Source organism: Pedobacter westerhofensis (genome assembly GCF_900182595.1).
GTDB classification, from domain to species: Bacteria; Bacteroidota; Bacteroidia; order Sphingobacteriales; family Sphingobacteriaceae; genus Pedobacter; species Pedobacter westerhofensis.
In genome coordinates this window covers 171,616-229,286 of the sequence record NZ_FXTN01000006.1, presented here as the reverse complement: position 1 = coordinate 229,286, position 57,671 = coordinate 171,616, and the positions used below count along the sequence as shown (strand labels likewise).

Below are 57,671 nucleotides of genomic sequence, written 5' to 3'. Positions count from 1 at the left end.
TCTGCGCGGAAAATAACAGCGCCTGCGCCGTCAGAAAAGATCATGCTGTCGCGGTCGTGCGGATCAATGATCCTGGACAGCGTTTCTGCACCGATGACCAGTACGGTCTTTGCATCTCCGCTCTGGATCAGGTAGTTTGCCTGTATAGAGCCTTGTACCCATCCCGGACAGCCGAATATAATGTCATATGCCACACAATCCGGATTATTGATCTCCAGCTGTTGTTTCACTTTGACGGCAAGGGCCGGCAGCATATCCATACGGTTGCTCCCTTTCTCTATGTCGCCAAAGTTATGGCAGAAAATAATATGGTCTATTGTTTCTTTATCGATCCCGGCGTCATATATAGCGCGTTGTGCGGCGATGGCACCGATCGTACTGTTTAACATGACATCGTCAATATAGCGGCGTTCCATGATCTCTGTGATCTCTGAAAACTTACTGATGATCTCTGTAATGTTCTTTTCAATGATCGCTCCGTTCTCGTAAAAGATAGAACTTAAGAATGAGTCGCCTGATATAATGTTCTCCGGTATGTAACATCCTGTACCTGCGATTACTGAAAAAAGCTGCTTATTATTCATTGTATTGAACCGTAGACTGTTTTGGTATTTGGTATAAACCTATGATTAATTTCTTGAATATAAAAATTTTAAGAAAAATCGTCAACCAGAAAAACAAACAGTTCTTTTGGGCCATGTGCGCCGAGGACTAGTGTTTTTTCGATGTCTGCAGTCCTGCTGGGGCCCGTTATGGTGCTGATCATTGAGGGGATCTGAGCTCCATATTTATTTTTGATCAGCCTGAATCCGTCTTTGAGATCCATGACCAGCTGACCGGTTCTTGCAATAACGATATGGTGATGGGGGAATATGCTCAGTCTTCTTCCGGCCTCATTTTGATTGGAGACTAAAACCGAGCCGTTACGGGCAATTAATGCTTCGCACATGGTGATTCCCACCTCGGCCATTTCAAAGTCTTTATCGGTCTTGTAAAAAGGAAATTCGTAGTTGGCCAGAAGGTCCTGAAGTTCGGGTTCCCAGCAATAAATTTTTCTCCATTTGAACTTATCTGCAAGTTCCAGAATATTTTCAATGAAATCAACGCCGTTTTCGCAGAAAATGAAATTCCCGGATACGGCAGTGAGCTGTTCGGCAAACAGGACTTCGGGGATTTCGTCAGTGTCTTTATAGAGAGAGGTTTCTTCTAAATTAGGATAGGGATTATCTCTTTTTTCAAGCAGAGCTTTCCTTATCTTTTTTAACATCAACTCCTTTGAGGAAATATTCTCTTGCATAAAAAATGGATTTGCTATCACCCTGAGGTGATAGCTCCATGAAATAAATGATTACGATTCTGCCTGTGCAGGATTGATAGGTGCAGAAGGATCGGTTGTTTCGCCAACACCCTCATGAACGAGGCCTTCAGCGGCAGGTTTCTGATCTCCTGTACCGTTTACAAACTCGTCGTAAGTAGTACGGTTATCGAAAGGGCGTTTACCCAGGATTTCTTCCAGATCAGCCTGGAAAAGGATTTCTTTTTCCAGCAGTTTGGCCGCCAGTTTCTCCAGTCCTTCTCTTTTCTCTACCAGTAACTGCATTGTTCTTTCGTACACATCGCCGATCAATTTGCGTACTTCAATATCGATTAACTCCGAAGTTTTTTCTGAATATGGTTTATTAAAGTTGTACTCATTTTGAGGATCGTGGAAAGATACGTTACCTACAGCGGTGTTCATTCCGTAAATGGTGACCATTGCATACGACAACTTTGTAATCCTTTCAAGGTCGTTCTGTGCACCTGTAGAAATTTTGCCAAAGACAAGGTCTTCTGCAACACGTCCGCCCATTGTCATGCACATGCCGTCTGTAAGCTGTTCTGTAGTATACAGGAACTGCTCTTTAGGCAGGTATTGCGCATAGCCAAGGGCTGCAACACCACGTGGAACGATAGATACCTTTACCAAGGGATCTGCATGTTCTAGGAACCAGCCTGCAATCGCATGTCCGGCTTCATGGTAAGCAACGATACGTTTTTCTTCAGGAGAGATGATCTTGTTTTTCTTTTCTAAACCACCAATTACACGGTCGATCGCATCCTGGAAATCCTGCATGTCTACCGACTCTTTGTTTCTTCTGGCTGCAATCAGTGCGGCTTCGTTACAAACGTTTGCAATCTCGGCACCGGCAAAACCAGGAGTTTGTGCAGAAAGCTTTTTGGCATCTACTACAACATCAGTTTTGATCGGTTTCAAATGCACTTTAAAGATCTGCTCTCTGCCTACCAGGTCTGGTTTGTCGATAGAAATCTGTCTGTCGAACCTGCCCGGGCGAAGTAAAGCACTATCCAGCACATCAGGACGGTTAGTTGCGGCAAGAATAATAATTCCTGAATCTGTTCCGAAACCATCCATCTCTACCAGTAACTGGTTGAGTGTATTTTCACGCTCGTCATTACCGCCCATCATGCTGTTTTTACCACGGGCACGCCCGATGGCATCCACCTCATCAATAAAGATGATACATGGCGCTTTATCTTTAGCCTGTTTGAACAAATCACGTACACGTGAAGCACCAACACCTACAAACATCTCTACAAAGTCTGAACCCGACAGTGAGAAGAAAGGAACCTGTGCTTCGCCGGCTACAGCTTTTGCCAATAAGGTTTTACCTGTACCAGGTGATCCTACAAGCAATGCTCCCTTAGGGATTTTACCGCCCAGGTTGGTATATTTTTTTGGGTTTTTAAGGAAATCTACGATCTCCATTACTTCCTGTTTTGCTTCTTCAAGACCGGCAACGTCGTTAAAGGTTACGTTAACCTGGCTTTCTTTGTCGAACAGTGTAGCTTTAGATTTTCCGATATTGAAGATCTGGCCGCCACCACCTCCGGCACCGCCACCCATTTTCCGCATAATAAATATCCAGAAACCGATAAACAATAACACAGGGATGATTACAGTGAAGAACCAGGAGTTAAATGTGCTCTGTCTGGTTTCTTTTACGGCAAGGACCTGGCTTTCGGCAGGAACAGTACTCTGAGACTCTTTCAATTGTTTATCCAGAGCGTCCATAGAGCCTGCAGTGAATGATACTGTAGGTCCGCCGGCAGATCCGAAATTGCTTTTCGTCTCAAATTTTTTGTATTTCTCCTGATTTAACCTGTCTGGCTTTATAAATACATCAGCCCTTACAAGGTCTTCATATTTATAGGCTACAATCTTCTGCACATCTCCCGGCTGAAGCATTGTGGTTTCAAATTCACGGTAGTCAATGGTTTTGTTGGTGTCGTTTGTAAACAGCACCGAAACCAGGACAAGCCCTAAAATGATAGCAGCATATACCCAGAATATATTGAAATTAGATCCCTTTTGAGGTTTCTTTGGAATATTTGGTATCCGCTTAATTAATTTGGGCTTTGTATTTTCTTTCTCTTTCATCGTTGATTCAAAAAAATGTATAAGGTTGTAAGGTTATGCGCTTTGGTATGTCGTCGTTTGGGCATCTCCCCAAAGGTCTTCAATTCCGTAGAAATCTCTTTTTTCGGTTTTGAAGATATGAATTACCACGTCAAAATAATCTAATATTATCCACTCTGCGTTTTCAAGCCCTTCTTTTCTCCAGGGCGTGGCTTGGGTGCTTTTATAAATTTCATCCTCAACACTATCGGCAATAGCCTTTACCTGTGTTGAAGAATCTGCGTTGCAAACTATAAAATAATCTGATACGGAACTGTTTAGGTCTCTTAAATCAAGACGGACAATGTCATGTCCCTTTTTTTCCTGCATGCCATGAACGGCTATTTCTGAAAGGTATGTAGAAAGGTTTACTAATTTCTTTTTTACCATTAAAATGTTTTATTTTTGATAAATAACGAATATAAAATCAACTATTGCAAAATAACACTTTTTCAACATTATTTGTTGGTCAAAATCTCATCAAATTATCGGCCGTTGATTCTACCAATAACTTTTTGAAAAGGATGGTGTCAAATTCCGAGCCATTACCCGAAGGAACTGTTATTATGGCAGAGAATCAATATGCAGGGAGGGGGCAGGTAGAAAGCAACTGGCATGCCGAGCCCGGAAAAAATTTGACGTTCAGCCTGCTGCTGTACCCTGCATTTCTTCCGCTTACATTACAGTTCAGGCTAAATATGGCGGTCAGCGTGGCGATACAGCATGCCCTGAAAGCCATAGCCGGGGAAGGACTAACGATCAAATGGCCCAACGATATTTATTTCGGTTCCAGAAAACTAGGGGGAATCCTGATTGAAAATATCGTGTCTGCCGGCCGGATAAAAGCCTGCATCATTGGTATAGGAATAAATGTTAACCAGCAGGCTTTTGAACCGGGGCTGGAAAACCGTGCGGGCTCCATCTATCAAATTTTACATCAGGATGTTAATTTAATATCGCTTTTGATACAAATTTGCAGTCAAATAGAAGCGAGCTATTTAAAATTAAAAGCGGGAAACTATAATACTTTACGGGAGGAATATTTAAATTTTCTTTACCGGTTTAATGTGAAAGCTGCCTACCGCCAAAATGGCGAGCGCATTGAAGGTAAGATTATCGATGTTAGTGATGCAGGTATTTTAAGTATGGAAACCGAAACAGGCGTAATGTCGTATAATTTTAAAGAGATAGAATTTGTCAATGATAACCAACCAAAATAAATAAAAATACACCAAACAATGATGACCATGAAAAGAGTAACCTTAGTATTTGCAATGTTACTGTTCGCCGTTCTGGGAGCCTCAGCTCAGATCGAGACGCCGGTAACATGGTCTTATGCACAAAAAAAAATCAGTAACACTGAAGCTGTCGTTTATATCAAGGCAACGATTCAGGACGGCTGGCATATCTATTCGCAGAACGTTAAGCCGGGAGGCCCAGTAAAAACTACGATTACATTTGCTCCATCAAAAGAGTATACCAAAGTAGGTACTACAGCAGAGCCAAAACCGATGTCTAAGTTTGAAAAGGTATTTGACATGAATGTTGGGTACTTTGAGAAATCTGTTGTATTTCAGCAAAAAATAAAGCTGAACAAACCAGCAACAACAGTGACCGGAACCATAGAATTTATGGTTTGTGATGAATCGAGATGCCTTCCTCCGGATGAAATCAAATTCTCCGTACAGGTAAAATAATCTGTTTTCAATCTGCATACAAAAAGAGCCTCGGACATTCCGGGGCTCTTTTTGTATGCAGGCGAATGAATATCGATAAACAGTAAAATAAAAAATACGGCCGGCCTCAAAACTTTTTAAACAAGAAATTATAAGTAATTTCACGGCCTCGTAGAGAAGGCCGGCAGAATTTGCTGGCAGCAGCTTGAATAAATAAAAAATACTAAAAAATGAAGAAGTTAATTTTAATGTTTGTTCTGGTACTTGGTGCCTTTTTTCTGCAGCCGGGACAAAGTTTTGCTTTTGTTCAACAGGATTCAACCGCAGTATCAGACGATATTCAGTTTACTGAAATCGGCTCTCCGGCAGATAGTGCGGCAAATGCGGGTATGAAGAAGGATACGGTGAAAAAGGATAGTGTAAAACCTGCGGCAACGGTTACAGCCACACAGCCACTGCCATCAGCCGATCAGGACAAAACATTATGGCAAACCTTTATTCAGGGCCTTGTGGGCGGGTTCATCGCTTTTCTGATGCCATGTATTTTTCCTATGGTGCCGCTAACGGTAAGTTATTTTACCAAAAGGGCGGGCAGTAAAGCCAAAGGTATAGGACAAGCGCTGATTTATGGGGCTTCAATTATTATTATTTACGTTGCATTCGGATTGTTTATCACTCTGGTGTTTGGTTCTGCAAAACTGAACGAACTCAGCAGCAGTGGTACGTTCAACTTTACTTTTTTTATTCTGCTGGTTGTTTTCGCAATATCCTTTTTCGGGGCGTTTGAGATTAACCTGCCCAGCTCTTTTGTCAATAAGATTGATCAGAAGGCCGACAACAGCAAAGGTTTGGGCGGAATATTTTTTATGGCAGCATCACTGGCACTGGTTTCGTTCTCCTGTACAGGGCCGATTATAGGTACGCTGCTTGTTCAGGCGAGTTCTAAAGGAGAGATCCTCGCGCCTGCCATCGGGATGCTTGGCTTTGCCCTTGCGCTGGCACTGCCGTTTACGCTATCGGCTGTTTTCCCGGGATTTTTGAACAGCATGCCTAAATCGGGCGGATGGTTAAACAGCCTTAAGGTTTGCCTGGGCTTTCTGGAGCTTGCACTTGCACTTAAGTTTCTTTCTGCGGCAGACCTGGTTTGGCACTGGGAATGGTTTGACAGGGAAATCTTCCTGGTACTGTGGATAGTGATTTTTGTGCTGATGGGAATGTATATCATCGGGAAGCTTAAATTCTCTCACGACAGTGAGCTACCTTATGTTACGGTACCAAGGCTTTTCTTTGCTATCTTCTCGTTTTCATTTGCAATGTACCTGGTTCCCGGTTTATGGGGCGCACCAGTGAATATACTGAGCGGCATAGCGCCGCCCTTAAATACGCAGGACTTCATTCTTGGCGGTACCGCAGGCGGTGCTGCTGAAGGGCCGTCTTCTTTTCCGGCGACTGTAAAATATAATGATGTGCTGCACCCACCGCACGGGTTTAATGCGTTTTTTGATCTTGATGAGGGGCTGGCCTTTGCTAAAAAGATGAATAAGCCTGTACTGATAGACTTTACCGGCCATGCCTGTGTGAACTGCAGAAAGATGGAAGATAAAGTATGGATAGATCCTGAAGTTGGCCATTTGATCAAAGATGAATTTGTGCTGATACAATTATATGTAGATGAACGTTCTGTTCAGATGCCTGCTGATAAAGTTCATTACTCAAAAATCCTGCGTACAACAACTGATGACCTGGGTCGATGGAACGGAGATTTTCAGGCTACACACTATAATTCGAATTCACAGCCATTTTATGTGATGGCGGGGCCGGACCTGGTTCCGCTGGTTTCACCGCAGGGTGCAATCTTTGACGCAAAACTACACGCTGCTTATTTACAGAGCGGACTCGATAAATTTAAAGCATCCAAGAAATAACAAAGAATGAACAAGATTAAAAACATTGCTGTATTAACATCAGGAGGAGATGCTCCGGGAATGAACGCTGCCATAAGGGCAGTGGTAAGAGCGGGGATATATTACGATTTGAACGTTTTTGGCGTATATAGAGGATACGAAGGGTTAATTAACGGCGATTTTCTTCCCATGGAACGTAAGTCGGTAGCAAACATCATACAGCGTGGGGGCACGATTCTTAAAACTGCACGAAGTGATGAATTTCGTACACCGGAAGGCCGCCGGAAAGCGTATGATCAGCTGAAGGAACATGAGATCGATGCGCTGGTTGTGATCGGCGGTGACGGAACCTTTACCGGCGCCAACCTGTTTTCTTTGGAATTTGATATTCCTGTAATTGGATTGCCGGGTACTATTGACAATGACCTTGCAGGAACTGATTTTACAATTGGTTATGATACGGCGATCAATACTGTAGTAAATGCTATTGACAAAATCAGGGATACGGCGGAGTCTCACGACAGGTTATTTATTGTTGAAGTAATGGGACGTGATTCTGGCCTGATTGCGCTGAGAAGCGGTATTGGAGTGGGCGCAGAGGCGATCATGATCCCTGAGGCCAACATGGGCGTACAGGGACTGATCAACAGGCTGGAATACGGCCGGAAAGATAAGGCGTCAAAGATTATTATTGTTGCCGAAGGTGATGATGCGGGAGGAGCATTTAACGTAGGGGAAGTGTTGAAAGACAAGTTCCCCCAGTATGATATCCGTGTTTCTGTTCTCGGGCATATTCAGCGTGGTGGTAAGCCGAGCTGTATGGACAGGGTGCTTGCCAGCCGTTTTGGTGTTGCTGCTGTTGAAGGGCTGCTGAACGGTGAATCTGGCAAAATGGTAGGTCAGGTGAACAAGGAAATTATCTTTACGCCATTTGATCACGCGATCAAACATATTGATGCGGAAGAAGTGAGCCCTGTTTGGCTGAAGCTGGTGGAGATCCTTTCTCTATAGGCCGCTCTCATTTTCTGCTGTTATAAAAAAGAGGGCTTGTAAAAGCCCTCTTTTTTATAACAATTTGTCCAGTACCTGCTGCCAGTTATCTACGCGTTCGTAGTCGGTGATCAGCATATTATGTGGAGAGGAGAACAAAAGCTTGCGGCCTTCAAAACCTTCAAAATTCTTGCTGCGGTCGTCAATCAGCACATCTGCCCTGATAATTTTGTCGCCGCAGAAAACGATGTTTTTCCAGGAGATAAAAGGAAAATGCTCTGCCAGCCAGTCCATTTTGTCTTCCAGTGAGTTGCGGAATTCTACGGCTGCGGAGACGATGTAGATTTCATGCTTCTCCTGCAATTTTTTCAGGGCTTCAATGCTTCCCTCAATGACAGGAAGGTCTCTGAAAAATCCCTTTTCATTAATGTAATCATACCATTTGTTATTGGCATGTTCAGGAACATGGTGATAAATCTCATTGCCCGGATCAAGGATGGTGTCAAGTGGCACACCGTAGTCGCGGTTGTAGAGTTTAATAAATTTACTGGTTGGGTCTGCCAGCACTTCATCCATGTCTATTGCTATTCTCATATCGGTTGCGGTCTTTTTGTACGGATTATTTTGCTCAAATATCTTCAATTGGGAGCTAAATTCATGATAATAGAATTTAAAATCGCGGCATCTTGCTAATCATTAGTATTTTACTTACTTTTGCGTCCCCGCAAGCATGTAGCTCCGGGAACTATGTTGAATACATAAACTTATAAAAGAATGGCAACTAAAATCAGATTGCAAAGATTCGGTAAAAAAGGGAAACCTTTTTTCCACGTAGTGGTAGCGGATTCCCGTTCACCAAGAGATGGTAAATTTATTGAGCGTTTAGGTTCATACAACCCAAACACCAATCCTGCTACTATCGAAATCAATTTCGAAAAAACATTAGACTGGGTTAACAAAGGTGCTGAGCCTACTGACACATGTCGCGCAATTCTTTCTTACAAAGGTGTTCTTTACAAAAAACACTTAGAAGGTGGTGTGAAAAAAGGTGCTTTAACTGCTGAACAGGCTGATGCTAAATTTGCAGAATGGTTAGAAGCAAAAGACAGTAAAATCGAAGGCAAAAAAGACGGCTTAACTAAATCTAAGGATGACGTTAAAAAAGCTGCTCTTGCTGCTGAAGCGAAGAAAAACGCTGATCGTGCTGCTGCTCTTGCAATCAAAAATGCACCTGTAGAAGAAGTAGTTGAAGAAGAAGCTCCGGAAGCGGAAGCTGAAGCAGAAACTGAAGCTCCTGCAACAGAAGAAAACACAGAAGAACAAGCATAGTATTTTGTAATTCTTAATCATAGCGAAGAAACCTTCTACAGAATGGTTTCTTCGCTATTTTTATTTTAAAGAATAATTGATCAACAGTATGACGCACGAAGAGGCTTTTTATATAGGATATATTACCAAAACGAAAGGGTTAAAGGGAGAGGTACAATTGTATTTTGAGTACGATGAACCAGGCCTGCTTGATCTGGATGTTGTATTTGCAGATATTAACGGTAAAATGGTGCCTTTTTTTGTGTCGGTTTACAAAATGCAGCCGAATAACACCTGCAATATCTATTTTGACGACATTGATCATATTGATAAAGCGCAGCCTTTGCTGAGAAAAAAAATCTATCTGCCGCTGACAAAGATGCCGGACCGCTCAGAAGATGATTTTCATTATAATGACCTGAAGGGATTTATTGTTACTGATGAAACGATGGGCGAACTGGGAGAGATCATAGAAATCAATGAATATCCACAGCAATTTGTAGCCACCGTCTCTTACCAGAACAAAGAAGTGATGTTTCCTTTGAATGAAGATATGATCATCGAGATTGATGAGGATGAAGGTACGCTGCTCGTTGACCTTCCTGACGGACTACTGGATATTTACTTGTCTAACTAATTATTAATTTATGCGTTTCGATATCATCACCGTATTGCCAGACCTGCTGCAAAGTCCTTTTGCACATTCTATCCTGCAACGTGCCCAAACTAAAGGGATCGCGGAGATCGTGGTTCACAGTCTCCGGGATTACGCTACCAACAAGCAGCGGAGTGTGGATGATTATCCGTACGGTGGAGGCAGTGGAATGGTGATGTCTATAGAGCCCTTTGCCAGGTGTATTGAGGCCTTACAGGAGCAGAGAACGTACGATGAGGTGATCTTTATGAGTCCGGATGGTATGACATTGAATCAATCCATGGCAAATGAGCTGTCTGGTTTTAAAAATGTGATCATTCTTTGCGGCCACTATAAGGGAATTGACCAGCGGATCAGGGATATCTATGTAACCCGCGAGATCTCTATCGGAGATTATGTCCTGTCTGGCGGAGAGCTGCCTGCTGCGGTTCTCGTTGATGCCATTGTAAGGCTGATACCGGGAGTATTGAATGATGAAACCTCTGCTTTGTCTGACAGCTTTCAGGGCGGTTTGCTGGATGCGCCTATATATACCCGTCCGGCCGACTGGAAAGGGCATCTTGTGCCTGAGATACTCTTAAGCGGGCACGAATCCAAAATTAATAACTGGAGACATGAAATGGCTCTTGCGCGTACACAGCGCCTTCGCCCGGACCTGCTGGAGGATTAAGCCCTGTAATTCTTTTTCTACTGCCTATATGATGTCTCTGAATGCTTTCTGTCGTTTTTTGTTATTTCTGTATTAAGTAATTTCTTTTCCTTTATTTTATTTTTAAATGTAATTATTTATATATTTACGAAATTGTTTCCTGATGATGGTTTCAGGACTGTTATGTACGTTAAAAATAATTTCAATAGAGATGAGTGAAAATATCGAAAAGTATAAGATTAATGCTTTCTTAGACAGACTTACGATTAAGGAATATAAATTTGCGATGAAGACAATACCTGTGGTGTTGGATGTTTCGATGAATACGTTTCACAATTACCGGAAAATAAAGCTGGGAGACCGCCAGGATATTCCCTATGAAAAAGTTAAACAGCTTGAAATATTATTTGGGATTCAAAATGATACCCTGATCAATCAGAAAACAACAGGAAAAAGCCTTACCCAGTTGTTCAAGGGCGATAAATAAGAATTTCATAAGGGCTAAGGGGGGAATTACCCTGACAGCAAAAATGTGGATTTCTAAAAGAATGTGGAAAAAAATGAAATTCCCTTTTTTTTATAAAAAATATTTCCTAATATTGCAGTCCGATTTTAAACAACAAAAAGTCGGCTTAATAGCTTAAAATCATGGATTTAGTAAAATTTGTTGAAGAGCAGGTAATCGCAAAGAACGAGTTTCCTGCATTCAAATCAGGAGATACAGTGAGTGTTCACTATAAAATTCGCGAAGGTAATAAAGAACGTATTCAAATTTACCAAGGCGTGGTCTTACAACGTAACAGCGTAGGTGCTAATGAGACATTTACAGTTCGTAAAATGTCAAACGGTGTTGGTGTAGAGCGTATCTTCCCAATCAATTCCCCAAACATTGCTAAAATTGAAGTTAACAGTCACGGTAAAGTACGTAGAGCTAAATTGTTCTATCTACGTGAGTTAACTGGTAAAGCAGCTCGTATCAAGTCTAAGAGAGTTTAGTTACCTGTACAAAATATACAAGCCTTCCCGATATCCGCGGGGAGGTTTTTTTGTTGGGTCATTTTTATAAAAAAAGGTAAGTAGTTTCGATGCTGCATTAATTTGCTGCGCAAACAAACGCTAGGCATCGGAAACTACTTACCTTTTTTTAACAGGCTTCCCTTGGGTTGATCCAAAGCATGGTGCAGAAGCATGGTGCGGAAGCGTAGTGCAAAAGCATGATGCAGAAGCATGGTGCGGAAGCGTAGTGCGGAAGCATGTTGCAAAAGCGTGTGCGGAAGCGTATTGCAAAAGCATGATGCAGAAGCATGTTGCAAATGCGTGGAGCACAAGCATGGTTTAAAAGCATGTTGCAAAAGCGTAGTGCAAAAAAAATATGATGCGGAAGCGTAGTGCAGAAGCATGTTGCGGAGGCATGATGCAGAAGAATGGTGCCGGGTAAATTGATAATCTTGCGCACAAATATGACGCAAAAGAAGATGGATAAGCCTGGTGCAGAATCCTCAGCGCATTGCCGCCATTTATGATCTGAGCGGTGTGATTTGATCCTGCTATATGTCCAGAGGGGATGATGGTAAATCTGATGCCTGGGCCGAATGGAGAGTGCAGATATGATAGTGGTCAGGAGTAATTCACATTCGTAGGTGGATCTGTTGACAAGGATATGGCAATAGCCATTGCGATAAGAGAGAGACCAGGCTAGCCCACTGAGGAGGATGAGCGGTTTTTGGATGAGGGTAATATAAGGCATGGCGTAGGCGATTTGCTTAGCCAGAATACTTGTCCTTCCTGGTACAGGATAAACTGGAAAAAAATAATTCCCTGTATCGATGCCTAGCGTTTTTTTGCGCAGCAAAATAATGCAGCATCGATACAGGGAATTATTTTTTCAGCGAAGCCAGAAGATCTTAAGCTCCCTGTCAGCATATCCCTTACAACAGCCTACGCAAGCTCAGCCAGTACAGTTATCCCGCCTTTTACAACCTGATTAAGTTCCAGGTTAACCTTTGTGCCAACCGGCAGGAATATATCCACTCTGGAGCCGAATTTAATGAAACCAAATTCTTTGCTCTGCTCAACTACATCACCTTCTTTAACATACCACACGATCCTTCTGGCCAGGGCCCCGGCGATTTGTCTGTAGAGTACAGGAATTCCGGTTTCGTGCTCTACTACAACTGTAGTACGCTCGTTTTCGGTAGATGATTTAGGGTTCCATGCAGCCAGATATTTTCCGGGATGATATTTGAAAAACTTGACTACCCCTGAGATCGGGTTCCTGTTAATATGTACATTTACAGGCGACATGAAAATAGATACCTGCAACCTTTTATCTTTAAAATATTCGCCTTCTATGGTTTCTTCAATCACAACTACCTTTCCGTCGGCCGGACAGATTACCAGATTATTGCCATTGACAAATGCCCTTGATGGATTCCTGAAGAATTGAAGCACCGTAACAAATAAAGCAAATGAAAGCAGATAGCCAGCCCACCTTAACCAGGTAACGTCGGCAAATCTGTAATCGATTATAGCGTTCAGGATAAAAATAAAAAGCAATGAAACGGCTATAGTTGTATAACCTTCTTTATGTATTGTCATTAGGTATAAAATATGTTTCTAGATGTTTCTGCAAATTTGTGAAAAATTTACCGGAATCAGGTTAAGGAAATGTTATCTGGGATAACGCGGTAGATGTCTTTCAGATTCCGGCCTAATCCATTATAATCAAGGCCGTAACCTACTACAAATTCGTTAGGGATTTCAAAGCCTGTATATTCAAGTTCTTCAATCGGATGCAGGATTGCATCGGGCTTGTACAGCAATGTACATACGCGGACTGATGCTGGTTCCTGCAAATACACCTTCTCCAGGATAAATTTTAGCGTAAAGCCGGTATCAACGATATCTTCAACCAGGATAACGTGACGCCCTTTAAGATCTTCAGATATTCCGAATACCTCTTTTATTGCTCCGGTGCTGGATGTGCCTGCGTATGAAGCAACTCTGATAAAGCCAACTTCACATGGGACCTCCACTTCCTTAAGGAGGTCGGCCATAAACAGAAAACTGCCATTGAGTACGCCAATGAAGACCGGACAGAGTCCTTCATAATCAACATTAAGTTCTGTGCCGATTAAACGGGTTCTTTTGGCAATACTATCGTTTTCAATAAACAGCTCAAATTGTTTATCTCCAACTTCAATTTTATTCTTCATCTCTTTTATGGCGGCGTTAATTCGTTAGCTTTTCCTTTTCTTTCTCCAGGCGGCGCTTTTCACGGCGTTCCCGGCGCAAGTCCTTTTTTGACTTTTTTAGCGTATCCTCCACGCCAAGGTTTCTGCTGGTAGAATCTTTGTCTTTTCGGGAACGGCCAAATAACCTGTCGAACAGGCTTTTGGATTCGTCCTGCATTTTTACGGGCGGGGCACTGGCCTCGGAATCAGGATCAAATGCCGTCGTATCTACCTTCGCTGAATCAGGAAGCAGGTACTGCCGGAGGCCTTCGCGCAGCCTTACATTATAAAAGCCGTATCCGCTGGTATCTGCGGGCGTTAAACCGCGGCGCGCCATAATTCTGCCCATATACCTGAAATAGGGAAGCATGTACTCTTTAAGGCTGCCGTCGCCCTGGAATTTAAACATGGCAATCTTAGGATTAGGGACAATATTGGCCAGGAATATACCTTCTCCTATGTTCAGTTCTGAAGGGCTCTTTCCAAAATACTGTCTGGAGGCCTCGCCAATCCCATAAATATTTCTACCCATCTCGATGATGTTGAAATAGACTTCGAGCATCCGCTGTTTGCTCACCAGGCGGTTATTCTCGATCAGCCATACGATCAGGATCTCCTCCGCCTTGCGTGCAAGGGTTTTGTTCCGGCTTAGAAATACGTTTTTAACCAGCTGCATAGAGATGGTACTGCCGCCACGCACAAATTTTTTCTTTTTAAAATTGATCACAAACGATTTGCGGATAGATTCTTCAACGAAGCCATGGTGCGTAAAGAAGGAAGGATCTTCTGAGGTTAGCAGCGCATTTTTAAAATTGCTGGAGATCTCAGACAGCGGGGTATAGTTAGGATTAGAGGGGCCGATGGTGATATCACGCATGGGCTTTCCCTTTTCATAAGGTGTATAAACAAATACGTTATTGATTTTTTGCAGGTCTGTTTTGCCAAGCTTCACGATTTTAAAGTCGTACGGTGTAAGGGTAGAATTAAACCTGAGGCTGTCTGGCGTACTGCTGTCGAGGTAAAAATTAAGGTCGTATTTAACTTTGCCTTTCACCTGCAACCCTTCCAGTGATTCAAAAAGTCCTACAGGAAAAGCATTGATCATGGCTTGTGCGTCCTGCTCATCCGCATGGATCTTTACTTCATAGATCTTATCAGGCGATAAGGTATACTTTAAATAAGGATGAAACGAAGCATCTTTTAAAAATACGGTACTACTGCTGTCGAGTGCCACGAAATTGGACCCTACCATCAGGTCGGCATCAATTTTCGCATTTTTTACGATGATATCATTGGCGGCGATTTTAGGATGGTTGATCAGCAGGTTCTGTATGGACCACGACCCTGTGATCTTAAAATTATCACCACTATAGTCGGCATTTTTCAGTTCAGTCCTGATCGTATCGAAGCTGATTTTTGCATGAAGCTTATTTTCCAGGTAGGGGAGTTCCACCTTCTTATTGTCAGCAAAGAACAGCACATCCATCTGTTGCTTGGAAGGTTTGATCTTTCCGTTGACATGCCAGGTAGATTCATTGTTGTTGACCAGGATCGTAGATTTCAGATCACCATCATCTATCGTGGCGGTGGTAGTGAGCAAGGTTACTTTTGCAGTATCATTATCATTGAGTGTAAACAGGAGGTTTTTCATCTCCATATCTTCAGGTATTTTGTCCAGCACCTGATTGAGCAAATCATGGGCAAGTTCACTCAGATCTGTTTTTGTGGTTTTGTCGGGATTATCTTTCTTTTTCCTTTTCAGGATGAAGTCAAGGTTAGTCAGGCTGTCTTTCAGTACCACATTCAGCTTTCCGTTATCCAGCTTCAGCTCTGCAACGTTCACATTTCCAAAGAGCAGTGGAAATAATTTAACACCTACAGAAAGATCTGAGATAGTTGTAAGCGTGTCGCGGTCTTTTGGGACTACGGAGATGTCTTTCATATCAACGGTAGCGAGCCCGCTGAAGCCGGCTTTACCGATTTTTACGTCGAGGCCATAATTGTCATTTGCTTTTTTGATTGCTTTGGCCATCATTTTTTGGAGGAGCGCTTCTCTCTTGCTGTAAGCAACGGATCCTAATATGATAAGGGCGACAAGCAGTATCCCTATAACCCATGCACCAGCTTTGATGTACTTTTTAGGAATGTTTATTTTTGGAAGATGCATGCTGTAAAATAGATGTTTAGTTGCATAACGTCAAATGCAAATGTTTATTTCGTGTTAAAATTACACTTAAAAACCCTAAAATCAATTAATTGTACGCTGCTTTTGTTAATTTTGAGCAATGGAAATTAGCAGCGAACAAGTTTTGGCGGCTCTGAGAAATGTAGAAGACCCTGATTTTAAAAAAGATCTGGTGACACTCAACATGATCAAGGACCTGACAATTGAAGATAAAAAAATTAGTTTTACCCTTGAACTCACTACGCCTGCATGTCCGATGAAAGACATGCTGAGAAATGCATGTTTGAACGCGATCAAATATTTCGTGGCACAGGATGCAGATATACATATCAATATTACATCGAGAGTGACCAAGCCGGCAGACACCAGCCAGCTGGCCGATATCAAAAATATTATCCTCGTATCTTCGGGAAAAGGAGGAGTAGGAAAATCTACTGTTGCCAGTAACCTGGCCGTGACGCTGGCGGCAGACGGAGCAAAGGTAGGCTTGATCGATGCAGATATTTACGGGCCCTCTGTACCAACCATGTTTGGCCTGGTAGGGGCTAAGCCAAGTGCAAGAGAAACTGCGGAAGGAAAGACACTGATCCTGCCGATAGAGAAATATGGCATCAAGTTATTGTCGCTCGGTTTTTTTGCAGATCCGGACCAGCCGGTGCCCTGGCGTGGGCCAATGGCTTCAAATGCAATCAAACAGTTGTTCAATGACGCCGACTGGGGCGAGCTGGATTACCTTATTGTGGACCTTCCTCCGGGAACAGGCGATATTCACATCACCATTACCCAGAGTTTCCCGATTGCCGGGGCTGTAATTGTAACCACGCCGCAACAGGTGGCACTGGCAGACACCAGAAAAGGACTTGCAATGTTCAAAATGCCTAGTATAAATATTCCTGTACTGGGGGTAATTGAGAATATGGCATACTTTACGCCAGAGGAACTGCCAGATAATAAATATTACATCTTTGGCAGAGACGGCGGTAAAGCCCTTGCAACAGCCTTTGAGGTCCCTTTTTTGGGTGAGATCCCGATTGTACAGGGAATTACAGAGGGGGGCGATAGTGGTACGCCAATTGCACTGAATAAAGAGAGCAAAACCGCTGCGGCCTTTGCTGAAATTGCTGGTAAAATTGCGCAGCAAGTCTCAATAAATAATGCAAGCCCGGTGAATTGCTAAAAAATTACTAAATTTATATTTTAAAATCTATCATGGATATCACACAACAAGTTGAACAGGCATTAGAAACTATCCGCCCTTATCTGATTGCAGACGGAGGAGATGTCGCTATAGAAGAGATTACGTCAGATAAAGTAGTCAGATTAAAATTATTGGGGAACTGCGGAACCTGCAAAATGAGCTTTATGACAATGAAAGCAGGTATTGAGCAGGCTATTTTGAAAGCTGTACCAGAAATAACTGCTGTAGAAGCGATTAACTTATCAGAGCCGGTTTAAATTCATTTAACAAAATTTAACTAGCCGCTTTATTAAATACAGCTATTTTTGTCCGATGAAATATGCTTTCACCCTGATCTTCATTTTTCTTACTGCAGGACTGTTTGCGCAGCAGGCACCTGCCGGGAGAGGACTGATCCAATTTTCAGGAATTATCACGGACGTGGATAGTAATTTCGTTGTGCCCTATGTAACGATCACAAATAAATCCAATAAGGAACAGCGTTATGGTGCAAACTACAAGGGCTACTTTTCATTTGTAGCACATCCCGGAGATACACTGGTCTATAACGCAATCGGATATACCGATAAAACTATCACTATTCCATTGACAATCAAAGAGGTAAAATATACTGCAATGGTGAAAATGAAATCGGAGATCGTTTATCTTCCTGCCGTGAGGATCTATCCCTGGGCAACCGTAGAAGAGTTTACCAAAGATTTTCTTGCGCTGAAGATTGCCGATGATGATATGGAGATTGCGCGGAAAAACCTTTCAGGCCGGTCAATCAATGGAAAGATTCAGAATCTGCCCAGAGATGCCGGAGAGATCTCCAATATAAATTTCCGTATGGATCAGGACAGGGAACTGAACAGAAACCTGGTTCAGGGCAATCCGCTGCTCAACCCTTTCGCCTGGGGCAAGCTGATGCAGCAAATTTTTAACGGCGATAAAAGCAGGCAAAACGCTAATTAGCGTTTTCTGCGCTGCTGCGGGAATTTCATTTTGTAATCTGCGCGCACTTCACCTCTCGAAATCGAATCCAGCTTAGACTTCAGCATCCGCTTGCGCAGCAGGCTCAGGGTATCTGTAAATAGTTTTCCCTGGATATGGTCGTACTCATGCTGTACCACACGTGCAGGCATACCTGTAAGTTGTTCTTCGCGCAGTTCCCAGTTCTCATCATAGTACTGTACCCTTACGTTTGGCTTGCGCAATACTTCTTCTCTGATGTCAGGAATGCTTAAGCAGCCTTCTGTAAATGCCCATGGCTCGCCTGTTTCTTCCAGGATCGTTGCGTTGATGAAAACCCTTTTGAAACCTGGTTTTCCCTCTTCATCATCGCCGGTATCTACAATGAACAATCTGATTGGCAAACCTACCTGAGGTGCCGCAAGGCCAACGCCGCTTGCTGCGTACATGGTATCAAACATATCGCTGATCAGCTTTTGTAATTCCGGGTAATCTTTGTCGATGTTTACACACAACTTCCTTAAAACCGGATCACCATAAGCTACAATTGATAATTTCATCTATTCTAATATTTTTATAATGTCATTCTGTTCACAGGATACATCCTGGTCCTTCTGCTCTGCGATAGTATTATGCGGCAGAAGAATACAAAAGTACGATTATTAGCCTAAAGGGTAAAAGGTTAAGACGCTCATTTTTTTCTCATCCAGCATTTCAGCAGCAATCTCCGCCATATCAGCGGTGCTGACGGCTTCAATTTTCCTGAAAACAGTTTCGAGGTTATCTATTTTGTTGTAATCGCTGAGGCTTTTTGCCATGGAGATAATGAGTCCGATCCTGTTTTCTTCGCCCAGGGCAATCTGACCGATAAATTTATTTTTGGCTTTCTGGAGCTGTACTTCGGTCAGCGGGTTTTCACGGATCTTTTTAAACTCTTTGTATATGAGGGCAAGCGCACGGTCTACTTTTTCTTTATCTGTCCCAAAATATACCGTAAAAATGCCGGTATCGCTCAGAGGGCTGTAACCAGACTCGATACTGTAGGCGATGCCATGTTTTTCCCTGATCTGGAGATTCAGGATAGAACTCATCCCGGTACCGCAAAGCAGGTTATTCAATAACAACAGTCCTGTTTTAAAGGGATGATGTAATGAATAGGCTTGTGATCCGATCATGGTGTGTGCCTGCATAATTGGTTTGTCATCTGTACGGATAATTACCGGGGCTGTGGCAGGCACTGATCTATGCTGCTCCTTGAGGTTCTCAGGAATTCCCTCATAATATTTTGTAAAAATTTTGACCGCTTTTGGCAGGGTGTAATTGCCTAAAACAGCGATCACAATTTTATCTGTATGGTAATTGGCAGCAATAAAATCTTTGATATCCTGCTGGCTAAGGGCATTAACGCTTTCTGTTGTACCTAAAATATTCCGCCCTAAAGGATGGTCTGCAAAAACCAGATCTTCAAAATCATCATATATAGCTTCTTCAGGCTGATCCAGGTATGAGGCGATCTCATCAAGGATCACTCCTTTTTCTTTTTCCATTTCATCTTCAGGAAAGGTAGAATGGAAAACGATATCGTTAAAAAGCTCTAATGTCCTGTCCAGATAAGGGTGCAGGAATGAAGCGTGAATGCAGGTATATTCTTTGGTGGTATAGGCATTTAAATCAGCACCTACGCTCTCCAGACGATTGAGGATCTGATTGGTGTTCCTTTTCTCTGTGCGCTTAAAAATCAGATGCTCGATGAAATGGGCCAATCCCGACTGGGATTCGCTCTCATCCCTGGAACCACTGTTGATAATGATACAGGCATGAGAGATTGCAGATGCAGAGGGCACATGAAGCAGGCGGATGCCGTTTGGCAAAGTATGTACATTATATTCCATTGGGAAACAAAGATACAGAAGAACTTTGCTACCGGATTGTAATATTCACGGTTAAACTTCGCAACGTACAGTTTGCCTTCGAATGAGTAGCTGTTAAGACTTTCTGCCGGCACTTACGCTCATCTGGTGGTTTAGATGATTAAGCTGGGTATAATAATGTCCAGTTCTTCAGTTCCAATTTCTTCACATTACTGTCAATTTGACAAAAAAACAAATTGGAACATACCTTGATAGGTGTCTGATGTACTTAAAAATGAGTTAACATATGAGCATAGAAGAAAAAGGGAGTATTTCCATACATACCGAGAACATTTTTCCTATTATTAAGAAATTCCTTTACTCGGACAATGAGATTTTTCTGCGTGAACTGGTTTCAAATGCGGTTGATGCGGTACAAAAAATCAAACGTTTAGCTGCCTTAGGACAGTTTAACGGTGAACTGGGCGATACACTTGTTGCGGTTGCACTTGATGAGGAGAAAAAGACCATTACGATCAGCGACAGCGGACTGGGAATGACAGCTGAAGAGATTAAAAAATATATTAATCAGGTGGCTTTTTCCGGTGCAAGCGAATTTGTAGAGAAATTTAAAGACGCTAAAGATGCCAATGAGATCATTGGTAAGTTCGGATTGGGTTTCTATTCTGCTTTCATGGTATCAGACCTGGTCGAAATACAAACTTTATCTTATCAGGATGGTGCAGAGCCTGCACGCTGGGTATGTGACGGAAGTACCTCTTACGAAATTACTGAAGGATCACGTACTACACGCGGTACAGACATTATTCTTCATATCAATGCTGAATCTGAAGAGTTCCTGAGCAAACATAAAATAGAAGAGATCCTTGATAAATACGGTAAATTCTTACCAGTTCCGATTAAATTTGGTACAAAGACTACGCAGGAACCAGATGGAGAAGACGAAGAGGGCAAACCAAAAACAGTAGCTGTTGAAGTTGATAATATCATCAATACTACTGCTCCGATCTGGACAAAGGCACCTGCAGATTTGTCAGACCAGGATTATCTTGATTTTTACAAACAATTGTATCCTTTTTCTGAGGACCCTTTATTCTGGATCCACCTGAATGTTGATTACCCGTTTAACCTGACAGGCGTACTGTACTTCCCTAAGGTGAAGAACGATTTCGATATGCAGCGCAATAAGATCAAGTTGTTCAGTCGCCAGGTATTTATTACTGATGAGGTAAAAGATATTGTTCCTGAATTCCTTATGCTGCTTCATGGTGTAATTGACTCACCGGATATTCCTCTGAATGTATCAAGAAGCTTTTTACAGGCTGACAGCAACGTTAAAAAAATCAATAGCTATATCACCAAGAAAGTAGCAGATAAACTTGCTGAGCTGTTCAATAAAGACCGTAAATCTTACGAAGACAAATGGAGCGATATAGGCCTGTTCGTGAAATACGGAATGGTAAGCGAAGAGAAATTTTACGATAAGGCAAAAGACTTTGCGCTGCTGACCAATACCAAAAATGAGCACTATACACTGGAGGAATACCGTGAAAAAGTGGCATCTGTACAGACCGATAAAAATGGTCAGGTAGTTTATATCTATACCAATGATCCGGCCAAGCAGGACAGCTTTATCCAATCGGCCGGCAAAAAGGATTATGATGTATTACTGATGAACTCGGCTATTGATAATCACTTCGTAAGTTCATTGGAGCAGAAACTGGAAAAAACACTGATGAAACGTGTAGATTCCAGCGTAGCAAGCAAGCTGATCGAGAAAGATGAAGCTGTTGAGTCTGTGTTGACTGAAGAGCAGTCGGCCAAAGTGAAAGAAGTTTTTGAAAAGGCTATTGTTAAACCGGGCTTCCAGGTTGAAATCGTTGGCCTTAATCCGGATGAGTTCCCGGTTACTGTAACCATGGACGAGTTTATGCGACGCATGAAAGATATGGCTCAGATGGGTGGCGGAATGAGTTTTTATGGCAGCATGCCTGATAACTATAAAGTAGCTATCAACGGAAACCACAAACTGGTTAACCGTATTTTACAGACTGAAGATGCAGAAGAGCAAGGTGCCCTGGCAAAACAGGCCGTAGATCTTGCCTTGCTTTCTCAGGGTATGCTTACGGGTGCAGAATTAACCGCATTCGTAAACCGCAGCGTTGAACTGATCTAGTTTTAATATTGATTGCCGGTTTTAAATCAGGCAATTGAAAGGCTGGTCTGTTATGATTGAACCCCAAATTGGACAAAAACTTTTGGGATTTAATCATAAGAGATCAGCCTTTTTATGTTTCCAATGTGATGATTCCTTAACTAGCGGGATTTTATTTTGTTCACCAGTCCAAATACCGCTACGGCAGACAATACAAAAACAGTACAGATGAGCGCGGTATTGAAACGGGCAGGTGGCAGATATTGTACTCCTTTCCTGTTTGTTTTTGCTGGTTCATGTACATAACGTCCATTGTCTGGCATCGCCAGCTCCTGAAAGTTATTTGCCAGGTCACCCAATCCCTGGGTCAGTTCATCTCCCTGAATTACCGGCCCATGTCCGGTAGCAGCAATTTCCGGTTTCAGGTCGCGCAGCTTCTTTACAGACATGGCTGCTGAAAGCCAGTTCGGGGTAAAATATTTTGGAGGACCGGACAATTCTTTTTTCTGTGCAATTACGGCGAGCAGGGATTCAGATTTTACATTCACAAAAGCATCGCCAGCTATCAGCAGCTTATCCTCTGGCCTGAACAAAGAAACATGTCCCGGGCTATGACCGGGTGTATGTATACAATCCCATTCCGGCATATGCGGTACCGTCCCGTCTTTTGTCAAAGGATGAACGTGGCCGCTAATATTGATTGGCCCTTTGGGGTAAATGAAAGAGAACGCAGTCATGAGCCCGCCGCCCGCAGTTGGATCTGGTGGCGGGTATGCCGAAAGTCCTGTGAGATAAGGCAGCTCAAGCGGGTGGGCGTATACCTTCACCGGCCATTTAGCCAGCAACTCTTTCAGTGCGCCTACGTGGTCAAAATGTCCATGCGTAAGAATAATGGCAGAAGGAGGCACATCTGTGCCAAAGAGTTCTTCTGCCATTTTGATGATTTTCTCTGCCCCAGTCTTTAAACCGGCATCTACGAGTACCCACTCTCCTGGGGCGGTCGCAACCATATAAATATTTACAAAAACTATTTTCATACCCCACACTCCGGGAGCGACCTGGGTATATGTTTTGTTTTCCATGCGAATTCAGATTGATGTGCTTACGCTAACAAAATCTTTATTCGCTGGTTTTTATGAAATTGTTTTTTATGAATAATTTCCCCGGGAGAGAAACTATTCACCTATACCTTCAAGGCTTAACAGGAATGCATAGTTTAATGCAATATCTTTCAGGTAATCAAATCTTCCGGAAGCGCCCCCGTGACCGAAATCCATATCTGTTTTGAGCAGCAATACGTTGTTATCAGTTTTGGTTGCGCGTAGTTTGGCCACCCATTTGGCAGGTTCGAAATATTGTACCTGACTATCATGCAAACCTGTGGTCACCAGCAGGTTTGGATAAGCTTTCTTTTCTATATTTTCATAGGGAGAATAGCTTTTCATATAATGATAGGCATTTGCATTTTTTGGGTTTCCCCATTCATCAAACTCATTGGTCGTCAGCGGGATGCTTTCGTCCAGCATGGTATTTACCACATCCACAAAAGGAACCTGTGCAATTACGCCATGCCATAAGTCAGGTTCCAGATTGATCACGGCTCCCATCAGCAAACCTCCTGCACTTCCTCCCTGGGCATACAAATGTGCGGCGCTGGTATACTTTTCAGTAATCAGGAATTTCCCGCAGTCGATAAAATCATTGAAAGTATTCAACTTTTTCATCAGCTTGCCGTCTTCATACCATTGTCTTCCCATTTCCTGGCCACCGCGGATATGTGCAATGGCAAAAACAAACCCCCTGTTCAGCAAGCTAAGGTTGTTGCTGGAAAAGGATGCATCCATACTATGGCCGTAAGATCCGTATGCATAAAGCAGTAAGGGCGCATTGCCATCCTTTTTAAGCCCCTTTTTATAGACCAGTGATAACGGAACCTGAGTGCCGTCTTTTGCGGTTGCATATAGCCGCTCAGTTATATATTCATCCCTGTTATATCCTCCTACAACTTCCTGCTGTTTCATCAGCGTTTTGGCTTTGGTATCCATGTTATAGTCATACACTGATACAGGGGTGGTCATGGAAGTGTATATGTAGCGTAAGCTCTGACTATTATATTCTGGGTTTGATCCAATGGCCGCTGTATAGGCGGGCTCTCCGAAATCAATATAATGTTCCGCTCCATTCACATTTCGTATACGCAGCTGCGCCAGTCCATTCTTACGTTCTGAGATAACGATGAAATCCCTGAATTCTTCTACTTCTTCAAGCAGCACATCTTTGCGGTGAGGGATCACTTCTTTCCAGTGCGCTTTATCCGTCTGACCGAACGGACATTCCATCAGGCGGAAATTTTGTGCCTCCAAGTTGGTCAGGATCAGAAATTTATCCTCCAGCGGAACTATGGTGTATAAAACATCCTTTGTGCGCGACTGAAATACGGTAAAGTCAGCGTCAGGCTGATCAGCACTGATCATCCTCACCTCTGAAGATAAAGTAGCCTGCGAATAGATAAATATATACTCGCCCGATTTGGATTTCTCTACACCGATATAATTTGATTTATCTTTTTCTTCATATACCACCGGGTCTTCAGACGCTTCGGTTCCCAGTCTGTGTTTCTGGATCTTTTCGCTGAGCAAGGTGACAGGATGTTTGGCGGTGTAAAATAACGTGTTGCTATCTGCTGCCCAGACCGGATCACCTTCTGTATTGGGGATGGCATCACTTATTAATTCACCTGTTTCCAGATCTTTAATGAAGATGGTGTATTGTCTTCTGGAAACATTATCTACGCCATATGCCAGCAGTTTATTGTCGGGACTAATACTGTAACCTCTGGCAGAGTAATAAGAATGACCTTTAGCTAGTTCATCAATATCAAGCAAGATCTCTTCAGGAGAGCTGAGTGAGTCCTTTTTGCGGCAGTACTTTGAATATTCCTTCCCTTCTTCAGTTCTGGAGTAGTAGAAATATCCGTTTTTAAAAACCGGAACGGATTCATCCTTTTCTTTGATACGGCCTTTTAGTTCCTTAAAAAGATCGTCTTGCAGAGTTTTGGTGCCCTCCATCATCTGATCCAGATATTCGTTTTCGGCCTTAATGTAATCTATTGTCTTTTCACTGTTGGGGCCCTCCTTAAAATAGTCTATCATCCAGTAATAATTATCCGTTACTGTATCTCCGTGTATAGTCCTTTGTTCGGGAATCATCTCTGCTACCGGAGGTTTTACATTGGGCCATTTATATTTGTTCATCTTCAGTATTTGTTTTCTCAGTTTCTTATTTGTGTTTGTTTCAGCTGCCTTCTGCGCGATAGGTCCTGAGGCTTACAGAAGATCAGATGTGTCTCTGGGCATACCATAGCAGGATTTCATTTTGTATCTTTGTTTGTCATCTGCAGAGGGGCGGAGCAGATGCAAATTAAGATTTAATTTTAGAAACGATGTTGGAAGATGAGAAAAATACTTAACATAAAAAATATATCCAATGCGGTGCTGATCCTGTTTTTTATTGCGATCATCATTGTTCCTTCAGCAAAAGCGATGGTCCTGGTGGGGCTGATGAAAGCCGGGCTTTTTTCGCCCGACACCTCTGCCCCTGCGGCACAGCCTTTGAGAGATCTTTCGGGAATACAATTTAAAGATATCAATGGAAAAATCACCGACCTTGGCGATTTAAAAGGGAAAGTTATTTTTCTGAACTTCTGGGCTACCTGGTGCCCTCCATGTATTGCAGAAATGCCGGGAGTGAACAAGCTCTATGAGAGATTTAAAAATGAGAGTGATATCGTTTTTATTCTGGCAGATGCCGACGGAAATCTGACAAAATCCCAAAAGTTTATGCAGAGAAAGAAATTTGCACTGCCTATATTTTCTGTGGCCAGCGAAGTGCCCGAAGTGCTTTTCCAGGGATCATTGCCAACCACCATTGTTTTTGACAAGCAGGGACGTATCATGTACAATGAAGCTGGTGCTGCAAATTATGGTAACCAGAAATTTATAGAATTTATTAACAGGCTCAAAACCACGAATTAGTATATTTGGAGCCCAAAGGCGATATCACAGCGTCTTTGCTTACAGTTAACATTATGCAAGAGCCATTTGATATTACAATAGGAGAGATTGACTACGCTATATTCCCTGAAGGAAATGATACTTATGTAGTTTTTAAGGACGGAAAAGAATATGTACAGATCCAGAAAGACACAGAATCACAGTGGCTGAAGCTGGATCCGGAAACGGCGCTGCCTCTTTTTGAAGAAGATGAGGAGATCAATGCCATCGGCAGGGAGATCATGGCATACGTTCCTGAAATTGAGGAGGAGGAGGACGAAGAGGCTGACGGCGAAGAAGACTAGCCTGATTGTGTGCATCATCCCGTCCAGTTGTGCCTGTCTAAGCTGCGGTAATGTATGGCTTCGGCGAGATGCTCCAGTTCTATGGTACTGCTGCCTTCGATATCAGCGATCGTGCGGGAAACCTTTAAAATCCGGTCATAAGCACGGGCAGATAAACTTAGTCTTTCCATTGCTTTCTTAATGAGCATTCTGCCCTCATTATCAATGATGCAGACCTTCCTGACCATATTTGGGCTCATCTGTGCATTGTAATGTAACTTTGGGTATGCTGCAAAACGGATATCCTGGATGCCTCTGGCACTGGTTACTCTTTCCCTGACCACCAAACTTTTTTCTGCCGGGTGCAATGACGACAGCTGATTAAAATCCACAGGTGTTACCTCTACATGCAGGTCAATTCTGTCCATCAGCGGGCCGGAAATCCTGCTAAGGTATTTCTGCACTGTTCCGGGCGGGCAGCTGCACTCTTTTTCAGGGTGATTATAAAAGCCACAGGGGCAAGGGTTCATTGAGGCAATCAGCATGAAGCTTGCCGGATATTCCACACTCATGCGCGATCTTGAAATAACCACCTTACGGTCTTCCAGTGGCTGCCGCATGACCTCCAGCACACTTCGTTTAAACTCAGGCAGCTCATCCAGGAACAAGACCCCATTGTGTGCCAGCGAGATTTCTCCCGGCTGGGGGTTGATGCCGCCACCTACCAGGGCAATGTCAGAAATACTGTGATGGGGGCTTCTGTAAGGGCGTTCCGTCATAAGGGCATCTGCTATACTCAGTTGCCCTGCAACAGAATGGATCTTGGTGGTCTCCAGCGCTTCGTCAAGATTTAGTGGTGGGAGTATCGTGGGCAGCCTTTTGGCCAGCATCGTTTTTCCTGATCCGGGAGGACCAATGAGGATCATGTTGTGGCCGCCTGCAGCGGCAATTTCCAGTGCTCTTTTAATATTTTCCTGACCCTTAACATCAGAAAAGTCATGATCATTACCATTTAAAGTTCTAAGGAACTCATTTTTGATGTTCACCAGAACAGGTTCAAAAGCTTCCTTCAGATTTAAGAACGCAATCACTTCATTCAGGCTCCGCATACCATACACCTCCAGGCCTTCTACAACTGCTGCTTCTCTGGAATTATCAGTTGGAAGGATAAATCCTTTTAAACCTGCTGCCTTTGCCTGGATTGCCATTGGGAGTGCGCCCTTCACGGGCTGTATGCCTCCGTCCAGCGAAAGTTCTCCAGCAATCATGAACTGATCTGTCATTTCTGAAAGAACCTGTCCGGAAGCGGCTAAAATACCTATTGCTATGGGGAGATCGTAAGCTGTTCCTTCTTTTTTGATCGCGGCAGGAGAGAGATTCACCACAATCTTCTGCCGGGGCATCCTCAGTCCGGACAGCTGGATGGCACTTTCAATTCTCCTGAGGCTTTCCTTCACAGCGTTATCAGGGAGCCCTACAATATGATATTTGTTTCCGCTTCCGATGCTCACTTCGATGGTAATCGTTAGCGCATCAACACCGGCGAGTGCGCTTCCGTAAGTTTTTATCAGCATATCTGGTTAATCAACAGGATGCTAATTTAACTCCATGTTAAATATTCTGGTAACAAAAAGGTTAACATTACACTTATTAATTGTGAAATTTCCCGTTGAGCCTCAGGACAATAAAACAAAGATATCTGCTGGAAAAATTAACATAAAAAAATCCCGGTCTGTGCGGAGCCGGGATTTCAATATCAATAAAGGCAGCAGCTTACATTCTGCCCTGTGGCATTTTAGGCATTCCGCGCATCATTTTGGCTGCTGCAGCAGGGTTAGAAAACTGTTTCATCACCTTACGCATATCTTCAAACTGTTTGATCAGTTTTGTTACTTCCTCGATTTTGTTACCAGATCCTTTAGCAATACGGAGACGTCTGCTTTGCTGAATGCTGTCCGGATTTTCACGCTCGTATTTTGTCATCGACTGAATGATGGCTTCCACATTTTTAAAAGCATCGTCTTCAATCTCTACATTTTTCATCATTTTGCTCACGCCAGGGATCATGCCCATCAGGTCTTTCATGTTACCCATTTTCTTGATCTGCTGAATCTGATTATAGAAGTCGTTAAAATCAAACTTGTTTTTACGGATCTTCTTCTGCAGCTCGGCAGCTTCTTTTTCGTCAAACTGTTCCTGGGCACGCTCAACCAGGGAAACAACGTCACCCATACCGAGGATACGTGAAGCCATCCTGTCGGGATAGAAAACATCCAGTGCTTCCATTTTCTCGCCTGTTCCTACAAACTTGATTGGTTTGTTTACTACAGATTTGATAGAAAGGGCCGCTCCACCGCGGGTATCCCCATCTAATTTGGTAAGCACCACACCTGTAAAATCAAGCCTGTCGTTGAAAGCTTTTGCAGTATTAACCGCATCCTGTCCGGTCATGGCATCAACTACGAACAGGATTTCATGCGGTTTAGTATTTAATTTCACATCTGCGATTTCATTCATCATCTGCTCATCAATCGCTAAACGACCGGCAGTATCAATGATAATCACATTGTTGTTTTCTTTTTTACCCTGAGCGATACCTTCCAGTGCAATGGCTACCGGATCTTTGGAATTCTTGTTCGCAAAAACAGGAACGCCTATCTGCTCGCCCAAAATCTGCAGCTGATCGATCGCTGCCGGACGGTATACATCACCCGCTACTAATAGCGGCTTTTTGCCTTTACTCTTCAGGTAGTTCGCCAGCTTTCCGGAGAAAGTGGTCTTACCAGCACCGTTAAGACCGGCAATCAGTATAATAGTTGGGTTTGTCTTAAGATCTAATTCTGTAACCTCACCGCCCATTAAGGCAGTAAGCTCATCGTTCATTACTTTGGTGAGCAATTGTCCCGGAGACACTGCCGTCAGTACGTTCAGTCCCAGTGCCTTTTCCTTTACCTCATCGGTAAAAGTTTTGGCAGTTTTATAATTTACGTCGGCATCCAGTAAAGCTTTACGAATTTCCTTCATGGTCTCGGCCACGTTGATTTCTGAAATGCTTCCTTGTCCCTTTAGAACTTTAAACGCACGGTCTAGTTTATCCTGTAAATTCTCAAACATGTTTTATTAATTGATAGTCAATGACTTAATCTGTAATGGTAATAGTATACAAAGTTGCAAACATTTTTAATAACAATCAAACATTTAAATCTGATGTATCTAAGTGTTTAACGGGGGAATACAAATGCAAATCCCATCGCCAGCACCTGGCTTCCCTGTATTTTTGAAGTGACATTTCTGTCATACAGCCCAACGCCGGTAACAGATACGTTGATCAGGCGGTTTACTTTAGCCGTAACGGTTACATCCAGACGGTGTGAGGTATAATTGATCTCGTTGTAAGGCATGAAAAGGTTATATCTCAATTTCAGGTTCACGTTAGACATGATGTCTTTGTCCAGATTGGCCGTCAGCTGGAAAGCCGCCTCGTTTTTAAAGGTATCGCCAACAGGTACACCATAGTTATCCGTGATCACTGCTGCAGAATCCCTGCGGAGGGCTGCTGCGGTAATCTGATCATTGTCCAGTACAAAAGTCTGTTTTGCAGTACCCAAACCGATCCTGGTAGAGAAATATTTTACCGGTTTATACTCAAGACCGACAGATTCTGTGAGGTAGCCCGGCGACATAAACTTGGAAATCAGCGTTGCTCTTTCATTTCCCAGCGGATCAGTATCGTAGGAGAATCCTTTGTCAAACTGCGATTCAAACGTTAAGGCACCATAGAAATACCAGGTTCTCGACAATTGAAAGGCAACCTTGTTATCCCAGAAGATCCTGTCCTGGCTTTTCTTTTGCAGCTGATCTTTGTTTTTTATTTTACCATACTGGAGGTTAAGCTCACTTGTATAGCTGTAGTCGTCCTTTACATAGTCTGCTTTGTAGTTCACCAGGCCACCAACGGCCAGGGAGTTTACTCCACCACCTGTCCAGTTATTACTGAATGAGGCCTGGTTGATGTTCAGCCCGATAGAGGTTGTGGTTCTCCAGTAGTTTACTTTTGAGCTGATGACAACAGGGTTGATTTCAACGGGCTTAAACAGAATATTTCCTCTCAACGAAGGCAGAGGGCTTTTTTTAAGTTTAAGATCCATGTCCCTGATATTAACAGGTATTGAATCTACTTCCTGCGCAACAGCCTGTGCTGAAACGGCGAATAATAAAAATAAACTTGCATATAAACCTCTCATTGCTACAAAGAAAAGAAAAAATGTTCTTACCAGACCCTAAATTGATATAAAAATATTAGTGCTAAATGGATTATGTATTAAAAAAGCGCCTTAAAAATACCTTAGCCACGAATATAATCCTCTGTTTCGTAAATAATTTATATTTCCGTCATTGGCATATGCTTCTTTTTCAAAACTGATATTAAAATAGGCTTTTGAATGGTCTCTGAACCTGATCAGGTTGACCAGGTAGAAAATAAGGTACAAAAGATAGAATGGAATAATCAGCAGTTCCAGCTGTTGCATGAAATGAATTTTTTCGTGATTGATCAGTAAGGGATTGTCCTTCTGCTTTGGATCTTTGAACACCATAAAGGGAAATAGAGCCATGGCATTTGCCGGAAGGCCTTTCCAGGTTACCGGCCAGTATCTCATATATGATCAATTTTTATCTGCGGCAGAGGTTTGAGTCTTAATGCCCGCGGATTCCGCTTATATGAAGCATAGTTGTTCCGCAGGAACACAATGAATGCATAGTCTGAAGCCATCAGCACAAAGTCGTAGCTTGGACGGTATTGCTGCATGTAATCCTGCAGTTCAAAACCTTTGATCCTTAATGCACGGCCTACAAATGCGGGGTTGTACCTGTAATCGATCACCTGCTCCTTATAATCCCTTTCCAGTATGGCCTGCAGGTGGCGGGCATTACGTCCTTTTCTGCTCAGCAGGTTGTAGATAGCATCAATGCCGAGGCCTGCGCCCCTTGAATTTAAATTTAACAGATCTTTGGAGCTGCCCCTGTCTGTTGCATATTTGTACTCGCGCAGGTTCTGGTCGTAACGCTCTTTTGGAGTAACCAGGCTGCCCAGAATAGCTACTTCCCTGAGCTGAATGGCCAGGGGCTTAAGCTGAAAGTAAATCGCATTATTCCCTTTATAGATCAGTGTATCCACGCCATAACCCTCAAGAGCAGCAAACAGCGTGTCGCCTACCGAGGCCTGTGTAGCAAACTCACCTTTGTTATTATTATACATCCCCTCATCATCATGCGAATTGTAGATATATACCTTAGCAAGGCGCTGCTTGGATTCCTTGTCTATAACAAAGCCCTGTACAGATTTTTTTTGTGCTGTGGCAATACCGGCGAAGGCAGTAATAAAAAATAGCAGGATAAACAGTTTCATTGACCGGCAAAATTACAAATAGGCGCAGCTAAAGTGATGATATTAACATTATTTAACTACTACAAGTTTCTGGCCAATCTTTATTCCCTCATCATGCATGTTATTGAGCGACTTCAGTTCATCCACCGTCATGTTATATCTTTTGGCAATGTTATACAGTGTGTCGCCTTTCTGCACCACATAATTCGGATCGGTGGTATTGATCACCTGTTTTGAAGGCGGGGTTTCTACCGGTGCAAACTTCTTTGTTTCCTTAGGAATATTGGCATTGATCTCTGTAAATACCCTGTCCTCACGTTTAATCTTATCAGGTTCAGACTCCGGCTGGTCATACTGGTGCAGCTGGTACTTCTCTATGGTGTTGATCAGCATATCCGGATATCTGGGGTTGGTGGCATAACCAGCCTGTTTCAATCCCTTAGCCCAGTTTACGTAATCATTTTTATCCAGCTCAAATAAAGCACTGTAGCGTTTTCTCTTGAGAAACTCTGAGTGGTCTTTGTACGAATCCCGTGCATCCTTATATACCCTGAAGCAATCATTGCTCTTGTCGTCATCCTTGTAGTAGGCTTTTCCTTTCCATTCGGAGGTACATTTGATGCCGAAGTGATTATTTGCAAACTTTGCCAGGCTGCTGTTACCGCTGCCAGACTCAATAATGCCCTGCGCCAGGGTGATACTCGCTGGAATGCCATAGGTATTCATTTCTTCTATTGCCACTCCTTTAAAAGCCTCAATATAGCTCAGGGTAGTAAAATCCGTAAAATTAGGATTTGCCTTGTTTGCGGCTTTTTCAATCTGCTTGTTGTTCCTGTGGTATTGTCTTGATTTACAGGAAGCAAGGAGAATAACTGCTATAGCAAAGGGAAGTAATAATTTCTTCATTAAAATCTGATTTTCTGGCCTGGTTGGAGTGCTGATTTTTTCAGTCCGTTTTTACGCATCAGTGCTTTTGCAGAAGTGCCGTGGGATTCAGCAAGCCTGTTCAGGTTGTCGCCTTTTCTAACGGTGTACATTCTTGATGAGCTGTGTCTGCGTTTGCGTGCATGCGCCCGGTAGTGCGTTTTCTTAACTGCAGTAACTACTTTTACCGGTTCGGTATAGTCGGCCGGCCTGTCGTCATACTGATAAAGTTCATATTTATTGATAATCGCAATCACCTGTTTTGCCCAGGTTCTGCTGGCGGCATATCCACCTCGCTGAATGCCCTTTGCCCAGCCCGCATAGTCGTACTGATCACACTTGTCAAACAGCTTATTAAAAGAGGAAGTGTTTTGCAATACTTCTACAAAGTTATCATAAGATTCATCTGCCGTTTCGTAATCACGGTACGAAGAGTTGATTTCTGTATTGCTGTTACTGCCCTTGATGCCAAAATGGTTGTTCAGGTGCCTGGCTACCTTGCTTTTTCCGGCGGCCGATTCATGTATGGCCACTGCCAGTATTACACTTGCGGGTACATCGTACTCGCGCATTAACTCTTTTGCATGGTCTGTATGTTCTTCCACGTAGTCCTGTATCGTCTGACCTTGGGCTGATGTGCCTATTAAAAGTATAGTCAGGCAGGTTAGGAATAAGTTTTTTAAATTCATTGTTTTACTTTTTTCTGATGATAAACAAGCCGTCTCTAACGGGTAGGATTAGTTTTTCTACCCTGTTGTCTGCTGCTACCTTATCATTAAATGTACTAATATTTCTGGTGTCCTTGTCTTGCTGGTTAGTGAGTATCTTGCCGCTCCATAATACGTTGTCAACTATAATGAGCCCACCAGGGCTTACCCGGTCAAAGATAAGATCATAATAGGTACCATTATTTTTTTTATCTGCGTCGATAAAAACGAGATCGAATACCTCATCCAGATCATTTACAGTTTGAGTGGCATCGCCAAGAATATATTTGATTTGTTCATCATAGGCTGATTCGGCGAAATATCCGCGCACCCTGTCTTCCAGTTCTACGTTGATGTCCAGTGTATACAGCATGCCATTTTTTGCTAAGCCTTCGGCCAGGCAGAGCGTAGCATATCCCGTAAAGGTGCCTATTTCAAGAATGCGTGCCGGTGTAATCAGCTTGCTCAGCATACTGAGCACGCGGCCCTGGTAGTGCCCGGAGAGCATTCTTGGCATTAAAACCCTGAGATGCGTTTCCCTGTCAATCCGCTGCAGCAGCCCGCTTTCGGGTTCGCAGAATTTCAGCAATAAATCTTGTAAGTCTTCTTTAATCAGGCTCATTAATTTTTTATAAACGGTGTTCTTCCATGAAATATTGTAAAATGATTGTCGCGGCAATCGTATCTACCCTTTCCTTGTTTCTCCTGTCCTGCTTCTTTAAGCCGCTCTGAAGAATAGCTTCGTGTGCGAGTTTAGAGGTAAATCTTTCATCAATCCAGTGCTGCGGGACATCCGGAAAACTCTTTTTAAGTAATGTAGAAAAGCCTTTTACATGCTGTGCAGATTCGGAGGGGGAACCGTCCATCTGCTTCGGGTTTCCTATTACAAAAGCTTCTACAGGCTCCGTAAGCAGGTATTTTTTTAAATAATCAATAATATCTTTTGGGTGTACAGTGTCCAGTCCTGTGGCAATAATCTTCAGGGGATCGGTAACGGCAACGCCGATACGTTTGGTGCCATAATCAAATGCGATAATACGTGACATAGCTGCAAAGATTGTTATAAATTTACTATTTTGCACCAAATGCAGTTCAAAGAGATCATAGGACAGGAGGAAATCAAGCGGCAGCTGGTACAAACCGTTGCTGAAAACAGGGTGAGTCATGCCCAGTTGTTTCTTTCTGCGGAAGGTACCGGAGCTTTGCCTCTTGCTATCGCCTATGCGCAGTTTATCAACTGCCTTGACCGTTCGGCGACAGACAGTTGCGGGCTTTGTTCTTCCTGCCGCAAGTACGAAAGGTATATCCATCCTGACCTGCATTTTTCTTATCCGTTTTTTGCTTCCAAGGATGTGAAAATTGCTGTAGACGTACTCGAGGAATGGCGCACGATGCTGCTTTCAGATCCTTATGTAGACCTGGACATATGGAGGGCGCAGCTCAGTGCCGACAATAAACAGGCAAATATCAATATCGCCGAGTGTCATGATATCATAAAAAAACTGAGTTATAAAGCTTTTGAGGCGGAGACGAAAGTTTTGATCATGTGGCTGCCGGAGTATCTTGAAAAAGAAGGAAACTCGCTGCTGAAGATTATTGAGGAGCCGCCCGCGAATACGCTTTTCCTGCTGGTAGCTACAAATCAGGAGCATATCCTTTCTACACTGCTGTCCAGGACGCAGATTGTAAAAATCCCCAAACTGCCGGGCGAAACCATTGAGCAATACCTGACGGGAAAACACAACCTATCTGCAGAACAGGCAGCAACCTATAGCTTTCTGGCCGATGGCAACCTGATTGAAGCCAAGGCGCTAGCAGCACAGGCACATAACGATAATGCAGAGATCTTTGCCGAATGGCTGAGAATGGGATATGGCAACAGGGGGCTGGACCTGGTGAGCTTTACCGATCAGGCAGCAAGCTGGGGCAGGGAAAATCAAAAGAATTTTTTGAAGTACGGAATTAGCTTTCTGAGGGAGTGCAGCCTTATCCTCAGCGGAGCCGATAGCCTGGTAAAACTGCCTTTACGGACATTAGATACGGCACATAAGCTCTGCAAATACGTCCTGAACCTGAACATGGCTTCGGCAATTATTTCGGAGTTGGAACAAGCACATTACCATATTGAACGGAATGCAAACCCTAAAATCCTATTTTTAGATGTATCTTTACAATTGGTAAAAATTATTAAGTTTAAAACGCTCCCGAAAGGGACTCAATATATATACAATTAGTTATGGGATGTGGAAGTTGTTCTACAGGTGGCGGTTGCGCCCCCTCAGGCTGCAAAAGTAATGGCTCTTGCCTTACCGGAGGCTGCCAGAAAATGGAAGTTTACGATTGGCTGTCCAACTTGGACATGCCCTCAAATTATAAACCTTTTCAGGTTATAGAAGTAAAATTTAAAGGTGCCAGGAAAGAGTTTTATCTGAATACCGATAATATCTACCTGGAAATCGGCGAGCTCATCGCGGTAGAAGGTTCTACAGGCGGTTATGATATCGGCCATGTTTCCTTAACCGGAGAACTGGTACGTATGCAGATGAAACGCCGTAAGACACCGATAGATCAGGTAACCAGAAAGGTGTACCGAAAAGCTACAGAAGCTGATGTGGACAAATGGAAACTGGCAAAGGACCTTGAATGGGAAACCATGCACAAGGCACGTACGCTGGCACTGGACCTGCGCCTGTCTATGAAAATCAGTGATGTGGATTACCAGGGTGATAAAACCAAGGCAACTTTCTTTTACACTGCCGAAGGCCGGGTAGATTTCAGGGAGCTGATCAAGAAAATGGCTGAAACTTTCCGCATCAGGATTGAAATGCGCCAGATCGGAATGCGCCAGGAAGCCGGACGTTTGGGCGGAATTGGCTCATGCGGACGTGAATTGTGTTGCTCTACGTGGTTAACGAACTTCAAGACAGTATCTACCGCCGCGGCGAGATATCAGAACCTTTCCTTGAATACATTGAAGCTGGCAGGACAATGCGGGAAGTTAAAATGCTGTCTCAACTATGAACTGGACACTTACCTGGATGCACTGAAAGATATTCCTGACCGTATAGAGAGCCTTCATACTGAAGTAGGAACTGCCCGTCACCAGAAAACGGATATCTTTAAGAAGCTGATGTGGTTTAGCTATCCTAACCAGGAAGACTGGATCCCGCTTAAAGTAGACCGCGTGAAAGAGATCATGGCCATGAACAAAAAAGGACAGAAGCCAAGTAACTTAAAAGATGAAGCAGTGGAGCTTGCTACTACTGTAATTGTTGAAAAAGTTCATGATTATGAAAATGTTGTTGGACAGGATAGTTTAACCCGTCTTGACGATAAGAGAAACAAAAATAACCGGAATAACAATACAAGGAACAAGAATGCCGGGACGAACCGTCCTGAGCGTGAACGTGAGCGTTCTCCGAAACCGGCGCAATCGGGGTCAAGATCTGCACAGCAGAACCAGAAACCGGTGCAACAGGGACCTAAGCAGGCACAACAAGGCCCAAGGACCGCGCAACAGGGCAGTAAACCCGTGCAGCAGGGACCTAAGCAGGCGCAGCAAGGTGCAAGGGCTCCACAGCAGGGGCCAAAAGTAAGGCCGGAAGCAACCAGGGTAAGCCCTGAAGGAATAAAAACGGAAGAAGGAGCAGAAACTAAAGCACCTTCTGCAAGCAGAAATAACAGGAGCAGGAATAACCGCAGACGTAACAAACCAACGGATAAACCAAAAAATGAAGAGAACTAATCTTTTTGTGTGGCTGGTATGCGGCTTTCTTATATTAGGATTTGCCGGCTGCAATACCAATAACCTGATTGACACTAACGTTGAAATGGCCCAGCGCAACTGGAGCTATGTAGATAAGGTAAAAGCCGTTGTCGGTATTAAAGACAACTCAAAGGCTTTTACCTTAAAATTTAAGCTGCGGCATACGGCAGATTACAGGTATTCCAATATCTATATACTGATGCATATGAGCGGACCGGGACTGCCAAAGATTACCCGCCGTTATGAATATAAACTGGCAGAATCTGACGGGCAATGGCTGGGCAAAGGCTCCGGTAATTTGTATACCTATGTACTTCCCCTGCTTTCATCCTATCATTTCCCTCAATCCGGCAATTATACGATTGAGATTGAACAGAACATGCGCGATAATCCGCTGCGGGAAATCAGCGATGCCGGGATTCTCGTGTCTGGCAGCAGTGCAATTCCCCGCTAAGTCTTTTAGCGGTTAAGAAGGTATGTTTTCATTGTTTGTTACCAGCATAGGATACACGTAGTGTCTGCAAAAATTAGCCTTAAGTATATATACTACAAGACGGGCAATAACTGTTCAAGTGCCATTCCTCTTGAGCCTTTGAGCAATACCAGGCTGTCTTTAATCGGGTTGGCTTCTAACCATTCCAGTGCTGCTGCAGGAGTATTAAAAAACTCGCCCGTGTGCTGATCTTTTACCGCGTTAAAATTCTTCCCGATAAAGATTACTGTGTTAAGTCCTGACTCCAGGGCAAGTCGGGCGATTTCCTCATGCTGCTCCGGTGCTTCTGGCCCAAGCTCAAACATATCTCCGATGATGGCCACTTTATTTGCTGCTGTCAATGAAGATATATTCTGGAGTGCTGCCGTCATGCTGCTCGGATTTGCATTATAAAAATCACAGATCAGGGTATTGCTCTCAGTTTTTGTTAACTGCGATCTGTTGTTATTTGGCATATAGCCCGACAGGCCCTTGTTGATCTGTTCTACAGTGAGGTTAAAAAAGGCACCTATACAAATTGCAGCAAGGATATTTTCGAAGTTATAGGCTCCTGTGAGGTTGGTGTGCACAGAGAAATATTCATCACGTCCTTTCCAGTTCAGGGCAATCAGCGGATCTGATTTAACCAGCTGTCCTGTGATAAAATTCTCTCCTTCGGTTCCATAGTATACAAAATGGTCCAGCTCTGCAGTCCTGCCCATTTCTGTAAGCAGGGGATTGTCCTGGTTGATAAATGCGGTCCCCTTATCTTTTTTGAGGTAAGTGAAAAGCTCTCCCTTTCCCTTTTTTACGCCTTCAAAACCGCCAAATCCATCCAGGTGTGCCCTGCCGATATTAGTGATCAGCCCATGCGTAGGCTGTGCTATCGTGCATAGAAATTCAATCTCCTTCTGGTGGTTGGCACCCATTTCTATAACCGCAATTTCCGTATCCGGTTTGATAGCCAGGATGGATAGGGGAACGCCGATATGATTGTTTAAATTTCCTTTGGTGGCAAAACTGCGGTACTTCTCAGCAAGCACTGCATTGATCAGCTCTTTGGTAGTGGTTTTTCCATTACTACCAGTTAACCCAATCACGGGAATGCGCAGCTGGCTGCGGTGGTATTTTGCAAGTTCCTGTAATGTGGTCAGCACATCATCTACCAAAATGCAGCGGTCATCCAGCTGGAAGGCCGGGTTGTCTATGATTACATAAGCAGCACCAAGGTTCAGTGCGTTGCGTGCAAAGACGTTGGCATCAAAATTCTCTCCCTTCAGTGCAAAAAACAGGCAGCCAGGCGCAATATTCCTGGTATCTGTAGATATGGTAGGGTAAGATAAATAATGCTGATAGATCAAATCGGTTTGGGACATGGCAGGTTCTTGTAATTATAATTGGTAAAATTACACTATGGATCACACACTAAAAAGATTCTTTACTATTTTGCAGTAGAAATAACTATTATCACCTGATATTTTTGATTCTTCACCATGTATAAAGCCGTTGTATTGAAAAGAATATTGCTCTCTGTTTCCTTTCTGGTTATCGGTATGACAGGTCTCAGGGCCCAATTGAAATCACCCGATGAATTCCTTGGATATCCGCTGGGGAGCAAGTTTACTCCTCATTACCAGATCCTGGCTTATTTCAAATATCTGGCAGCTGCAAATGAAAATATCCAGTTGATCAGCTACGGCAAGACGTATGAGAACAGGGAACTGACGATAGCGGTCATCTCCTCAAAGGAAAATATGGACCGGCTGGAAGAGATTAGAAAAGCCAACCTCAGTATGAGCAGGGCTGAAGGACAGAAATCCCCGGCTAAACAACCTGCGATCCTGTGGATGAGCTACAATGTGCATGGCAATGAAGCGAGCTCTTCAGAAACTGCGATGAAAACATTGTATACACTTGCAGAAGGGACTTTTGGCCATACAAAAGAATGGCTGGAAAATACAGTAGTACTGATAGATCCATGCCTTAATCCTGATGGGAGAGAGCGCTATGTAAATTTCTATAACTCGGTTTCGGGTACAAAGCCAAATGCCAATCCATCCTCCAGGGAACACAACGAGCCCTGGCCGAGGGGAAGGGTTAACCATTATTATTTTGATCTTAACCGTGATTGGGCATGGCAGTCTCAGATTGAGACACAGCAGCGCCTGGCGCTGTACCACAACTGGATGCCCGAAGTACATATTGATTTTCATGAACAGAGCTATAATGATCCCTATTACTTTGCGCCAGCGGCAGAACCTGTTCACCAGGATATCACACCATTTCAGCGCGAGTTCCAGATCATTGCAGGGAAGAACAATGCAAAGTATTTTGATGAAAACGGCTGGCAGTATTTTACCAAAGAACGCTTTGATCTTTTATATCCCTCTTATGGGGATACCTATCCTTTATATAACGGGGCTATAGGAATGACCTATGAGCAGGGAGGGATTAGTGCCGGCCTTGCAGTACAGATTGCCAGTGGCGATACCCTGACTTTGAAAGACAGGATCAATCACCATTTTACCACTGGTATGGCAACTCTGGAGACGGTTTCCGGCCATGCGGCGCTCCTGATCTCAGAATTCAGAAAGTACTTTGACCAATCGGGCGATCCCCCTCCGGGCAATTATAAATCTTATATCGTTAAGGCAGATAATCTCAGTCGTTTACGAAAGCTGGCGGGCCTGCTCTCCCGGAACCACATCTACTATGCGTTCGGCGGAGAACGGGTGATGAACGGATATAGTTTCGAAACGAAGAAGGTAACCAGTTTCAGGCTGCAGCGGAATGATTTGGTGGTGAACCTGAACCAGCCGGCCGCGGTACTCGCAAATGTACTTTTTGAGCCTGAAACCAAGGTGACGGATTCCAACACGTATGATATTACGGCCTGGTCGCTGCCCTATGCTTATGGACTGAGTGCTTTTGCAACTAAAGAAAGCGTAAAAGGTGCCTTTCCTGAAATTGAGGAGCAGAACCGCAGTTCTGATATAGCAGAAAAACCATATGCCTGGATCTTACCCTGGAACGGACTGGAAGATGCAAAAATGCTGATTGCCCTGCAACGCTCGTCAATTAAGGTGCGAATGGCCGAGCAGGCTTTTACCATTGGAACCAAGGTTTATCCGGCAGGTTCTCTGCTGGTCTACAGGATCGAGAATGAAAAGATAAATAAGGATATTTCGGAGAAGATTGCTGTGGTGTCAAAAGAATTTCATCAGGATTTTGCAGGTATTTCCAGCGGATTTGTACAGAAGGGAAAAGATTTCGGGTCGTCTGTATATCCATTGCTGAAAGTACCCAAAGTGGCAATGGTTGCGGATGGTGATGTTTCTGCTTCAAGCGCAGGCGAAATCTGGCACTTTTTTGAACAGGAACTGAAATATCCGCTCAATATCATCAACGAGAAAAGTCTGGGAAACCTGGAGCTGGCTACAACAAATGTATTGATCCTGCCGGACGGGCAGTACCTGCGGAAAAATATCGAGAAACTGGAAGACTGGATTTACAGGGGCGGTAGAGTGATCCTGATGGAGGATGCGATCTCCAGTGTAACGGGTATCAAGCCTTTTGATATTAAAAAGAAAGAGTTCCCTGAGCCTGCCGAAACGGAGGTACTGAACAAGGCATATCAGCAAAAAGACGAAGACAATACTGCTGACGCCATTCCAGGGGCAATCTATAAAGTGAATCTTGATCACACGCATCCGCTTAGCCTCGGACTGGGAGAATTTTATTATACGCTGAAGACCGATGATAAGATTTATGACCTGCTTCAGAAAGGCTGGAATGTTGGAGTTTTAAAGCCAAATGCGCTGATGGCTGGTGTCGTTGGAAGAAATATTCAGAAAAAACTAACCAGCGGCCTTGTTTTTGGGGTTCAGTCGGCAGAAAATGGGAATATTGTCTATTTTTCTACTGATATTTTGTTCCGATCTTTCTGGGAAAACGGGAAGCGGCTATTCACAAATGCTATCTTCCTGATTAATTAATTTTTTTAGGGTAATTATTGTGTTTTTGTGCTTTAAAGGGCAATTTTTAGCTTTGAGTCGCCCTTTTAGCTATATTAGTTGTAAAAAATTGAACTTTAAAAGTTGCGGAGATAATTTTTTTGATCTATCTTAGAGTATAATTAACTGATTATTTACTTAAAACTATCTCTTTACAGGGGGAAATTAATTGGTTCATATCCCCTTCGGCGCGTTCGAAACAGAAACGAACGCGGCCCAAAATCTCAAGGCCGTACAAATTGTTTTTAACCATTTTGCTTGTTTATTTAATTTATTGTTGCGACAGGCTGGAGAAGGTTATTTTCTGTTCCGGCATAAATTGATTATTAATTATTAACTACTTAAATTTATTTTTTATGAAAAAACTTATACTAAGTTTGTTCGTGTTCTTATTCGTTGCGATATCGGCAATGGCACAGGATCGAACTGTAACTGGTACGGTGAAAGGCAAGGATGACGGACTTCCGGTTCCTGGAGTATCAGTAAGAGTAAAAGGCACATCAAATGCTGTTGCAACCGGTTCTGACGGTAAATATGCAATCAAAGTATCTGCAGGAGCAACTGCGTTAGAATTCTCATCTGTTGGTTACACAAGACAGGAAATCCCTTTAGGCGCAGGCAGCGTAATCAATATTACATTATCGCAGGATTCCAAAATCCTTGGTGAAGTGGTTGTTACCGCATTGGGTATTCAGCGGAACAGGAACCAGGTAGCGTATGCAGCCCAAACCCTTGATGGCGCAGCGGTGAGTGAAAACCGTTCATCAAACCTGGGCAGCAGTTTATCCGGTAAAGTCTCTGGTTTGGAAATTCGCCAGAATAACACCCTTGGTGGTTCTACAAACGTTGTCATCCGCGGTGTAAAATCAATGACCCAGAATAACCAGGCACTGTTTGTTGTAGACGGTGTTCCGGTTGCGAATAACAACATGAATACTTCTGATCAGCAAAGTGGTATTGGCGGTTACGATTACGGTAACCCTGCGTCAGATATTAACCCTGACGATGTAGAGAATATTACCGTATTAAAAGGTGCAGCTGCATCGGCCTTATATGGTTCGCGCGGAAGCAATGGCGTGATTTTGATCACCACTAAAAAAGGAAGATCAGGACTAAACATCACATTAAATACAGGTATCAGTTTAGGTGTAATTGATAAGAGCACCTTTCCAAAGTACCAGAAGAAATATGGTGGGGGTTATGGTCCTTATTATGGAACAGACGAATCTAATTACTTAGTGAACAATGTTGATATCAATGGCGACGGCGTAAATGACCTGATTGCTCCCTTAACTGAAGATGCATCGTACGGGCAGAAATTTGATCCGAACTTACTGGTTTATCAGTGGGATGCTTTTGACTCAACTTCCCCAAATTTTGGTAAAGCTACGCCATGGGTAGCTGCGAAGAATGACCCGACTACCTTCTTCGAAAAACCCGTATCCAACAACCAAAGCATTATGATCAGCAACAGCTATGATAAAGGATCTTTCAAACTTGGATATACAAGGGATAATCAAAATGGTATTCTGCCGAACTCCAACATTCAGAAAAATACAGTAAACTTTGGATCAACTTATAATATCACCAGCAGGTTAACTGCAGGTGCTGATGTAAACTATTCAAGAGTTGACGGACGTGGAAGATATGGAACAGGTTACAATGGTGCTGGTGTTTATAATCCTGCAACCAACTTCAGACAGTGGTGGCAAACTAACGTAGACGTAAAAGAACTTGAAGCTGCGTATTTCAGGGCTAAAGACCGTTCGGCTGCCAACCCTGCATTTGTGGGCCAGGAGAACGTTACCTGGAACCTTGCAGATTATACGAGCGGAAGGCCTATTTTTTGGGATAACCCATATTTTGCAAGATATGAGAATTATGAAACTGACAACCGGGACCGTGTGATTGGTAATGTGAACATGAACTACAAGGTTACCGACTGGCTGAACCTGATGGGCCGGTATTCATTGGATACTTACCACCAGCTGCAGGAAGAAAGACAGGCCATCGGAAGTCTTGATGTGCCTTTGTACTCAAAATATACACAGGATTATACGGAGTCAAATGTTGACTTCCTGGCTACGGTCAACAAAAAACTGAGTGAAGATTTCAACCTGTCTGGTTTATTGGGTGTGAACGTGAGAAGACAACGGACACAGTCAAACTATGCAATTACAAATGGCGGATTGGGATTAAGCGGTATCTACTCATTGAGCAATTCTGTTAGCCCAATTGAAGCGCCAATAGAAATTGATGCAAGAAGGGAAGTTCAGGGTGTTTTCGCCGGAGCTACACTTGCCTACAAAAACACCTATACCTTAGATGGTACAATCAGAAGAGATGCTTCTTCAACATTACCAAAAAAGAATAATTCTTATTATTACCCATCTGTATCTGCAGGCTTTGTGTTCTCTGAATTATTAAAAGATGAACGCGACTGGTTGTCTTATGGTAAATTACGTGCCAACTATGCACAGGTTGGGTCTGATGCCCCGATTTATACCATTGCCAATACTTATAACATTGCTACGCCTTTCGATGGCAGGTCCCAGGCTTCAGTATCTACTACCCGTGGTTTAATCGAGGCAGTGAAGAACAATCCTGATCTTAAACCTGAACAATCAAGAAGTAAAGAGGTTGGTGTTGAAGCTTCCTTCTTTGGCAGCCGTTTAGGTTTGGATGCAACATATTACAATACAAAAACGATTGACCAGATCCTCCCGGTAAAAGTTTCTACCACTACAGGCTATGATTCAAAGTTTCTGAATGCAGGAAGTGTGGTAAACAAAGGCGTGGAGCTTTCATTGAATGGATCTCCGCTTAAAACAAGAGATTTTGAGTGGAAGGTAAATGTGAACTGGACCAGGAACAGAAATAAAGTAACTGAATTGTTTAAAGATGATTCAGGAAATGAGGCTACAAACTTATCTATTGCCGATTTTCAGGGTGGTATAACCATCAATGCATCACTTGATCAACCATTTGGTACAATCAGGGGGTCAAACTTTGTTTACAATGACAAAGGAGAGAAAGTTGTTGGTGCAAACGGAAGATATCTGCAGTCCGAAACTGCGAACGAGACTATCGGAAACATGAATCCTAAATGGACAGGTGGTATCAATAACAGCTTCAGGTATAAAAATGTTAATTTAAGCTTCTTAATCGATGTTCGTAAAGGTGGCAGTGTATTCTCACTGGATCAATATTATGGACTTGCTACAGGGATGTACGAGGAGACTGCTGGTCTTAACGAGTTAGGAAACGAATCCCGTCTTCCTATCAGTGAAGGTGGTGGATTTATCAATCCTGGTGTATACGCTGACGGTACACCTAATACTACAAGAGTTCCCAACGATGAATTTGGTAGTTATGGTTACAGGCGTTTGCCGGCTGCAGCATTTGTTTACGATGCTGGGTACATCAAGCTGAGAGAAGTAATCATTGGCTACTCGCTGCCTCAAACACTTGTTAGCAAGATGGGGCCGCTTAAGGGTGTAGATCTTTCTTTGATTGGAAGAAATTTATGGATTATCCATAAAAACCTGCCAAATGCCGATCCGGAAGACGGATTAAGCTTTGGAAATGTTCAGGGATATCAGGTAGGTTCATATCCAAGTGTGAGAACCTTCGCATTTAACTTAAAAGTTAGATTTTAACATTAATGATTATGAAAAAGATAATAGTACTATTAGTCCCAATCCTCTTTGCTATGGGGTGTACAAAGGACTTATCAACTTTAAATAACGATCCTAAAAAACCATTAAGTGTAACTTCGGCTTCTTTGTTTACAAAAGCCCAGCACAATCTTGTGGATATTCTTACTTCTGCAAATGTGAACAGGAATGTATTCAGACTGATCGAACAGCAATGGCAGGAAACTACTTATATTGATGAAAGCCAGTATGATTTTAACACCAGGACTATACCCGATAATCTATGGGATATATTTTACCGTGACGTGCTGAATAACTTTGAAGCTTCCAGAAAAACAATGGCTGTAGATGTAACGGATGCTACACAGCGCCAGAATGATATTGCTATTCTTGATATCATGGAGGTGTACACATGGCATTATATTGTTACTACCTATGGTAACGTGCCTTACAGCAATGCGCTGAATATTGATAACTCATTTCCTAAATATGATGATGCATTAACTATCTATGCCGATTTATTGAAAAGGCTGGATACAGATATTGCTGCATTAACGATTGGCAAAGAGAGCCTGGGCAATGCGGATGCAATTTACGCAGGCGATGTTACCCAATGGAAAAAATTTGCAAATTCTCTTAAGCTGAAACTGGCTATAACTGTTTCAGATGCGAACCCTACGCTGGCAAAAACTGCGGCAGAGTCTGCCGTTGCAAGTGGAGTTTTTACGGCTAATACCGACAATGCAAAATTCCCCTATGTTTCTGCCACGCCAAATACCAATCCGGTATGGGTGGACCTGATTCAGAGTGGAAGGTTAGACTTTGTAGCTGCGAGTACAATCATTGATAAGATGAATGCGCTTGCTGATCCAAGGTTGCCGTTGTATTTCACCAAAGATCCAAGTGGTGGTTATAGTGGCGGAACACCAGGCGTAAGCAGTGCTTATCCTAACTTTTCGCACACAGCTATCACAACCACTGCTCCAGCTTTTCCGGGTAATATTCTGGATTATTCAGAAGTACAGTTTCTAGTTGCAGAAGCTGCTGCCAGAGGATATAATGTAGGTTCTACTGCAGCTCTTTCTTATTCAAATGCAATTACTGCCTCGATCCTGGATTGGGGAGGAACAGCTGCAGCCGCTACGGCATACCTTGCACAGCCGAATGTTGCTTATGTAACTGCCGCTGGTGATTACAAAGAAAAAATTGGTACCCAGAAATGGATTGCGTTTTATAACCGGGGTATAGATGCCTGGGTAGATCAGAGACGTTTAGATTTTCCTGCTCTTGAAGCGGCAGAAGATGCGCTAAGTGGCTTTCCTGTGCGTTTCACTTATCCTGTAAAAGAGCAGAATGTGAATAATACCAACAGGCTTGCTGCAGCTGCCGCAATTGGTGGCGATGTAGTGGAGACCAAGTTATTCTTCGATAAGTTTTAAGAACAATGTTTCTAAAGTGGGGCGCATTACTTTTGTGGTGCGCCTCTTTTTATTGCAGTCAATTTGGATGGCAGAGGTGTAAGATAAACTTTATGTAAAAATCATGTTAGGTACAGGATTTTCATGTCTTATCCCATAAAGTTATAAAATCACCATTTTTCTCACACATGCTTTGATAAGATCGTCGCTGGAAACCTGCAAACAGTTGTCTGCCAATGTCATTTTTTTTTTCGGGCAAAAATTCGTTGAATTTCAGGGTGAAGCCTCCCGCTTAATATCGTTCTACAATGGGAATAAATGGCGTTACTCCCAAAAGTTGTGGATATAAAAAAATTAATATTTGTGCCCATAAATATTTTCATATATCTTAGAGCATTATTAACTGATTATTTACTTAAACTTGTCTACTTGAAGAAGGAACTTTGTCAAGTTATCCTTTGTTTGCGCGAGTCGGAATCTCATTTACGCGCAATCTAAAAATTAAAAATACCTTATAAATGTTTTGCTCCTCTAAAATTGTACTGTTTATCAATACGATAAGTGCGGGTGCTTTATGTCTTTAAAATAACGCAATCAATCACTATTATATTAATTATTAACTAACCTAAATTTTATTCGTTTATGAAAAAACTTATACTAAGTTTGTTCGTATTCTTATTCGTTGCAGCTTCTGCAATGGCACAGGATCGAACTGTTACTGGTACGGTGAAAGGCAAGGATGACGGACTTCCGATTCCTGGAGTATCAGTAAAAGTAAAAGGCACATCAAATGGCGTTGCAACCGGTTCGGACGGTAAGTATGCAATTAAAGTACCTGCAGGAGCCACTGCATTGGAATTCTCATCAGTTGGTTATACAAGACAGGAAGTCGCACTGGGTTCAGGCAATGTCATCAATCTTAGCTTAGGCCAGGATTCACAGGCTTTAGGTGAAGTCGTAGTTACCGCTCTTGGTATCAGTAAAGCAAAGAAAACAATTGGATACGCTGAAACGACTGTAAAGTCAGAGGATATTAACGGATCTGCTGCTGTCAGTTTAGCCGGTGGTTTGCAGGGTAAAATTGCCGGTGCAACTATTTCTAATACTTCTGGAGCTCCAGGTGGTTCCACAAAAGTTATTTTAAGAGGTTATTCTTCTATCACAGGTGGTAATCAGCCATTGTATGTAATTGATGGCGTTCCTTTAGATAATTCCACCTCGGCATCCACTGATAACTACGATTTTGGTAACAATGCTAATGATATTGATCCAAACAATATCGAAAGTATGAGTGTGCTAAAAGGATCAGCTGCTACGGCATTATATGGATCAAGAGGATCAAGTGGGGTTATTTTGATTACTACCAAAAAAGGAAAATCAGGCTCGTTGAAAATTGATTTCTCTACTGCAGCAACAATTACACAGGTAGCATCTCTTTACTCACCCCAGGAAACTTTTGGACAAGGTTGGGACGCTACGTACATTCCATCTGAGAATGGTAACTGGGGCCCTAAGTTTGACGGGCAAATGAGAACGTGGGGTGCGGTTGTTGATAATTCTCAATTGCTGAAGCCTTTTTCTTACATCAAGAACAATGTACGTGACGCTTTAACAAACGGGTTGGAGTTAAACAACAATATTGCTATCAGTGGCGGTAATGACCAAAGCACTTTCTATTTTTCCTATGGAAATATCAACAGCAACGGTTATTTGCCAACAGATGCAGATTCCTATAAAAGGAACAACATTTCCCTTAAAGGATCTACGAAATATAAAAACTTCAGCATCGACGGTTCAATGAACTATGTTGCTAAAACTCAAAAGTTCGTAACTGCAGGTGGTGCTGATTCAGGTATTGGATCATCGTTTTATGAAGATATCCTTCAGATCCCCGGAGATATTCCTATTTCTGATTTAAGGGATTATAAGAACAAATTCTTTAACGTTGATAACTACTTTACGCCTTACGCTGAAAATCCATACTATTCTCTTTATGAAAATGGGTCAAGGAACAAAGCTGACCGTATTTATGGTAACGTAAATATGAATTACAAAGTGGCCGATTGGTTGAATATTCAGTTTCAACAAGGTGCTGATGTGAGTAATTCACAGACAAAAATCTGGCATAATAAAAATGCACCGACGCCTGGCAGTTACAATGATGGCGGAAATATTGAAGGTTCATCAAGAGCAGCAGACGTAGGTAACGTGATCGAAGGTTCATTTAAAAGCTTTGAATACGACACTAAATTGAATGCAATCTTTAATAAGCAACTAGATTCTCATTTTGATCTGGACGGTTTAATAGGTGTCAACTATAATGACAGGGGAATCAGAAATCTAACAACTTCTGTTGAGAATCTTGCAATCCCTGGTTTCTTTGATATCAGCAATAGCTCAAACAAGCCAAATAGTTCTGAGGTAGAGAGTCACAGAAGGCTATTCGGTGCTTATGCACAAGCTACTTTAGGATATAATAAATATCTGTATCTTACAGTAACAGCAAGAAATGACTGGTCGTCAACACTAGCTTTAAATAAGAACAGTTACTTCTATCCTGCAGCGAGTTTAGCATTCCTGGTATCTGAAGCAGTTGATCTTTCTAAAACGCCGATCAGCTTCCTGAAATTAAGAGGAAGTTTTGGACAAACAGGTAGTGATACTGATCCATATAGGATCAACAATATCTTAACACAAACTAGTGTTAACTTAGGTGGTGGCGCAGCAATTAATTTTCCTGTTAGTGGTGTCCCAGGATTTACAATCTCAAATTACCTGAGAAACCCAGATCTGAAACCGGAAAAAGTGAGCGAGCTTGAGTTGGGTGGTGAGATCAGGTTCTTCAAAAACAGACTTGGAATTGATGCAACCTACTATAACAAAGTAAGAAAAGACCAAATTTTAGCCGTGCCGGTTGATCCTGCTACAGGTTATACCTTTTCTTACTTGAACTTTGGTAAAGTAAGGAACAGAGGTGTTGAGGTTACAGTTAACGCTAAACCAATTGTATCCAAAGATTTCCAATGGAACATGATATATACATTTGCTAGAGACAGGAACATGGTTCTTGAATTGCCTGCAGGCTTAGAAAAAGTTATTCTTAACTCCGCTTATGATGCGCAGTTCGTAGCAGAAGTTGGACAGCCATTAGGAACAATTGAAGCCCCGGTTGCGCAATACGACCCACAAGGGCACATTATCGTTGATGCTACTACAGGCCGCCCGGTTGTTGCTCCTGCTAACGGTATTTATGGATCTATGCAACGTGACTTCTCTATGGGGCTCACTAACTCATTTACTTATAAAAGCTTTACACTAGGCGCTACATTAGACTGGCAAAAAGGTGGTGTTTTCTATTCAGGAACAGCAGATTTACTAAATTTTGTTGGTGCTGACGAGAAAACTACTTACAATGATCGCAGACCGTTTATCGTACCAAACTCTGTCGTGGCCGTAACTGCTGCAAACGGAAGTGTAAGTTATGTTGAAAATACAACCCGTATTACAGAAGGTAATATTGATGATTACTATTACCCTACAACTAATAAGGCTGTAGCATATAATAATAGAATACTAAGTAAATCATTCCTGAAATTAAGAGAAGTAACCCTAAGTTATGCTTTGCCTACTTCGCTTGCCAAGAGAATTTCTGCACAACGTGTAGCAGTGTCTGTTTATGGAAGGAACCTGGTTACCTGGTTGCCAGCATCTAATCAAACAATTGACCCTGAAGTTTCCAACTTCGGTAATGACCTGAGAAGTGAGTTTGGCGAATTCAGAACAGCACCACCGGTAAGATTCTTTGGTGCATCATTAAAGGTTACATTCTAAAAAACTGAAAGATGAAAAAGACAAATTTAAAATATACAACGCTGATGCTCTCAGCAGTTCTGCTGCTTTCATTCGGATGTAAGAAAAATCTGGATGTAAACACAGACCCGAATAATCCTTTGATTGAAAATGCAACCCCGGAGGTATTATTCCCATCTGGAGTAATGTCTACTGCTGGTACTGTTGGAGGACAGTTTACTGTTATAGGCGGTATCTGGTCACAGTATTTTACTCAAGCGAATGCTTCGAACCAATACAAAACGATTGATTCTTATAATCTCACTAAAATTGATTATACAAGGGATTATGATGAGTTGTTCAGTGGTGCTTTATTCGATTACAATCTGGCCATTCAGAAAGCTCAGGCTGCTGGCGACTGGAGATATAATCTGATGGCTACAGTAATGAAGGCTTATAGCTTTGAGGTATTGGTAGACTTATATGATAAGGTTCCTTATTCTGAAGCATTTCAGGGTTCCGCAAACTTGCAGCCTAAATTTGATGACGGTGATGTGATCTATACTGCACTGCTTGCTGAAATTGACGCTGCGCTTGCAAAAGATTATACGTCTATACCTTTAAGTGCCACACAACAGACAACAGACTTCTTGTTTGCTGGTGATATGGATTTATGGACTAAATTTGCCAATACGCTGAAACTGAAAATGTACCTACGTATGGTGAATGCTAAGCCAGCGGTAGCTCAGGCGGGTATTACAGCATTATATACTTCTGGTGCTGAATTTTTAACTACTAACGTGGGCATCGCTTCGTGGAGCGGTACTCCTGATAATAGTAACCCTTTCTATGAGTACAATATTAGACGTTCAAACGTAGCTACAAACTTAAGAGCCAGCAGAACATTCGTTGATTTCTTAACTGCAAACAATGATCCCAGGCTGAGAACTTACTTTAACACGCTTGCTCCTGTTGCGATGATTCAGGGTGATTACAGTGCGACTGCTGCAGAGCAGCCTACGTATGCTAGTGCAACAGCTTTCTACCAAACACCTACACAGTCTACTTGGTTTATTACAGCCGCTGAATCTTATTTCATGCAGGCTGAAGCCCTTGAGCGTTACTACGGTGGTGCTGGTGCAAAAGCTGCATACGACACGGGGCTCACTGCTGCGTTTGCGCAATCTGGCCAAGCGATAGGGACACTCGGAACTACTGCGTATGCTTATCCTACTGCAGGTACTTTTGAGCAAAAGCTTGAACTGATTATTACCCAGAAATGGGCATCTTTTGCAGGTACTCATGATATTGAAGCTTTCTTTGAGCAACAACGTACAGGTTACCCAACTACAACAGTTTTGGCTGATGCAGATAAAACAAGAGGAGCTTTTACAAGAGCGCAATTTGTGTTTTCAAAAAATGGAGTTACTGCAGGTTTATTCCCGCGCAGGTTGGTATGGCCAGCTTCTGCTAGAGACAGGAATAAGAATACCCCAGCTGAAGTGCCATTAACGACAAAAGTTTGGTGGGCTAAATAATCACTCATAAATTAAAAGGAAACGATGAAAAAATATATAGCAATTTTCGGCCTGGCAATTCTGGGTCTGACATTTAGCTCTTGCGAGAAAGAGCCATCATTTAATTATCCGGACGGAACAGTAGGTATATCAAAAGTGACTAACTACCCGATCCTGACACTTAAAGGTGATAAGCGAATCATTATTGCAAAAGGTGCTGCTTTTAACGATCCGGGCGTAACTGCTTTGGAGGGTACAAATGCATTGACTCCTGTAGTTACAGGGGCACCTGATGTAGCGACAGCAGGGCTGTATACAGTAAGGTATGTAGCAACAAATAAAGATGGTTTTACAGCATCAATTACTAGACAGGTGCTCGTTTATGATCCAGCATCATCCGCTGCTGCAAATGACCTTTCGGGCAATTATGCAAGAAATACGAATGGATCAGTAGCGGTGTGGACGAAGATCGCTCCCTGCTTTTATTCCGTATTTAATCCGGGTGGCGCGCCGGGGACTGATTTAACGGTTGTGATCTTTAATTCAACAGGAAGTACGATTAAAATCCCTGTACAGGAAAGCAGCGATGGTACTACTACCTCTTCTGCATCTGAGACTTACAATTTGACAACGAAAACCTATTCCATGATCATTGTAAATCCAGGTTATGGAGCCGCTTCACGTACATTTATTAAACAATAATTTAAATAGCTAACATGAAAAAATACTTATATATATTGACACTATGTGTGTTAGCACTGTCTTCATGTAAAAAGGAGGAAGTGGGCGGAACAGCAGTACAAAGTTTAGCAAATGAATGGTATGTACAGGTTACTCAGATCAATGCGACTACCGGAGCAATTATTGATGATAGTGATGATTCGTATTATACTTTGTCAACTTATAATACAGCCGATAATTCGCCAACTGTAATGTGGATGGATGACTCGCAGAGTTATTACGGTTTGAAAACAAAAGTAAATGTAGATCTTGCTAATAAAGCATTTTCAGTAACCAATGCAGATGAGTTGTATTTTGGAGTTAAAGTAACAATTACGAATGGTAAAGTTGTCACTGATGGTGCTGTTGGTCCGGCTTCAAAGGCGGTGACTGATGCGATATCATATGATGCGCAGTTCTCTGATACTCCTGGGGTCATTTTCAGGTTCAAAGGTTACGGTAGAACAAGATTTACAGAAGATGATCACTAGCTGATTTGATTTGCAAATAGAAGGGGAATGTCTGCAAAGATACTCCCCTTTTTTTATGCGCACATCTTGCCAATGTTGCTGCCATTTCTAAGGATATTAATATTGGGCAGACGAATGGAGCGGGTGAGTCGTCAGGTGCATCCTTTTTAACTTTTCTGCTTAAAGCTCACCTGATGTTCTTCTACTTTCAACAGGGTGATTTTTCCCAGTACCATGGCCCTGTTGTCCTCGATATGGCCAACTGGGAAGTTAAAACACACAGGGTAGTTGTAATCGCTGACGATTTCTGCTATTACTTCTTCCACACCCTGCCCAAAAGGGATATCCTCCAGTTCAATGTGGTTAAAGGCGCCAACGATGAGCCCTTTCAGCTCTGCAAGTTTTCCACCACGTTTCAGCATGCGCAGCATCCTGTCAATAGCATATTCATATTCCCCTACATCTTCGAGAAAGAGAATTTTATCTTTAAAATCCATGGCTGATGAAGAACCTTCAAGGGCTACCAGTAAACTAAGGTTCCCACCAATCAGGATACCTTCCGCCTCACCGGGTTGGTTAGGGAATTCGCTTTCGTAAGTGTAAGAAAGATCTTCTCCAAAAAGTGCTTTCCTCAATGATTCGATTGATTCAGGAGAAGCATTGTCGAATGTCCCCGGCATTTGTCCGTGGATACTCTGCGTTTGTTCCGTCCCGGTAATGTGTGAAAGCAGTACAGTGATATCGCTAAAACCGACTACCCATTTGGGCTGATCATTGAAAGTACAGAAATCCAGCGCATCAATAATCCTGATGGTACCATATCCCCCTCTGGCGGCAATAATCGCTTTGATTTCTTTGTCATCCAGGAAAGTCTGCAGGTCTTCGGCCCTCATGGCATCATTACCGGCAAACTGGTGATGCGCGGCATATACGCTTTTGCCGAGGATAACTTCCAGCCCCCAGCCTTCAAGCAATGCGATTGCATAGTCTATGGATTGCTTTAATTTTTTGGCTGGAGAAACAATAGCGACTTTGTCTCCCTTTTTTAGGTAGGGTGGCTGTTTAATCATTGGTAAAACACTTATCTTTGACAAATTAATAAAAATAGTTTTGGATAACAGTAAAATAAAAAGATATACCGTTACGGCGGCATTGCCCTATACGAACGGGCCTGTGCACATCGGGCATTTAGCTGGTGTTTATTTACCTGCGGATACCTACGTGCGTTATCTCCGTTCAAATAAAAGAGACGTTAAGTTTATATGTGGCTCTGACGAAAACGGAGTTCCGATCACGTTAAAAGCGAAAAAGGAAGGTGTTACCCCACAAGTTGTTGTAGATAAGTACCATAAGATCATCGGGGATTCGTTTAAAGAATTTGGGGTATCTTTTGATATCTATCACCGCACCTCTTCTGCTACTCATCATGAAACGGCGTCAGACTTTTTCAAAACTTTATACGATAAAGGTGTTTTTACCGAAGAAGTCACTGAACAGTATTATGATGAAAAAGCACAGTCATTTCTTGCAGACAGATATATCACTGGTACCTGCCCTAAATGTGGTTTCGAGAACGCTTACGGCGATCAATGCGAAAACTGCGGGAGCACTCTGAATGCTACAGACCTGATCAATCCCAAATCTACGCTATCGGGTGAGCCGCCTGTAAGAAGGGAAACGAAAAACTGGTTCCTGCCGCTGGAGAAATATGAGGATCAGCTGAGAACCTACATCGAGGGCCACAAAGAATGGAAACCGAACGTTTACGGTCAGTGCCAAAGCTGGCTGAATGCCGGTTTGCAGCCAAGGGCGATGACGCGAGATTTGGACTGGGGTGTTAAAGTTCCTGTAAAGGATGCTGAAGGTAAAGTATTATATGTGTGGTTTGACGCACCCATAGGTTATATCTCTGCTACAAAAGAGCTTTTCGCCTATTCAGGACTGGATGTTTGGAACCCTAAAGCTGATGAATATTATATCCGTAAAAACAGCGGTGAAGAAGGCAACTGGGAAGAATACTGGAAAGATGATGCCACTAAACTGGTACATTTCATCGGAAAAGATAATATCGTATTCCACTGTATAATCTTCCCTGCGATGCTAATGGCGCATGGTGATTATATTCTTGCTGATAATGTTCCTGCAAATGAATTCCTTAACCTGGAAGGACAGAAGATCTCTACGTCTAAAAACTGGGCAGTATGGCTTAACGAATATCTGGTTGAATTTAAAGATAAACAGGATGTACTGCGCTATGTACTGACCGCCACTGCACCGGAGACTAAGGATAATGATTTTACCTGGAAAGACTTCCAGGCGAGAAATAACAATGAGCTGGTTGCTGTATTGGGTAATTTCATCAACAGGGTAGTTGTGCTTACACACAAGTATTTTGATGGCAAGGTGCCTGCGCTGGGTGAATTAACATCACAGGATCAGGAAGTGATTGATGAGCTTGCCGCTTACCCTTCCAAAATCAGTAGTTCTATTGAGAATTACAGGTTCAGGGAAGCGCTTACCGAAGTGATGAACGTTGCCCGCCTGGGAAATAAGTACCTGGCAGAAACTGAACCATGGAAAGTAATTAAAACGGATGAGGGCCGTGTGCGCACGATCCTGAATATCAGTTTGCAGATTGTTGCTAACCTGGAGATTCTGATTGAGCCTTTCCTACCATTTACAGCTGATAAACTGAAGAATATGCTCAACTTTGCTGGTCACCAGTGGGATGAAGCTGGTACTACAAACTTATTGCCTGTGGATCATGTTATCGATCAGCCCGTATTATTATTTGATAAGATCGAGGATGCTGAGGTTCAGGCGCAGATTGATAAGCTGAATCAGAGCAAAGCAGACAATACGCTGGCGAATGCAGTGGTTGCTCCTGTAAAGGAAAATATTGATTTTGATCAGTTTAGTGCTATGGATATCCGTGTGGCCACTATTATAGCTGCTGAAAAGGTTGAAAAGACTAAAAAATTATTGAAACTGACATTGGATACTGGTATTGATCAGCGTACTGTAGTTTCAGGGATAGCCGAGTATTTTACACCAGATGAGGTGATTGGACAGCAGGTAAGTTTGCTTGTAAATCTTGCCCCGAGAGAAATTAAAGGAATTTTATCTCAGGGAATGATTTTAATGTCTGAAAATTCAGATGGAAAACTTACTTTTGTGGCACCTTTACAAAACCATGCGAATGGAAGTGTGATCAGGTAGGTTATTGGTCCCGTAGTTCAACGGATAGAATAGAAGTTTCCTAAACTTTAGATATGAGTTCGATTCTCGTCGGGACCACCCCACGATACAGCGCTTGAAAATCAGGCGCTGTATCTTTTTTTAAGCCGCCTAACTCTTTGTTAATCAACCATATTATATGCGCGATTGAATTTGTCCTGGGAGTTCGATGTTGTGCTCCGTCAAAATCGATTTTTTCAGGGAAAAGTGAACTCAAGATATGCCGTTGTTTTTTTAAGGGTGCTTTTTCAAATACTTTATCCAAGTTGCAAAAGGTGGTGACTATCTTATCCATTAGTTTATTTATGTCTAATCGGATCATTTTCGTTTCAGATGTCTCCTGTAGTTTCACCTCTAAACGTGCGATTACAGCGTCACAATCAGCTTTTATCTCTTTATAATCAGAGGGCTCAATTTCTTCGTCTAAAAGTAAACGCCGAGCTCTTGCAATTTTTTCATTATGTTTTGTGATGTCATTCATCACCAGTGCTTTCGCATTGAACTCTGATTTTGTTCGAGTTTTGTATACTGAGGATATTACTAATTTTAAGAGTTCTACAGCTGCCGGATTTATCACCCAAGATTGAAGTAGTTTCAAAAAAAGCTTATTTGTCTCCTCGGCGTTATACCTTACCCCACAAGACGAATCACAATGGTAGTAATAGTAATGCTTATACTTTCCTTTCGACGAACTGCCTGTTAACATCTTTTGACATTTATTGCATTTCAGAAAATTTCGCAGAGGCAATAGTTCCATGGATATTAGCTTTGCGGCCGGTACCCGTTTTCTTCCACTTAGAATGTCCTGGACGTCATAAAAGAGTGCTTCGGAAATCAAACCTTCATGCTGGGCGTCGACAATATAAGCATCTTCGTCTTTGTGCTGTTTAATCACGAGCTTTCCACAATACATAGGGTTTCTGATGTTCCTCCAAAAAGTCATCCTAGTGCATTTTAGACCCAGCTGATTAGCTTTTTGCCGGATTTGATCCACTGCAAATACATTCCTGGATATTTCCTGAAACACC

50 protein-coding genes and 1 tRNA gene (2 of these 51 only partly in view) are annotated in these 57,671 nt (G+C 42.7%); 27 read left to right on the top strand and 24 right to left on the bottom strand.

Going from position 1 to position 57,671, the window contains the following annotated elements:
• The 4 genes from FN831_RS13485 to rsfS all read right to left on the bottom strand — a co-directional run.
• Positions 1–584, bottom strand: the 5' portion of a protein-coding gene (locus FN831_RS13485) for a 3-oxoacyl-ACP synthase III family protein (protein ID WP_142528697.1). 496 nt of this gene lie to the left of the window's left edge; 584 of the gene's 1,080 nt are visible here — the first part of the coding sequence; the start codon lies at positions 582–584; the stop codon falls past the left edge of the window.
• A 68-nt stretch (positions 585–652) separates the two neighbouring features.
• Positions 653–1,297 carry a LutC/YkgG family protein gene (locus tag FN831_RS13480; RefSeq protein WP_142528696.1) on the bottom strand — a complete coding sequence of 215 codons (645 nt, stop codon included), beginning with the start codon at positions 1,295–1,297 and terminating at the stop codon, positions 653–655.
• A gap of 51 nt (positions 1,298–1,348) precedes the next feature.
• The gene (gene ftsH, locus FN831_RS13475) at positions 1,349–3,439 is read right to left on the bottom strand and encodes an ATP-dependent zinc metalloprotease FtsH (RefSeq protein WP_142528695.1); all 2,091 of its coding nucleotides are present in this window, start codon (positions 3,437–3,439) and stop codon (positions 1,349–1,351) included.
• Between the two features lie 33 nt (positions 3,440–3,472).
• Positions 3,473–3,847, bottom strand: coding sequence for a ribosome silencing factor (gene rsfS, locus FN831_RS13470; RefSeq protein WP_142528694.1), 375 nt, complete (start codon positions 3,845–3,847; stop codon positions 3,473–3,475).
• A gap of 44 nt (positions 3,848–3,891) precedes the next feature.
• On the opposite strand from rsfS, the gene FN831_RS13465 reads away from it, so the two are divergent.
• From FN831_RS13465 to pfkA, 4 genes are all read left to right on the top strand, one after another.
• Positions 3,892–4,677, top strand: coding sequence for a biotin--[acetyl-CoA-carboxylase] ligase (locus FN831_RS13465; RefSeq protein ID WP_142528693.1), 786 nt, complete (start codon positions 3,892–3,894; stop codon positions 4,675–4,677).
• Between the two features lie 27 nt (positions 4,678–4,704).
• Complete coding sequence (locus FN831_RS13460) at positions 4,705–5,154, top strand: protein-disulfide reductase DsbD domain-containing protein (protein WP_185960475.1); 450 nt, start codon at positions 4,705–4,707, stop codon at positions 5,152–5,154.
• A 209-nt stretch (positions 5,155–5,363) separates the two neighbouring features.
• Positions 5,364–7,058, top strand: a complete 1,695-nt coding sequence (locus FN831_RS13455) for a protein-disulfide reductase DsbD family protein (protein WP_142528692.1) — start codon at positions 5,364–5,366, stop codon at positions 7,056–7,058.
• Between the two features lie 6 nt (positions 7,059–7,064).
• Positions 7,065–8,048, top strand: coding sequence for a 6-phosphofructokinase (pfkA, locus tag FN831_RS13450; protein ID WP_142528691.1), 984 nt, complete (start codon positions 7,065–7,067; stop codon positions 8,046–8,048).
• A 54-nt stretch (positions 8,049–8,102) separates the two neighbouring features.
• Here the strand turns inward: pfkA and FN831_RS13445 are convergent, their stop codons facing one another.
• A complete protein-coding gene (locus tag FN831_RS13445) occupies positions 8,103–8,621 on the bottom strand; it encodes a 5' nucleotidase, NT5C type (RefSeq protein WP_246101513.1) in 519 nt (172 codons plus the stop codon).
• Between the two features lie 180 nt (positions 8,622–8,801).
• Here FN831_RS13445 and FN831_RS13440 point away from each other — a divergent pair, with 180 nt between their 5' ends.
• From FN831_RS13440 to rplS, 5 genes are all read left to right on the top strand, one after another.
• Positions 8,802–9,356, top strand: coding sequence for a 30S ribosomal protein S16 (locus FN831_RS13440; protein WP_142528690.1), 555 nt, complete (start codon positions 8,802–8,804; stop codon positions 9,354–9,356).
• 88 nt (positions 9,357–9,444) lie between these two features.
• On the top strand, positions 9,445–9,972 hold the full coding sequence (gene rimM, locus FN831_RS13435) for a ribosome maturation factor RimM (protein WP_142528689.1): 528 nt from the start codon (positions 9,445–9,447) through the stop codon (positions 9,970–9,972).
• Between the two features lie 10 nt (positions 9,973–9,982).
• Complete coding sequence (gene trmD, locus FN831_RS13430) at positions 9,983–10,660, top strand: tRNA (guanosine(37)-N1)-methyltransferase TrmD (RefSeq protein ID WP_142528688.1); 678 nt, start codon at positions 9,983–9,985, stop codon at positions 10,658–10,660.
• A 190-nt stretch (positions 10,661–10,850) separates the two neighbouring features.
• Positions 10,851–11,126, top strand: coding sequence for a hypothetical protein (locus FN831_RS13425; protein WP_246101512.1), 276 nt, complete (start codon positions 10,851–10,853; stop codon positions 11,124–11,126).
• Between the two features lie 161 nt (positions 11,127–11,287).
• On the top strand, positions 11,288–11,635 hold the full coding sequence (gene rplS, locus FN831_RS13420) for a 50S ribosomal protein L19 (protein ID WP_008241658.1): 348 nt from the start codon (positions 11,288–11,290) through the stop codon (positions 11,633–11,635).
• A gap of 942 nt (positions 11,636–12,577) precedes the next feature.
• On the opposite strand, the gene FN831_RS13415 is transcribed toward rplS, so the two are convergent.
• The 3 genes from FN831_RS13415 to FN831_RS13405 are packed head-to-tail and all read right to left on the bottom strand — an operon-like array spanning position 12,578 to position 16,039.
• Entirely contained in the window at positions 12,578–13,237 is a 660-nt protein-coding gene (locus tag FN831_RS13415) for a phosphatidylserine decarboxylase family protein (protein WP_142528687.1), read from the bottom strand.
• Between the two features lie 56 nt (positions 13,238–13,293).
• Positions 13,294–13,854 carry a hypoxanthine phosphoribosyltransferase gene (hpt, locus tag FN831_RS13410; protein ID WP_142528686.1) on the bottom strand — a complete coding sequence of 187 codons (561 nt, stop codon included), beginning with the start codon at positions 13,852–13,854 and terminating at the stop codon, positions 13,294–13,296.
• A 16-nt stretch (positions 13,855–13,870) separates the two neighbouring features.
• On the bottom strand, positions 13,871–16,039 hold the full coding sequence (locus tag FN831_RS13405) for a transglycosylase domain-containing protein (protein ID WP_142528685.1): 2,169 nt from the start codon (positions 16,037–16,039) through the stop codon (positions 13,871–13,873).
• Positions 16,040–16,157: 118 nt separating this feature from the next.
• Between FN831_RS13405 and FN831_RS13400 the strand changes: the two genes are divergently transcribed.
• From FN831_RS13400 to FN831_RS13390, 3 genes are read left to right on the top strand one after another with little or no spacing between them, the layout of a single operon-like run.
• Complete coding sequence (locus FN831_RS13400) at positions 16,158–17,234, top strand: Mrp/NBP35 family ATP-binding protein (protein WP_142528684.1); 1,077 nt, start codon at positions 16,158–16,160, stop codon at positions 17,232–17,234.
• A gap of 32 nt (positions 17,235–17,266) precedes the next feature.
• Positions 17,267–17,512 carry a NifU family protein gene (locus FN831_RS13395; RefSeq protein WP_142528683.1) on the top strand — a complete coding sequence of 82 codons (246 nt, stop codon included), beginning with the start codon at positions 17,267–17,269 and terminating at the stop codon, positions 17,510–17,512.
• A 55-nt stretch (positions 17,513–17,567) separates the two neighbouring features.
• Positions 17,568–18,209, top strand: coding sequence for a peptidase associated/transthyretin-like domain-containing protein (locus FN831_RS13390; RefSeq protein ID WP_142528682.1), 642 nt, complete (start codon positions 17,568–17,570; stop codon positions 18,207–18,209).
• Here FN831_RS13390 and def read toward each other — a convergent pair.
• Positions 18,206–18,766, bottom strand: coding sequence for a peptide deformylase (gene def / locus FN831_RS13385; protein WP_142528681.1), 561 nt, complete (start codon positions 18,764–18,766; stop codon positions 18,206–18,208). The two genes, FN831_RS13390 and def, sit on opposite strands and share 4 nt — an antisense overlap.
• A 102-nt stretch (positions 18,767–18,868) precedes the next feature.
• On the bottom strand, positions 18,869–20,098 hold the full coding sequence (locus tag FN831_RS13380; RefSeq protein ID WP_142528680.1) for a M16 family metallopeptidase: 1,230 nt from the start codon (positions 20,096–20,098) through the stop codon (positions 18,869–18,871).
• Between the two features lie 265 nt (positions 20,099–20,363).
• On the opposite strand from FN831_RS13380, the gene htpG reads away from it, so the two are divergent.
• Entirely contained in the window at positions 20,364–22,253 is a 1,890-nt protein-coding gene (gene htpG, locus FN831_RS13375; RefSeq protein ID WP_221931342.1) for a molecular chaperone HtpG, read from the top strand.
• Between the two features lie 140 nt (positions 22,254–22,393).
• Here the strand turns inward: htpG and FN831_RS13370 are convergent, their stop codons facing one another.
• Both FN831_RS13370 and FN831_RS13365 read right to left on the bottom strand, forming a co-directional pair.
• The gene (locus FN831_RS13370) at positions 22,394–23,314 is read right to left on the bottom strand and encodes an MBL fold metallo-hydrolase (protein WP_142528679.1); all 921 of its coding nucleotides are present in this window, start codon (positions 23,312–23,314) and stop codon (positions 22,394–22,396) included.
• Between the two features lie 93 nt (positions 23,315–23,407).
• Positions 23,408–25,486 carry a S9 family peptidase gene (locus FN831_RS13365; RefSeq protein WP_142528678.1) on the bottom strand — a complete coding sequence of 693 codons (2,079 nt, stop codon included), beginning with the start codon at positions 25,484–25,486 and terminating at the stop codon, positions 23,408–23,410.
• Between the two features lie 198 nt (positions 25,487–25,684).
• Between FN831_RS13365 and FN831_RS13360 the strand changes: the two genes are divergently transcribed.
• Together FN831_RS13360 and FN831_RS13355 are read left to right on the top strand one after the other, a co-directional pair.
• A complete protein-coding gene (locus tag FN831_RS13360) occupies positions 25,685–26,266 on the top strand; it encodes a TlpA family protein disulfide reductase (RefSeq protein ID WP_142528677.1) in 582 nt (193 codons plus the stop codon).
• Positions 26,267–26,319: 53 nt separating this feature from the next.
• Complete coding sequence (locus FN831_RS13355) at positions 26,320–26,589, top strand: hypothetical protein (protein WP_142528676.1); 270 nt, start codon at positions 26,320–26,322, stop codon at positions 26,587–26,589.
• A gap of 14 nt (positions 26,590–26,603) precedes the next feature.
• Here the strand turns inward: FN831_RS13355 and FN831_RS13350 are convergent, their stop codons facing one another.
• From FN831_RS13350 to ruvX, 9 genes are all read right to left on the bottom strand, one after another.
• Positions 26,604–28,142: a YifB family Mg chelatase-like AAA ATPase gene (locus FN831_RS13350; protein ID WP_142528675.1), complete on the bottom strand. Its 1,539-nt coding sequence runs from the start codon at positions 28,140–28,142 to the stop codon at positions 26,604–26,606.
• Positions 28,143–28,341: 199 nt separating this feature from the next.
• Positions 28,342–29,682 (bottom strand): signal recognition particle protein, encoded by a 1,341-nt coding sequence (ffh, locus tag FN831_RS13345; protein ID WP_142528674.1) that lies wholly within the window; start codon positions 29,680–29,682, stop codon positions 28,342–28,344.
• A gap of 107 nt (positions 29,683–29,789) precedes the next feature.
• Complete coding sequence (locus FN831_RS13340; protein ID WP_142528673.1) at positions 29,790–30,812, bottom strand: DUF3078 domain-containing protein; 1,023 nt, start codon at positions 30,810–30,812, stop codon at positions 29,790–29,792.
• A gap of 90 nt (positions 30,813–30,902) precedes the next feature.
• The gene (locus FN831_RS13335) at positions 30,903–31,226 is read right to left on the bottom strand and encodes a hypothetical protein (protein WP_142528672.1); all 324 of its coding nucleotides are present in this window, start codon (positions 31,224–31,226) and stop codon (positions 30,903–30,905) included.
• Positions 31,223–31,975 carry a hypothetical protein gene (locus tag FN831_RS13330; RefSeq protein WP_142528671.1) on the bottom strand — a complete coding sequence of 251 codons (753 nt, stop codon included), beginning with the start codon at positions 31,973–31,975 and terminating at the stop codon, positions 31,223–31,225. The genes FN831_RS13335 and FN831_RS13330 overlap by 4 nt, the downstream gene beginning before the upstream one ends.
• Before the next feature lie 48 nt (positions 31,976–32,023).
• A complete protein-coding gene (locus FN831_RS13325; protein ID WP_142528670.1) occupies positions 32,024–32,860 on the bottom strand; it encodes a glucosaminidase domain-containing protein in 837 nt (278 codons plus the stop codon).
• Positions 32,860–33,567, bottom strand: a complete 708-nt coding sequence (locus tag FN831_RS13320; RefSeq protein ID WP_142528669.1) for a glucosaminidase domain-containing protein — start codon at positions 33,565–33,567, stop codon at positions 32,860–32,862. The genes FN831_RS13325 and FN831_RS13320 overlap by 1 nt, the downstream gene beginning before the upstream one ends.
• A gap of 4 nt (positions 33,568–33,571) precedes the next feature.
• A complete protein-coding gene (locus tag FN831_RS13315) occupies positions 33,572–34,207 on the bottom strand; it encodes an O-methyltransferase (protein ID WP_142528668.1) in 636 nt (211 codons plus the stop codon).
• 7 nt (positions 34,208–34,214) lie between these two features.
• Positions 34,215–34,631 carry a Holliday junction resolvase RuvX gene (ruvX, locus tag FN831_RS13310; RefSeq protein WP_142528667.1) on the bottom strand — a complete coding sequence of 139 codons (417 nt, stop codon included), beginning with the start codon at positions 34,629–34,631 and terminating at the stop codon, positions 34,215–34,217.
• A 39-nt stretch (positions 34,632–34,670) separates the two neighbouring features.
• On the opposite strand from ruvX, the gene FN831_RS13305 reads away from it, so the two are divergent.
• Genes FN831_RS13305 through FN831_RS13295 form a run of 3 tightly spaced genes read left to right on the top strand, consistent with a single transcriptional unit; the run spans position 34,671 to position 37,805 of the window.
• On the top strand, positions 34,671–35,819 hold the full coding sequence (locus tag FN831_RS13305; protein ID WP_142528666.1) for a DNA polymerase III subunit: 1,149 nt from the start codon (positions 34,671–34,673) through the stop codon (positions 35,817–35,819).
• A 2-nt stretch (positions 35,820–35,821) separates the two neighbouring features.
• Complete coding sequence (gene ricT, locus FN831_RS13300) at positions 35,822–37,330, top strand: PSP1 domain-containing protein (protein WP_142528665.1); 1,509 nt, start codon at positions 35,822–35,824, stop codon at positions 37,328–37,330.
• The gene (locus FN831_RS13295) at positions 37,317–37,805 is read left to right on the top strand and encodes a gliding motility lipoprotein GldH (RefSeq protein WP_142528664.1); all 489 of its coding nucleotides are present in this window, start codon (positions 37,317–37,319) and stop codon (positions 37,803–37,805) included. Before ricT ends, FN831_RS13295 begins: the two co-directional genes overlap by 14 nt.
• A 92-nt stretch (positions 37,806–37,897) precedes the next feature.
• Here FN831_RS13295 and FN831_RS13290 read toward each other — a convergent pair whose 3' ends face one another.
• A complete protein-coding gene (locus FN831_RS13290; protein WP_142528663.1) occupies positions 37,898–39,199 on the bottom strand; it encodes a UDP-N-acetylmuramoyl-tripeptide--D-alanyl-D-alanine ligase in 1,302 nt (433 codons plus the stop codon).
• 117 nt (positions 39,200–39,316) lie between these two features.
• Here FN831_RS13290 and FN831_RS13285 point away from each other — a divergent pair, with 117 nt between their 5' ends.
• The 7 genes from FN831_RS13285 to FN831_RS13255 all read left to right on the top strand — a co-directional run bounded on the left by FN831_RS13285 (position 39,317) and on the right by FN831_RS13255 (position 53,427).
• Positions 39,317–41,818 carry a M14 metallopeptidase family protein gene (locus FN831_RS13285; protein ID WP_246101511.1) on the top strand — a complete coding sequence of 834 codons (2,502 nt, stop codon included), beginning with the start codon at positions 39,317–39,319 and terminating at the stop codon, positions 41,816–41,818.
• A gap of 374 nt (positions 41,819–42,192) precedes the next feature.
• Positions 42,193–45,495, top strand: coding sequence for a SusC/RagA family TonB-linked outer membrane protein (locus FN831_RS13280; protein WP_142528662.1), 3,303 nt, complete (start codon positions 42,193–42,195; stop codon positions 45,493–45,495).
• A gap of 11 nt (positions 45,496–45,506) precedes the next feature.
• On the top strand, positions 45,507–46,931 hold the full coding sequence (locus FN831_RS13275; RefSeq protein ID WP_185960474.1) for a SusD/RagB family nutrient-binding outer membrane lipoprotein: 1,425 nt from the start codon (positions 45,507–45,509) through the stop codon (positions 46,929–46,931).
• Positions 46,932–47,552: 621 nt separating this feature from the next.
• Positions 47,553–50,741 carry a SusC/RagA family TonB-linked outer membrane protein gene (locus FN831_RS13270; protein WP_142528660.1) on the top strand — a complete coding sequence of 1,063 codons (3,189 nt, stop codon included), beginning with the start codon at positions 47,553–47,555 and terminating at the stop codon, positions 50,739–50,741.
• Between the two features lie 11 nt (positions 50,742–50,752).
• Positions 50,753–52,237: a SusD/RagB family nutrient-binding outer membrane lipoprotein gene (locus FN831_RS13265; protein ID WP_142528659.1), complete on the top strand. Its 1,485-nt coding sequence runs from the start codon at positions 50,753–50,755 to the stop codon at positions 52,235–52,237.
• A gap of 24 nt (positions 52,238–52,261) precedes the next feature.
• The gene (locus tag FN831_RS13260; protein WP_142528658.1) at positions 52,262–52,918 is read left to right on the top strand and encodes an immunoglobulin-like domain-containing protein; all 657 of its coding nucleotides are present in this window, start codon (positions 52,262–52,264) and stop codon (positions 52,916–52,918) included.
• 14 nt (positions 52,919–52,932) lie between these two features.
• A complete protein-coding gene (locus FN831_RS13255; RefSeq protein WP_142528657.1) occupies positions 52,933–53,427 on the top strand; it encodes a lipid-binding protein in 495 nt (164 codons plus the stop codon).
• A 146-nt stretch (positions 53,428–53,573) separates the two neighbouring features.
• Here FN831_RS13255 and FN831_RS13250 read toward each other — a convergent pair whose 3' ends face one another.
• Positions 53,574–54,476, bottom strand: coding sequence for a S66 peptidase family protein (locus FN831_RS13250; protein WP_142528656.1), 903 nt, complete (start codon positions 54,474–54,476; stop codon positions 53,574–53,576).
• A gap of 40 nt (positions 54,477–54,516) precedes the next feature.
• Here FN831_RS13250 and metG point away from each other — a divergent pair, with 40 nt between their 5' ends.
• Positions 54,517–56,625, top strand: a complete 2,109-nt coding sequence (gene metG / locus FN831_RS13245; protein WP_142528655.1) for a methionine--tRNA ligase — start codon at positions 54,517–54,519, stop codon at positions 56,623–56,625.
• Positions 56,626–56,631: 6 nt separating this feature from the next.
• A tRNA-Arg gene (locus FN831_RS13240) sits at positions 56,632–56,703 on the top strand.
• Here FN831_RS13240 and FN831_RS13235 read toward each other — a convergent pair.
• Positions 56,666–57,671 carry the 3' portion of a recombinase family protein gene (locus FN831_RS13235; protein ID WP_142528839.1) on the bottom strand. The gene runs 554 nt beyond the window's last position, so 1,006 of the gene's 1,560 nt are visible here — the last part of the coding sequence; its start codon lies off the right edge, out of view; its stop codon occupies positions 56,666–56,668. The two genes, FN831_RS13240 and FN831_RS13235, sit on opposite strands and share 38 nt — an antisense overlap.

Coding starts and splice junctions, on each gene's coding strand:
- def (WP_142528681.1), bottom strand. CDS start 18,766: ATGAAATTATCAATTGTAGCTTATGGTGATCCGGTTTTAAGGAAGTTG.
- rsfS (WP_142528694.1), bottom strand. CDS start 3,847: ATGGTAAAAAAGAAATTAGTAAACCTTTCTACATACCTTTCAGAAATA.
- FN831_RS13370 (WP_142528679.1), bottom strand. CDS start 23,314: ATGGAAAACAAAACATATACCCAGGTCGCTCCCGGAGTGTGGGGTATG.
- FN831_RS13405 (WP_142528685.1), bottom strand. CDS start 16,039: ATGCATCTTCCAAAAATAAACATTCCTAAAAAGTACATCAAAGCTGGT.
- FN831_RS13340 (WP_142528673.1), bottom strand. CDS start 30,812: ATGAGAGGTTTATATGCAAGTTTATTTTTATTATTCGCCGTTTCAGCA.
- FN831_RS13280 (WP_142528662.1), top strand. CDS start 42,193: ATGAAAAAACTTATACTAAGTTTGTTCGTGTTCTTATTCGTTGCGATA.
- FN831_RS13355 (WP_142528676.1), top strand. CDS start 26,320: ATGCAAGAGCCATTTGATATTACAATAGGAGAGATTGACTACGCTATA.
- rplS (WP_008241658.1), top strand. CDS start 11,288: ATGGATTTAGTAAAATTTGTTGAAGAGCAGGTAATCGCAAAGAACGAG.
- ftsH (WP_142528695.1), bottom strand. CDS start 3,439: ATGAAAGAGAAAGAAAATACAAAGCCCAAATTAATTAAGCGGATACCA.
- FN831_RS13440 (WP_142528690.1), top strand. CDS start 8,802: ATGGCAACTAAAATCAGATTGCAAAGATTCGGTAAAAAAGGGAAACCT.
- FN831_RS13360 (WP_142528677.1), top strand. CDS start 25,685: ATGAGAAAAATACTTAACATAAAAAATATATCCAATGCGGTGCTGATC.
- trmD (WP_142528688.1), top strand. CDS start 9,983: ATGCGTTTCGATATCATCACCGTATTGCCAGACCTGCTGCAAAGTCCT.
- FN831_RS13270 (WP_142528660.1), top strand. CDS start 47,553: ATGAAAAAACTTATACTAAGTTTGTTCGTATTCTTATTCGTTGCAGCT.
- FN831_RS13285 (WP_246101511.1), top strand. CDS start 39,317: ATGTATAAAGCCGTTGTATTGAAAAGAATATTGCTCTCTGTTTCCTTT.
- FN831_RS13290 (WP_142528663.1), bottom strand. CDS start 39,199: ATGTCCCAAACCGATTTGATCTATCAGCATTATTTATCTTACCCTACC.
- FN831_RS13390 (WP_142528682.1), top strand. CDS start 17,568: ATGAAATATGCTTTCACCCTGATCTTCATTTTTCTTACTGCAGGACTG.
- FN831_RS13315 (WP_142528668.1), bottom strand. CDS start 34,207: ATGAGCCTGATTAAAGAAGACTTACAAGATTTATTGCTGAAATTCTGC.
- FN831_RS13305 (WP_142528666.1), top strand. CDS start 34,671: ATGCAGTTCAAAGAGATCATAGGACAGGAGGAAATCAAGCGGCAGCTG.
- rimM (WP_142528689.1), top strand. CDS start 9,445: ATGACGCACGAAGAGGCTTTTTATATAGGATATATTACCAAAACGAAA.
- FN831_RS13250 (WP_142528656.1), bottom strand. CDS start 54,476: ATGATTAAACAGCCACCCTACCTAAAAAAGGGAGACAAAGTCGCTATT.
- hpt (WP_142528686.1), bottom strand. CDS start 13,854: ATGAAGAATAAAATTGAAGTTGGAGATAAACAATTTGAGCTGTTTATT.
- ruvX (WP_142528667.1), bottom strand. CDS start 34,631: ATGTCACGTATTATCGCATTTGATTATGGCACCAAACGTATCGGCGTT.
- htpG (WP_221931342.1), top strand. CDS start 20,364: ATGAGCATAGAAGAAAAAGGGAGTATTTCCATACATACCGAGAACATT.
- FN831_RS13455 (WP_142528692.1), top strand. CDS start 5,364: ATGAAGAAGTTAATTTTAATGTTTGTTCTGGTACTTGGTGCCTTTTTT.
- FN831_RS13460 (WP_185960475.1), top strand. CDS start 4,705: ATGAAAAGAGTAACCTTAGTATTTGCAATGTTACTGTTCGCCGTTCTG.
- FN831_RS13415 (WP_142528687.1), bottom strand. CDS start 13,237: ATGACAATACATAAAGAAGGTTATACAACTATAGCCGTTTCATTGCTT.
- ricT (WP_142528665.1), top strand. CDS start 35,822: ATGGGATGTGGAAGTTGTTCTACAGGTGGCGGTTGCGCCCCCTCAGGC.
- FN831_RS13260 (WP_142528658.1), top strand. CDS start 52,262: ATGAAAAAATATATAGCAATTTTCGGCCTGGCAATTCTGGGTCTGACA.
- FN831_RS13395 (WP_142528683.1), top strand. CDS start 17,267: ATGGATATCACACAACAAGTTGAACAGGCATTAGAAACTATCCGCCCT.
- FN831_RS13265 (WP_142528659.1), top strand. CDS start 50,753: ATGAAAAAGACAAATTTAAAATATACAACGCTGATGCTCTCAGCAGTT.
- FN831_RS13380 (WP_142528680.1), bottom strand. CDS start 20,098: ATGGAATATAATGTACATACTTTGCCAAACGGCATCCGCCTGCTTCAT.
- ffh (WP_142528674.1), bottom strand. CDS start 29,682: ATGTTTGAGAATTTACAGGATAAACTAGACCGTGCGTTTAAAGTTCTA.
- FN831_RS13425 (WP_246101512.1), top strand. CDS start 10,851: ATGAGTGAAAATATCGAAAAGTATAAGATTAATGCTTTCTTAGACAGA.
- FN831_RS13325 (WP_142528670.1), bottom strand. CDS start 32,860: ATGAAGAAATTATTACTTCCCTTTGCTATAGCAGTTATTCTCCTTGCT.
- pfkA (WP_142528691.1), top strand. CDS start 7,065: ATGAACAAGATTAAAAACATTGCTGTATTAACATCAGGAGGAGATGCT.
- FN831_RS13255 (WP_142528657.1), top strand. CDS start 52,933: ATGAAAAAATACTTATATATATTGACACTATGTGTGTTAGCACTGTCT.
- FN831_RS13295 (WP_142528664.1), top strand. CDS start 37,317: ATGAAGAGAACTAATCTTTTTGTGTGGCTGGTATGCGGCTTTCTTATA.
- FN831_RS13445 (WP_246101513.1), bottom strand. CDS start 8,621: ATGAGAATAGCAATAGACATGGATGAAGTGCTGGCAGACCCAACCAGT.
- FN831_RS13275 (WP_185960474.1), top strand. CDS start 45,507: ATGAAAAAGATAATAGTACTATTAGTCCCAATCCTCTTTGCTATGGGG.
- FN831_RS13320 (WP_142528669.1), bottom strand. CDS start 33,567: ATGAATTTAAAAAACTTATTCCTAACCTGCCTGACTATACTTTTAATA.
- FN831_RS13330 (WP_142528671.1), bottom strand. CDS start 31,975: ATGAAACTGTTTATCCTGCTATTTTTTATTACTGCCTTCGCCGGTATT.
- FN831_RS13350 (WP_142528675.1), bottom strand. CDS start 28,142: ATGCTGATAAAAACTTACGGAAGCGCACTCGCCGGTGTTGATGCGCTA.
- FN831_RS13480 (WP_142528696.1), bottom strand. CDS start 1,297: ATGCAAGAGAATATTTCCTCAAAGGAGTTGATGTTAAAAAAGATAAGG.
- FN831_RS13400 (WP_142528684.1), top strand. CDS start 16,158: ATGGAAATTAGCAGCGAACAAGTTTTGGCGGCTCTGAGAAATGTAGAA.
- FN831_RS13365 (WP_142528678.1), bottom strand. CDS start 25,486: ATGAACAAATATAAATGGCCCAATGTAAAACCTCCGGTAGCAGAGATG.
- FN831_RS13335 (WP_142528672.1), bottom strand. CDS start 31,226: ATGAGATACTGGCCGGTAACCTGGAAAGGCCTTCCGGCAAATGCCATG.